This is a genomic window from Brevibacillus porteri (genome assembly GCF_003013475.1).
Classification (GTDB): domain Bacteria; phylum Bacillota; class Bacilli; order Brevibacillales; family Brevibacillaceae; genus Brevibacillus; species Brevibacillus porteri.
Genome location: NZ_PXZO01000001.1, coordinates 230,687 through 288,357, shown reverse-complemented (window position 1 = coordinate 288,357; position 57,671 = coordinate 230,687). Strand labels below are relative to the sequence as shown.

The 57,671-nt window shown below is 47.0% G+C and carries 58 protein-coding genes, 1 pseudogene and 1 other annotated feature (2 of these 60 running past the window's edge); of the genes and pseudogenes, 15 read left to right on the top strand and 44 right to left on the bottom strand.

Going from position 1 to position 57,671, the window contains the following annotated elements; all coding sequences use genetic code 11:
* The 7 genes from C7R92_RS01390 to C7R92_RS01360 all read left to right on the top strand — a co-directional run.
* Positions 1-46, top strand: partial view of an ABC transporter ATP-binding protein gene (locus C7R92_RS01390; protein WP_106832963.1) — the 3' portion only. Its footprint begins 950 nt before the window's first position; 46 of the gene's 996 nt are visible here — the last part of the coding sequence; its start codon lies beyond the left edge, outside the window; it ends in the stop codon at positions 44-46.
* A 95-nt stretch (positions 47-141) separates the two neighbouring features.
* Positions 142-930 (top strand): sensor histidine kinase, encoded by a 789-nt coding sequence (locus C7R92_RS01385; RefSeq protein ID WP_106832962.1) that lies wholly within the window; start codon positions 142-144, stop codon positions 928-930.
* Positions 931-934: 4 nt separating this feature from the next.
* Entirely contained in the window at positions 935-1,639 is a 705-nt protein-coding gene (locus C7R92_RS01380; protein ID WP_106832961.1) for a response regulator transcription factor, read from the top strand.
* Positions 1,636-2,964 carry a sodium:solute symporter family transporter gene (locus C7R92_RS01375; RefSeq protein ID WP_106832960.1) on the top strand — a complete coding sequence of 443 codons (1,329 nt, stop codon included), beginning with the start codon at positions 1,636-1,638 and terminating at the stop codon, positions 2,962-2,964. Before C7R92_RS01380 ends, C7R92_RS01375 begins: the two co-directional genes overlap by 4 nt.
* A gap of 22 nt (positions 2,965-2,986) precedes the next feature.
* Entirely contained in the window at positions 2,987-3,880 is an 894-nt protein-coding gene (locus tag C7R92_RS01370; protein WP_106832959.1) for a DMT family transporter, read from the top strand.
* A 134-nt stretch (positions 3,881-4,014) separates the two neighbouring features.
* Complete coding sequence (locus C7R92_RS01365; RefSeq protein WP_106832958.1) at positions 4,015-4,461, top strand: hypothetical protein; 447 nt, start codon at positions 4,015-4,017, stop codon at positions 4,459-4,461.
* Between the two features lie 72 nt (positions 4,462-4,533).
* A complete protein-coding gene (locus C7R92_RS01360; RefSeq protein WP_106832957.1) occupies positions 4,534-5,412 on the top strand; it encodes a phosphotransferase family protein in 879 nt (292 codons plus the stop codon).
* Here the strand turns inward: C7R92_RS01360 and C7R92_RS01355 are convergent.
* The 6 genes from C7R92_RS01355 to C7R92_RS01330 form a co-directional block, all read right to left on the bottom strand.
* Positions 5,409-5,816: a carbohydrate ABC transporter permease gene (locus C7R92_RS01355; RefSeq protein WP_244195618.1), complete on the bottom strand. Its 408-nt coding sequence runs from the start codon at positions 5,814-5,816 to the stop codon at positions 5,409-5,411. The two genes, C7R92_RS01360 and C7R92_RS01355, sit on opposite strands and share 4 nt — an antisense overlap.
* A 152-nt stretch (positions 5,817-5,968) precedes the next feature.
* The gene (locus tag C7R92_RS01350; RefSeq protein WP_106832956.1) at positions 5,969-6,430 is read right to left on the bottom strand and encodes a hypothetical protein; all 462 of its coding nucleotides are present in this window, start codon (positions 6,428-6,430) and stop codon (positions 5,969-5,971) included.
* Complete coding sequence (locus C7R92_RS01345; RefSeq protein WP_244195611.1) at positions 6,430-6,825, bottom strand: hypothetical protein; 396 nt, start codon at positions 6,823-6,825, stop codon at positions 6,430-6,432. The genes C7R92_RS01350 and C7R92_RS01345 overlap by 1 nt, the downstream gene beginning before the upstream one ends.
* Positions 6,826-7,012: 187 nt before the next feature.
* Positions 7,013-7,822, bottom strand: a complete 810-nt coding sequence (locus C7R92_RS01340) for an alpha/beta fold hydrolase (protein WP_106832954.1) — start codon at positions 7,820-7,822, stop codon at positions 7,013-7,015.
* A gap of 72 nt (positions 7,823-7,894) precedes the next feature.
* On the bottom strand, positions 7,895-8,953 hold the full coding sequence (locus C7R92_RS01335) for a DmpA family aminopeptidase (protein ID WP_106832953.1): 1,059 nt from the start codon (positions 8,951-8,953) through the stop codon (positions 7,895-7,897).
* 35 nt (positions 8,954-8,988) lie between these two features.
* Positions 8,989-9,924 (bottom strand): dipeptidase, encoded by a 936-nt coding sequence (locus C7R92_RS01330; RefSeq protein ID WP_106832952.1) that lies wholly within the window; start codon positions 9,922-9,924, stop codon positions 8,989-8,991.
* A 196-nt stretch (positions 9,925-10,120) separates the two neighbouring features.
* Between C7R92_RS01330 and C7R92_RS01325 the strand changes: the two genes are divergently transcribed.
* The gene (locus C7R92_RS01325; RefSeq protein ID WP_007716122.1) at positions 10,121-11,014 is read left to right on the top strand and encodes a LysR family transcriptional regulator; all 894 of its coding nucleotides are present in this window, start codon (positions 10,121-10,123) and stop codon (positions 11,012-11,014) included.
* A 93-nt stretch (positions 11,015-11,107) separates the two neighbouring features.
* Here C7R92_RS01325 and C7R92_RS01320 read toward each other — a convergent pair whose 3' ends face one another.
* Positions 11,108-11,746: a DUF2306 domain-containing protein gene (locus tag C7R92_RS01320; RefSeq protein ID WP_106832951.1), complete on the bottom strand. Its 639-nt coding sequence runs from the start codon at positions 11,744-11,746 to the stop codon at positions 11,108-11,110.
* A gap of 151 nt (positions 11,747-11,897) precedes the next feature.
* Here C7R92_RS01320 and C7R92_RS01315 point away from each other — a divergent pair, with 151 nt between their 5' ends.
* A complete protein-coding gene (locus C7R92_RS01315) occupies positions 11,898-12,488 on the top strand; it encodes a TetR/AcrR family transcriptional regulator (protein ID WP_069845715.1) in 591 nt (196 codons plus the stop codon).
* A gap of 81 nt (positions 12,489-12,569) precedes the next feature.
* Here C7R92_RS01315 and C7R92_RS01310 read toward each other — a convergent pair whose 3' ends face one another.
* From C7R92_RS01310 to C7R92_RS01295, 4 genes are all read right to left on the bottom strand, one after another.
* Positions 12,570-13,544 (bottom strand): Gfo/Idh/MocA family protein, encoded by a 975-nt coding sequence (locus C7R92_RS01310; RefSeq protein ID WP_106833076.1) that lies wholly within the window; start codon positions 13,542-13,544, stop codon positions 12,570-12,572.
* A gap of 84 nt (positions 13,545-13,628) precedes the next feature.
* Positions 13,629-16,727: an efflux RND transporter permease subunit gene (locus C7R92_RS01305; RefSeq protein ID WP_106832950.1), complete on the bottom strand. Its 3,099-nt coding sequence runs from the start codon at positions 16,725-16,727 to the stop codon at positions 13,629-13,631.
* Positions 16,724-17,980 carry an efflux RND transporter periplasmic adaptor subunit gene (locus C7R92_RS01300; protein WP_106832949.1) on the bottom strand — a complete coding sequence of 419 codons (1,257 nt, stop codon included), beginning with the start codon at positions 17,978-17,980 and terminating at the stop codon, positions 16,724-16,726. The genes C7R92_RS01305 and C7R92_RS01300 overlap by 4 nt, the downstream gene beginning before the upstream one ends.
* A 95-nt stretch (positions 17,981-18,075) precedes the next feature.
* Positions 18,076-18,645 carry a TetR/AcrR family transcriptional regulator gene (locus C7R92_RS01295; protein ID WP_106832948.1) on the bottom strand — a complete coding sequence of 190 codons (570 nt, stop codon included), beginning with the start codon at positions 18,643-18,645 and terminating at the stop codon, positions 18,076-18,078.
* Positions 18,646-18,720: 75 nt separating this feature from the next.
* Here C7R92_RS01295 and C7R92_RS01290 point away from each other — a divergent pair, with 75 nt between their 5' ends.
* From C7R92_RS01290 to C7R92_RS33350, 3 genes are all read left to right on the top strand, one after another.
* Positions 18,721-19,041, top strand: a complete 321-nt coding sequence (locus tag C7R92_RS01290; protein ID WP_106832947.1) for a VOC family protein — start codon at positions 18,721-18,723, stop codon at positions 19,039-19,041.
* A gap of 116 nt (positions 19,042-19,157) precedes the next feature.
* Entirely contained in the window at positions 19,158-20,438 is a 1,281-nt protein-coding gene (locus C7R92_RS01285; RefSeq protein WP_106832946.1) for an MFS transporter, read from the top strand.
* Positions 20,402-20,533 (top strand): immunity protein Imm33 domain-containing protein, encoded by a 132-nt coding sequence (locus C7R92_RS33350; protein WP_425266657.1) that lies wholly within the window; start codon positions 20,402-20,404, stop codon positions 20,531-20,533. The genes C7R92_RS01285 and C7R92_RS33350 overlap by 37 nt, the downstream gene beginning before the upstream one ends.
* 118 nt (positions 20,534-20,651) lie before the next feature.
* Here C7R92_RS33350 and ileS read toward each other — a convergent pair whose 3' ends face one another.
* The 16 genes and pseudogenes from ileS to C7R92_RS01195 all read right to left on the bottom strand — a co-directional run bounded on the left by ileS (position 20,652) and on the right by C7R92_RS01195 (position 37,108).
* Positions 20,652-23,732 (bottom strand): isoleucine--tRNA ligase, encoded by a 3,081-nt coding sequence (ileS, locus tag C7R92_RS01275; RefSeq protein WP_106832945.1) that lies wholly within the window; start codon positions 23,730-23,732, stop codon positions 20,652-20,654.
* A 69-nt stretch (positions 23,733-23,801) separates the two neighbouring features.
* Positions 23,802-24,060 (bottom strand) — a binding site (T-box leader).
* A 55-nt stretch (positions 24,061-24,115) separates the two neighbouring features.
* Complete coding sequence (locus tag C7R92_RS01270) at positions 24,116-25,321, bottom strand: MFS transporter (RefSeq protein WP_017250940.1); 1,206 nt, start codon at positions 25,319-25,321, stop codon at positions 24,116-24,118.
* A 31-nt stretch (positions 25,322-25,352) separates the two neighbouring features.
* On the bottom strand, positions 25,353-25,916 hold the full coding sequence (locus C7R92_RS01265; protein ID WP_106832944.1) for a thioredoxin family protein: 564 nt from the start codon (positions 25,914-25,916) through the stop codon (positions 25,353-25,355).
* 29 nt (positions 25,917-25,945) lie between these two features.
* Positions 25,946-26,335 carry an IDEAL domain-containing protein gene (locus C7R92_RS01260; RefSeq protein ID WP_069845729.1) on the bottom strand — a complete coding sequence of 130 codons (390 nt, stop codon included), beginning with the start codon at positions 26,333-26,335 and terminating at the stop codon, positions 25,946-25,948.
* Between the two features lie 62 nt (positions 26,336-26,397).
* A complete protein-coding gene (locus C7R92_RS01255; RefSeq protein ID WP_069845731.1) occupies positions 26,398-26,835 on the bottom strand; it encodes an RrF2 family transcriptional regulator in 438 nt (145 codons plus the stop codon).
* 234 nt (positions 26,836-27,069) lie between these two features.
* Entirely contained in the window at positions 27,070-27,549 is a 480-nt protein-coding gene (locus C7R92_RS01250; RefSeq protein WP_106832943.1) for a GNAT family N-acetyltransferase, read from the bottom strand.
* Positions 27,550-27,616: 67 nt separating this feature from the next.
* Positions 27,617-28,597, bottom strand: a complete 981-nt coding sequence (locus C7R92_RS01245) for a quinone oxidoreductase family protein (RefSeq protein ID WP_106832942.1) — start codon at positions 28,595-28,597, stop codon at positions 27,617-27,619.
* 32 nt (positions 28,598-28,629) lie between these two features.
* Positions 28,630-29,217 carry a DUF1802 family protein gene (locus C7R92_RS01240; RefSeq protein WP_106832941.1) on the bottom strand — a complete coding sequence of 196 codons (588 nt, stop codon included), beginning with the start codon at positions 29,215-29,217 and terminating at the stop codon, positions 28,630-28,632.
* Between the two features lie 41 nt (positions 29,218-29,258).
* Entirely contained in the window at positions 29,259-30,317 is a 1,059-nt protein-coding gene (gene nadR, locus C7R92_RS01235; protein WP_106832940.1) for a multifunctional transcriptional regulator/nicotinamide-nucleotide adenylyltransferase/ribosylnicotinamide kinase NadR, read from the bottom strand.
* Complete coding sequence (pnuC, locus tag C7R92_RS01230; RefSeq protein WP_069845741.1) at positions 30,305-31,018, bottom strand: nicotinamide riboside transporter PnuC; 714 nt, start codon at positions 31,016-31,018, stop codon at positions 30,305-30,307. Before pnuC ends, nadR begins: the two co-directional genes overlap by 13 nt.
* On the bottom strand, positions 31,015-31,875 hold the full coding sequence (locus tag C7R92_RS01225; protein ID WP_106832939.1) for a TIGR02452 family protein: 861 nt from the start codon (positions 31,873-31,875) through the stop codon (positions 31,015-31,017). Before C7R92_RS01225 ends, pnuC begins: the two co-directional genes overlap by 4 nt.
* A 24-nt stretch (positions 31,876-31,899) precedes the next feature.
* Positions 31,900-32,808 carry an NUDIX hydrolase gene (locus C7R92_RS01220; RefSeq protein WP_106832938.1) on the bottom strand — a complete coding sequence of 303 codons (909 nt, stop codon included), beginning with the start codon at positions 32,806-32,808 and terminating at the stop codon, positions 31,900-31,902.
* 269 nt (positions 32,809-33,077) lie between these two features.
* Positions 33,078-33,737 (bottom strand): annotated as a pseudogene (locus C7R92_RS01215) (uridine kinase family protein).
* 377 nt (positions 33,738-34,114) lie between these two features.
* The gene (locus tag C7R92_RS01210) at positions 34,115-34,651 is read right to left on the bottom strand and encodes a GNAT family N-acetyltransferase (RefSeq protein ID WP_106832937.1); all 537 of its coding nucleotides are present in this window, start codon (positions 34,649-34,651) and stop codon (positions 34,115-34,117) included.
* Between the two features lie 267 nt (positions 34,652-34,918).
* Entirely contained in the window at positions 34,919-35,398 is a 480-nt protein-coding gene (locus tag C7R92_RS01205; RefSeq protein WP_244195610.1) for a GNAT family N-acetyltransferase, read from the bottom strand.
* 435 nt (positions 35,399-35,833) lie between these two features.
* The gene (locus C7R92_RS01195) at positions 35,834-37,108 is read right to left on the bottom strand and encodes a cation:dicarboxylate symporter family transporter (protein ID WP_069845751.1); all 1,275 of its coding nucleotides are present in this window, start codon (positions 37,106-37,108) and stop codon (positions 35,834-35,836) included.
* A gap of 264 nt (positions 37,109-37,372) precedes the next feature.
* Here C7R92_RS01195 and ytvI point away from each other — a divergent pair, with 264 nt between their 5' ends.
* Together ytvI and C7R92_RS01185 are read left to right on the top strand one after the other, a co-directional pair.
* On the top strand, positions 37,373-38,404 hold the full coding sequence (ytvI, locus tag C7R92_RS01190) for a sporulation integral membrane protein YtvI (RefSeq protein ID WP_069845753.1): 1,032 nt from the start codon (positions 37,373-37,375) through the stop codon (positions 38,402-38,404).
* Positions 38,405-38,496: 92 nt separating this feature from the next.
* Positions 38,497-39,723, top strand: a complete 1,227-nt coding sequence (locus C7R92_RS01185) for a pyridoxal-phosphate-dependent aminotransferase family protein (protein WP_106832936.1) — start codon at positions 38,497-38,499, stop codon at positions 39,721-39,723.
* 100 nt (positions 39,724-39,823) lie between these two features.
* Here C7R92_RS01185 and C7R92_RS01180 read toward each other — a convergent pair whose 3' ends face one another.
* The 10 genes from C7R92_RS01180 to C7R92_RS01135 form a co-directional block, all read right to left on the bottom strand.
* The gene (locus tag C7R92_RS01180; RefSeq protein ID WP_106832935.1) at positions 39,824-40,843 is read right to left on the bottom strand and encodes an ATP-grasp domain-containing protein; all 1,020 of its coding nucleotides are present in this window, start codon (positions 40,841-40,843) and stop codon (positions 39,824-39,826) included.
* A gap of 115 nt (positions 40,844-40,958) precedes the next feature.
* Entirely contained in the window at positions 40,959-41,654 is a 696-nt protein-coding gene (locus C7R92_RS01175) for a TerC family protein (RefSeq protein WP_106832934.1), read from the bottom strand.
* Positions 41,655-41,709: 55 nt separating this feature from the next.
* Entirely contained in the window at positions 41,710-42,948 is a 1,239-nt protein-coding gene (locus C7R92_RS01170) for a TerD family protein (protein WP_106832933.1), read from the bottom strand.
* A 70-nt stretch (positions 42,949-43,018) separates the two neighbouring features.
* Complete coding sequence (locus tag C7R92_RS01165; RefSeq protein WP_106832932.1) at positions 43,019-43,603, bottom strand: TerD family protein; 585 nt, start codon at positions 43,601-43,603, stop codon at positions 43,019-43,021.
* A 36-nt stretch (positions 43,604-43,639) separates the two neighbouring features.
* Positions 43,640-44,221, bottom strand: coding sequence for a TerD family protein (locus tag C7R92_RS01160; protein ID WP_017250921.1), 582 nt, complete (start codon positions 44,219-44,221; stop codon positions 43,640-43,642).
* A 45-nt stretch (positions 44,222-44,266) separates the two neighbouring features.
* Positions 44,267-44,875, bottom strand: a complete 609-nt coding sequence (locus tag C7R92_RS01155) for a TerD family protein (RefSeq protein ID WP_017250920.1) — start codon at positions 44,873-44,875, stop codon at positions 44,267-44,269.
* Between the two features lie 160 nt (positions 44,876-45,035).
* Positions 45,036-45,842: an HAD family hydrolase gene (locus C7R92_RS01150; RefSeq protein WP_017250919.1), complete on the bottom strand. Its 807-nt coding sequence runs from the start codon at positions 45,840-45,842 to the stop codon at positions 45,036-45,038.
* On the bottom strand, positions 45,839-46,936 hold the full coding sequence (locus C7R92_RS01145; protein ID WP_106833074.1) for a cysteine protease StiP family protein: 1,098 nt from the start codon (positions 46,934-46,936) through the stop codon (positions 45,839-45,841). The genes C7R92_RS01150 and C7R92_RS01145 overlap by 4 nt, the downstream gene beginning before the upstream one ends.
* A gap of 60 nt (positions 46,937-46,996) precedes the next feature.
* Entirely contained in the window at positions 46,997-48,373 is a 1,377-nt protein-coding gene (locus C7R92_RS01140) for a phosphoribosyltransferase family protein (RefSeq protein ID WP_244195609.1), read from the bottom strand.
* Entirely contained in the window at positions 48,306-49,511 is a 1,206-nt protein-coding gene (locus C7R92_RS01135) for an HpcH/HpaI aldolase/citrate lyase family protein (RefSeq protein ID WP_106832930.1), read from the bottom strand. Before C7R92_RS01135 ends, C7R92_RS01140 begins: the two co-directional genes overlap by 68 nt.
* A 246-nt stretch (positions 49,512-49,757) precedes the next feature.
* On the opposite strand from C7R92_RS01135, the gene C7R92_RS01130 reads away from it, so the two are divergent.
* Positions 49,758-50,918, top strand: a complete 1,161-nt coding sequence (locus C7R92_RS01130) for a TerD family protein (RefSeq protein WP_106832929.1) — start codon at positions 49,758-49,760, stop codon at positions 50,916-50,918.
* Between the two features lie 35 nt (positions 50,919-50,953).
* Here C7R92_RS01130 and C7R92_RS01125 read toward each other — a convergent pair whose 3' ends face one another.
* The 7 genes from C7R92_RS01125 to C7R92_RS01095 all read right to left on the bottom strand — a co-directional run.
* Positions 50,954-51,409 carry a tellurite resistance TerB family protein gene (locus tag C7R92_RS01125; protein WP_069845765.1) on the bottom strand — a complete coding sequence of 152 codons (456 nt, stop codon included), beginning with the start codon at positions 51,407-51,409 and terminating at the stop codon, positions 50,954-50,956.
* A 420-nt stretch (positions 51,410-51,829) separates the two neighbouring features.
* Positions 51,830-53,125 carry a (Fe-S)-binding protein gene (locus tag C7R92_RS01120; protein ID WP_106832928.1) on the bottom strand — a complete coding sequence of 432 codons (1,296 nt, stop codon included), beginning with the start codon at positions 53,123-53,125 and terminating at the stop codon, positions 51,830-51,832.
* Complete coding sequence (locus tag C7R92_RS01115) at positions 53,118-54,533, bottom strand: FAD-binding oxidoreductase (RefSeq protein WP_069845768.1); 1,416 nt, start codon at positions 54,531-54,533, stop codon at positions 53,118-53,120. Before C7R92_RS01115 ends, C7R92_RS01120 begins: the two co-directional genes overlap by 8 nt.
* A gap of 27 nt (positions 54,534-54,560) precedes the next feature.
* The gene (gene murQ, locus C7R92_RS01110) at positions 54,561-55,469 is read right to left on the bottom strand and encodes an N-acetylmuramic acid 6-phosphate etherase (RefSeq protein ID WP_069845770.1); all 909 of its coding nucleotides are present in this window, start codon (positions 55,467-55,469) and stop codon (positions 54,561-54,563) included.
* 44 nt (positions 55,470-55,513) lie between these two features.
* On the bottom strand, positions 55,514-56,482 hold the full coding sequence (locus C7R92_RS01105) for an ABC transporter ATP-binding protein (RefSeq protein WP_106832927.1): 969 nt from the start codon (positions 56,480-56,482) through the stop codon (positions 55,514-55,516).
* Positions 56,479-57,453: an ABC transporter ATP-binding protein gene (locus C7R92_RS01100; protein WP_026043275.1), complete on the bottom strand. Its 975-nt coding sequence runs from the start codon at positions 57,451-57,453 to the stop codon at positions 56,479-56,481. Before C7R92_RS01100 ends, C7R92_RS01105 begins: the two co-directional genes overlap by 4 nt.
* Before the next feature lie 18 nt (positions 57,454-57,471).
* A protein-coding gene (locus C7R92_RS01095) for a serine hydrolase domain-containing protein (RefSeq protein WP_106832926.1) crosses the window boundary here: on the bottom strand, positions 57,472-57,671 show its final stretch. It continues 1,021 nt past the right edge of the window; only the last 200 of its 1,221 coding nucleotides appear in the window; its start codon lies off the right edge, out of view — the gene reads right to left on this strand; it ends in the stop codon at positions 57,472-57,474.

Sequence of the window (57,671 nt, the reverse complement as noted above, 5' to 3'; positions counted from 1 at the left end):
CCTGCACAACACACACCAAGTTGCGTGCCACATCGTCCAAGTCTAGTAATAGAGAGATTAAAATTTTCTAAAAACGCAAGAGATCACGAAGCAGCATGATATGATGGTAACTGCAAAATCTATCCATACAGAAGGGATCTCATGATAAGCTTCGAAGGTTTCACATTGCTCATTCTGCTGTTTATTTTGGCTCCTATCATAGGAGCTATTGCTTTATTGTTTCTGTTCATTTTCGAGAAGCGGATTGATCTGTTAGAAAACAAAAATCTGAAGATCGAGCTGGAAAAAGAGTTGCAGCAAGCGCTTTACAATCAGTTGAATCAACAAATCCAGCCTCACTTCTTGTTTAATACGCTAAATGTCATTCTGAGTCTGGCGCGATTGAACCGAACGAAGGAACTGGTGAGAGCGCTCGAAGTCCTCTCCCAGTTTCTCAAATTTAAATATAAATCCACAGAGCCATTGATTTCATTGGCGCGGGAGATTACGTACACGGAGCAATATTTGGAGATTCAAAAGCTGCGTTTCGGCGATCGGCTCCGGATTCAACTAGATTGTGCAGATGATATCTTGCAAGCATCCATTCCCCCTTTCGTCTTGCAGACGATTGTGGAAAACGCATTTAAGCATGGATTAGAAAGAAAAATGGGCGAAGCTATCTTAGACATCCGCATAAGCCGAAAAGATGACGATGTCCTGCTTACGGTCATCGACAACGGTTCTTCCAGACTCACAGCCTTCCAGAATGAAAGTGAGATCGAAACGGAACAGCCACATGAGAAGAGCGGTCACGGGTTGGACAACATCCGCAGGCGGCTCCACCTTTGTTTTGGTGATCATGCACATCTGGAGCTTGCTCCGATATCTGAGGGAGGAACTCTTGTGTCTGTCAGGTGGCCCTGTACTTATGAACAAATCGATCTGAGGTGAGAAGATGAACGTACTACTCGTGGATGACGAACCATTGGAGCTGGACCAGCTCGAGTATTTGATTCAGCCCATGTTCCCCTTGTGGAAATTCTACAAGGCCGCAGATGGCAGCAGGGCCATGGCGATCAGCCAGAAGGTTCCTCTTCATCTCGCCTTTCTGGACATTAATCTTCCGGGGAAATCCGGGCTGGTGCTTGGCGAAGAGCTGAGAGCCCAGCACAAAGACATCGAGCTCATCATTGTCACGGCTTATCAAGATTTTCATTATGCCAAGCAATCGATCCGCCTCGGTGTCGTGGATTACATCACGAAGCCCGTCATTGAGAGCGAGCTGGTCGACATTCTGCAAAAATATCAGAAGAGCCCTGCCCTCTCCGCTTACACCCGAATTATTTCCGATGCGATGAACATCATTCATCAAAAATTCGCGGAGAAGCTGAATCTGGCTGATCTTGCCGCAGAGGTCCATATCAATCCTACCTATTTGAGTCGCCGTTTTCATGAAGAAGTAGGTGTCTCATTTTCCGAGTATTTAATGCAGTACCGCATTCAAATGTCGAAGAAGTTCCTGATTGCTCATCCTGATTGGAGCATATCGACGGTTGCCGAGCGGACTGGCTTCAACAGCCAACACTATTTCAGCACCATTTTTCGCAAGGTAGTGGGGAAAACCCCGAAAGAATACCGGGACAAGGGGAATGCATCTTGACCTACTTATCGTTTCGCGAATACGTGGTAGGTGCAGCAAAGATCGGCATTGGGCTTGGGGTCGTCTCTATCCTCGCCCGCTGGGTGACTGGAAACACAATATTCGGTTCACCAGAAGCACTCGTCAAATACGGGATATTTGGCGGGATCGGCTTCGCTTTGATGGGAGCATTTGCCCTTAGTATGTTTGGACTGCTTGGGCGTAAGGTCCGCCGTGAGTTATCAGAAGGGATGACTATCGGGGATTACATGCGGGACAAGCTACATCCGTTTGGTTACTGGCTAATGATCATCATCCTTTTGATTACCACGATTGAAGCGATGTTCGTCCAGGGAATGGCTGGTGGCGTATTGCTGAACATCTTGTTTGGCTTACCGATCCCGCTCGGCTTGCTCTGCTTTTTTGGATTTTGTGTGCTGTTTGCAGGCATCGGAGGTATTCGCTCGATCCATCGTTTTGCCATCGTGCAAATTGTCATTACGTTTGCGGCCATCATCCTGATTCCCGTCTACTTTTTCGTCGGTAAAGGTGTCGAGCATGTCTATAACGGACTGCGTCTTTACCATCCTTACCTTCTGGTGCTCAACAACAACGAGGGTCTTTTTTTTATCATTACCGGGCTGTTGATTGGGTTTGGTCAAGTGTTTGTCGATCAGGCATCGTGGCAGCGGCTCTATATGATGGAAGAAAAAAAGATCGTCCCTACCTTTCTGGTGTCCGGACTCATTTTTGCCACCGTACCACTGGCGTTTTCCTCGCTGATCATCATCGTTCTTTTTACGGGCGGCTTTGATGATATTTACTCGCTGTTGTTTGATCTCGTACGCAAGATTGACACGATGATATTGCTTGTATTATTTGTCCTCTGTGCCTTCGGTGCGATCATGTCCGCTTTTGGTGCAGGTCTTCATTCCATGATCAGTCTGATGGTCAACAACGTCTATCAGCTGTTCCGCCCAGACGCTTCAGAACGGCAAAAAATCCGTTTGGGCTACATCCTTGCCATTGCTATCGGTGCGCTTTCGTATGGTTTGACGATCTACTTCCAGCCGACCTTGCTGGATTTGCTGTTCTTCTTTGGCATTATGTATGCCTCGCTGTTTTTGCCTGTCATCGTCATCGTGTTGACGAAGGGGAAGGCACCTACTTTCATTTTGATCAGCGCAGTAATGGGATTCGTCGCAGGCTATAGCAGCCGGATGTACGTCGATCCGATGATGGCAATCTGGATTGCCTCCTTATGTACAGCTCTGGTCTTAACGGCCTACTTGTGCATGACCTGGCTATGGAAACGGTACATCCGAAAGCCGGATCACACTCGCTGACCCACAGGAAGGAACGAATCCTATGCTACGCTCCTACTTGCTGCTCATTTTTTGCGTAACCGCTTGGGGCAGCAATTTCGTCTTCGGGAAAATGCTCGTTGCAGAGTTTTCTCCGCTCTTTTTGTCGGCTATGCGTCTCTTGTTTATCGTGCTGTTTCTGCTCATTTGGTCCAGAGGGCGTCTGAAAATGCCAAAGCTCACTCGTACGGACTGGTTCTTGCTCGCGGTACTGGGAGTTGTCGGCGTATTCATCAACCAGTGGTCCTTTTACAAAGGGCTCGTAACAGCTGATCCGACCACCTCTGCTCTGATCCTGGCGCTGACGCCGATTACAACCGCTCTCTTGGCTGCCTTGTTCTTGAAAGAATCACTGACTGGCCGCATGGCAATCGGTTCGGTAATCGGTACATCAGGCGTTTTATTCGTCATTTATACAGGGGCAGAGCTGCATTTTGATGTAGGTATCCTTTGGATTATATTGACGATGCTGACATTCGCGACCTCGATCATACTCGTCAGGTTGTTGGGACATCGACTCCCTCCACTCGTGACGACGCTCGTATCCAATTTGATCGGCTTCGGATCGATGCTGCCTTTTGTCCTGATCAGCATCCCTACGGCCACGGTAAGCACCAGCCTCTCATCCTGGATTCTCTTGTTTGTCACCGCTGTCATCATGCACGGCATTGTGACCTTAATCTGGAACAGTCAACTACAGAAGGTGGGCGCTGCCAAAGCCGCGATGTTTGCCAATCTGGAACCGTTTATTGCCATGCTGTTTGGCTTACTATTGCTGGCAAAGCCTGTAACGGCTGTACAGTTTTTCGGAGCGTTTCTCATCATTGCAGGCGTGACCTTGACCACAACCTCAAAGGAGCCGCGTGAAAAGAAGAAGCTCTCCTCGCTTTCATCCTAATCAAAGCAGTTCGCCGCACTTTTCATACTAAAACAGTCGGAATTGTAGTTGAGAAGTACAATTTCGTTGCTTTATACTAGAAGAAAGCGGGCGAGTCTGTACCGTTACATCGTGATAAGAGGAGGGGACAGTCCATGTCTACCGTAAAACTATCCCAGTGGGAAACGATGCTCTTAGAGGCAGCCCGTGCCCATGGATTCGTCGATGAGGAAATCATCCACAAGCTGAGAACAGGTGACCCTGCGCCTTTTTCGGACGTGGAGGGCGGCAAGTACGATTACACCCATCTCTTTGAACTGTCCAAAAATGATCCCTCTACGCTGGAAGCTGCGATTCGCGAAGGCTACCAAATCAAGTTCACCACTTTTAACGGGATCAAGTTTTTGCTGAACAAACGCTACAACATCCAAGCAGAGCACGATTATCACGTTGAGGACACAGCGCTGCACCACGTACGCTTACCAGACGATGCATTGACGTGGATGCGCAGGACAATCTCCCATAACTGGCGAATTGTTGAACTAGAAAAGCTCGCAGACACCAAAGAAACGCTCGTCAGATTTGAACTGGCAGCATCGTAAATACGAAAGAGCACTTTCCTTTGGGGAGAGTGCTCTTTTTTCGAAATGCGGAGTATTGGAAGGAGAATCATGATGACAACGCAAGCGTATATCCAACACATTCAAGCAACGTATCCGGAATTGGCCATCACTTCCGCCTACTTTAACGAGATGGGCCAAAACAATGATGTGCTCATCGTCAATGACGCGTACGTGTTTCGCTTCCCGAAATATACCCCCGGAATCGAGCAACTGAAGATCGAAACGCACATTTTATGCATGGTAAAACCATACCTCTCCCTGCCGATTCCGGCTCCGATCTATTTGTCCTTTGCCGAGGAAATACCTGGGCGGGTGTTTGCCGGATATCCGCTACTCGAAGGTGAGCCTTTTACCCGAGAAGCTTTTCAAGTAGCCTCTCGTCAAAATTCGGTACCGACTGTCGCTGCCCAACTGGCACAATTTCTTCATGAACTGCACCAGCTTCCCGTCTCCTCCTTGCTCCCGGAGCTCATCCCTGGCGATTTTGACATGGCCAAGCAGTTGACTGAGCTATATGAACAGATTGTTTCGCACTTGTTCCCAGCTATGCGTGAGCAAGCAAAAAAGGATGTAGCAAAGCGGTTCGAATCGTATCTGGCAAACCCTGCCCACTTTGATTTTCAGCCTTGCTTGACTCACGGAGATTTTGGCACAGGGAATATCTTGTACTCCCCGATAAAACAGCGCATCACAGTCATCATTGACTTTGGCGGCTCGGGTGTGGGCGATCCGGCATACGACCTCGCAGGACTCTGCGCGAGCTACGGGGAACCGTTTTTGCAGCACTTCACTCCGGTGTACCCCCAGCTTGAGCAGGTGATGACAAGGATGCGATTTTACCGTAGTACATTCGCCTTGGAGGAAGCGCTATTCGGTCTGGAAAACAACGATGAGACAGCGTATCAAGCCGGCATGCGGGACTACCTCTAGCCTTTTACAGCACCCTGTGTGAGCCCTTCCACCAAGTACTTTTGACAAAAGGCAAACAACAGCATCGTCGGGATGACTGACAGCACCGTAGCTGCCGACATCGCTCCCCATTCAATATCGTATTTTTTTATGAAGGCATTCATAGCGACGGGAATCGTTTTGACTGACTCTTCATCAATGAACAGAACTGCCATAATCAGCTCGTTCCAGCATTGGACGAACGCGAAAATAAACGTGGCTGCAATTCCGGGGAGCATGATCGGCACGATGACGCGAAACAGGGCGCTCAACCGGGAACAGCCGTCCATCATTGCTGCTTCCTCCAAAGCGTTGGGTATCCGTTGGAAAAAGCCAGACATGATGATCGTACAAAATGGAATCAGCATGACCGTGTAGATGAGCATCAACGAAAACAGGCTGTTTCAGATGTGCATCTTGGACATCATCGTATACAACGGCGCCATGCCAATGAACATCGGGATCATGTGGGAATTTTCATGTCAATTATATTTTTCAACTGAAAATAAACTAGATCCGCATTCTATCCGTACTTTTTCTACATGTACATTGTTCGATTGCCTTTGAACGATTTGCACAAATTGTTTAGCTTATGTTGAACAAATTGTTCAATTTCAGGACGAAAAACAAAGGCATCGCCCTCTTGTTTGCAAGAACGGGCTTCATCACTGATAGATAAGCTTCCGTCATAGTACGGATCAAGCATGCTGAAATCATATCGTTCGTAACCGTCCATTTTACCGTATTTCGTAAAAAGACCGATCGCCTTGAATGTAATTTTGATCATAGCATTACCTGCTTTATTGTATTCGTCGTCTGGAATGTCATCCCCGTATTGCTCGTGTAGCTTAGTCATAACCTCGTCGTAGCGCTTTTTATTATATCCACACATCACTTCCACGCTTACTTCCCGATCCTCATAACCAGTAAAACTCGCAAAATCATGTGAGGGACTGATCATCCAAGGAACTCCGACAGGTACAACTTTCATTTGGCTCATCAATTTACCTCCACTTTAAAGAACACCATTTCATCAAATGTAATCCCAAGATAGCTGTACTTTATGTTCACTCTGTTTATTGATTCATGATAAATAACACTCAGTCCATAAATTTCATCGTTTTTCGTAGATGTGCCAGCTTTCATCGCTATATCCTCTATATTCTGAAATCCATAGGGTATTGATTCCTTATTATCATAATCGTCAGTTACGATGAATCCTTGTAAAGCATTACTAACTTGTACTTTTGTTTTTGATGGTTTTTCATCGTTATTAACTGAAACACCCAATATTTTCACTTCACCAAAACCCTTATTACCAATTCCCACAACAACAGATTTATGATCATTGCTTGAAGCAAGGGTACCAATATCCAATGGCGGATTACCTTTCACAAGGAAATAAAAACCTCCTATAAATATTGGTATAAGTAGTACAAAGATCCACAGTTTCTTCTTCAATTTCCCCATCCTTAATCGTTATTTTTTCATGTATATTAAAAACCATATATTGTTAAATTCAATAAGAAATAGCCAATATCCTGCACCAAGGCAGAAATATTGGCCTTCTAACCCCACTCATTCAAGAGTTAATAAACTCCACCAGCCTCTTATTAAAATCATCCGCCTGACAAATCGGCATGCCGTGCCCACTGTTTTCAAACGGAAACAGCTTCGACCCTTTGATTTGCTGCTGAGTGAGCTCGGCGCTTTTGAATGGAATCAATTGATCGTGAATCCCATGAAAGATTCCGGTTGGCACACGGATTTGACCTAAGTCATTGATTACATTCTCTCTCGCTGCTGCTTGCATGATTTTGATGAGCGCATAGGAAGCGGAGTCCAGCCCCATTTTGACAAACCACTGGAGCGTAGCAGTCCCTAAATTTCGATTAAAAAACTGCAAAGAAACCGTGTTTAATAACTCAGGCAAATTGGCGTACATCTGACTGATCAGCCCATCTGCTTGCTCCTTCGGGACGCCGTATGGAGAACCCGGCATTTTCACAAAGGAAGGAGAAACCGCATCCACTAACGCTAATTTGGAAATATGACGCCCCTCATAACGAGACATATACCGAATCGAAAGGGCTCCACCCACCGAAAAACCAAGCAAGACAGCATCCCGTATCTTCAGTGCTTCCAAAACGACATAGATGTCATCTGCTAAGCGATCATACGTATAGCCGTTCCACGGTTTGTCCGATTGGCCGTTGCCGCGTATGTCCATGGCAACACAGCGGAACCCCTGCTGGGGAAGTACGTTGAATTGGTAGGAAAACATGTTATGGTTGAGCGGCCAGCCGTGAACGAAAAAAATCGTTTTGCTATTCGGGCCAGGATTGAGGTCTTCAACAAAAACCGTGACACCCTTTTCGACTTCAATGTACATAACCCTACCTCCTATTTCACACCGTGCACCTCTTTACACTCAAGGTATGTCAACAGTTGTAGGGTTATGTTACTACTCACCTATGTCCTGACTCGGATACGCATGAACGATGCGTCCTTTTCTTCCCATAGTCGTGACTGCTTGCGCAAGAGAATGGTAGATAGCTTCCTCAGTCGCTTCTGCCGCAGCAGCAAACAGTTCGTTCATGATCGGGTGATCCTCACGTAGTTGCACGCGTGTTTCTGTAACGGCTGTTGTCTGGTGTGGAATCGTTTGCGCGGTGGAAAAAGCGATGACGATGTCGCCGCTCCCATGCCCAAAATGGCTCCCCGTGCGTCCCAAGCCGATTCCTGCGCGCTTCGCTACCCGGAGCAGTTGGCGATCACTCAATGGAGCATCTGTCGCCAGTACGATGATGATGGAGCCATCCTCGGACTTCTCTACTGCGTTTTCATTGTTTTTGCAGCTTGTGAACAGATTCGCTCCCAAGAAATCATTCTTGTTGCCAAAGTTACTGAGTACCAAAGCCCCCAATGTATACGATTGCTCCTCAGCCACTACGATACGAGAAGACGAACCGATCCCACCTTTATAGCCAAACGCAATCATCCCCGTCCCTGCCCCGACAGCGCCTTCTTCTACGGCCTGGTCCGTTGCGTTCTGAATCGCTACTCTCGCATCCTCCGGGCGCACGACACAGCGGCGAATGGAATTGAGATGACCATCGTTGCATTCGCCCACAACAATATTGATCGTCCCGGTCGTGTCCCCGATCTCTTCGTTCGTATCCAGCATGTATTGCAGAGTCCCTTGTGTAACCGCTGGAACGGAAAACGTATTGGTGAGCATGATCGGCGATTCCAATACACCCAGCTCATTTACTTGCACGAGTCCCGTTGTTTTGCCGAAGCCATTGATCACATAGCTGGCTGCGGTTACCTTTTCACGAAACAAGCTACCGCCATGTGGCAAAATGGCTGTCACACCCGTGCATGCATAATCCTCGTTGTCCAGCTCATGCTGAATCGTTACATGTCCTACTCGGACTCCGGCTACATCCGTTATGTCATTTTTCTCACCGACCGGCAGTCTCCCGATTGTCGCACCGAGCTGCCGATTTTTTTTCGTCATGCATTCCATTCCTTTCGTAAGGCTATGCCGAACGCTTACACGGGACGATTGCGCAGAAAGTTCTCATAGGCAAACCCGCGCACTTCTTCTTCCTTATAATGCTTGAGCAGCTCGTTGATCAGGTTTTGGCTCTGCCCCGCATGCTCCAAGCCCACGACCTTCGCGGTAATGCCGTCGAAGTCAGAGCCGAGCCCAATATGTCGCACGCCACCGAGTGAACAAAAATGATCGATATGCTTGATCAGATCATCTATCGTAGTTGGTGTCGTTTCATTGATAAACTGGGTGCAGTAGACGACATGTACATTCGCGCCTTTGGCAAATAACGCTTTTGCCTGTTCATCCGTCAAATTGCGTGGATGGTCGCAAATCGCTCGTGCATTTGAATGACTCGCAATCGGGTATGTGGCGAGTTGAATCGTATCCCAGAAGCTGCCCTCCCCTAGATGCGAGACGTCCGTCAAGATTTTATGCTCATTGTGGAACTGAATGATTTCCTTGCCAAAGGTCGTCAATCCGGCATTCCTCGGTTCCAGCGCACCATCCGCAGCGAGATTCGCGAAGTTCCAGGTGAGGCCCACAGAGCGAACCCCTAGCTGATACAATATGTGCAGCTTCTTCAAATCGTTGCCGATTGGCTCAACACCCTCCAATGTCAGCAACGCCCCGATCTCTCCCTCTTGCAAATGGTCGAGATCGCTCCAATCACGGATTTGTTTCATTTCTGGATGTTTACCCAGAACTTCTGTATAAAAGTAATGAATTTGATCCAAAGCTTTTTGAAAACGTTGCTCCGTGGACAATTCAGGGGATGTCCAGATGGCATAGCATTGTAGCTTTACCCCGCCATCGTGTAGCCGTTTCCTGTTGACATCCAGCTCGTCCGCATCCGCAAAGGACAAAGCCCCATTTTTCTCCCAAATTTTCAGCAGTGCATCACAGTGCAAATCGATAATCGGCATTTTGGCCATTTGTATCCATCCCTTGTGCTAATTTCCTTTGAGAACACTACCTATTCTGTTAATGTTAAGGTAATGTATTTTGGAGAGCGAATCCAATAAATTATTGCTATAAGTCACTTAAGAAAACATTATCGAGGCTTATTCGAGGAGGAGCGACCTCCTTTTTACGTAAAGTTTAAAAATTCACACAATGGAGCCACTACTCATGAATATGGAGCAAATTGAAGCATTCATCTTTGTCGCCCTGACCGGGAGCTTCAGCAAAACAGCTGATTTGCTCTATTTGTCACAGCCCACGGTCAGCATGCGGATCAAAGCACTTGAGACGACTATGGGCTGCAAGCTGTTTCAGCGTACGGGTCATACGATTTCTCTTACAAAAGAAGGCGATCTGTTCCTTCCTTATGCGAAAAACATCATGCATATGCTGCAAGAGGGACAGCAAGCGATTCAGCGATCGCAAGGCGATGTAGAGGGAGAATTGACCATCTCCACCGTTTTTGTCTCCGCCTTTTACATTTTGCCTGACCTCGTCCAGCAATTCCAGCAGTTGTACCCCAAAATCAAACTGACGATCCTTACCGGGCATTCCCATCAGGTGCTCGATATGGTTCTGAACCACGAGGTGTCATTCGGAATTGCTCGTGCCGTTACCCATCCACAGATTAACCGGATTCAGCTGATGCCGGATGACATGGTCTTAGCCATTTATCCCGATCATCCGTTTGGATTCCGCCATCAGGTTTCCATTGAAGAAGTCGCACGTGAACGATTGATCTTGTTCAATCGGGGTTCGCTCGACTGGAAACTGATCAACAATGCGTTCAGCCATTTTCAGCTACAAAACAATGTCGTCATGGAGGCTGACAACATCGAGGTCGTGAAGCGGATGGTCAAACAACGGCTGGGCATCGCCTTTTTGCCTCGCTTTGCCATCTCCAAAGATTTAAGCGAAGGCGAGTTGCAGGAAGTAGACGTCCTGAATCTGCCGCAAATCAACCGGAACTTCGAGCTGATTTACCTCAAGGATACACCTGTTCACGGGATTATGCGTACGTTTATTGATTTTTTGATGCAGAGCAAGGCTTTGCAGCAGTAGGAAAGGACCATGGGCTTACCTCCTAAAAAAGCTTCACATCTGAACCAATGAAACTGGTTGATGCGAAGCTTTTTAGGAAACGCTGAGTCTCTCTCATGCTTTTTTCGGTGCACGCAGTTTCGTACGAATGATCATCTCTGCCGTCAAGACAAGCCCAATCATGGCGACATAGACGCCGATTGTGTAGCTGATCTCATACGGCAAACCTACCACCTTTTCAAAGATCAGCTTTAATAGATGAATCAGCATGTTGGTGAACAAGAAGACGAAGCTCCTGACCATCCATTCCTTATGCTTCATGACTTGACGCTTTTTAATTTTGACGAGCGCCGTAATGGTGATAGCCGGCCAGATAATGTTCAATAAATGGAAGGGCCAACTCGCCACTTTTCCGCCCGTTACATAAGGGGCCATATATCCGGATGTGACTACCACAACCAACACACTAAAAAGATAGACATAGCCTGTTACTTTATGTAGCTTGCGGTTCTCTGCGAGCAGCTTGTCCGAAAAGTTAGCCACTCCACAGACCAGAGCAATCAGGGCGAAAAACAAATGGACATACATGACCGTAAGCCAGATCGATGTGTTCATTCGCTCTTTGTTGTAATCAGATTTGTGACTGAGGAAGCCTTTCGCTTCTGGATCGATGATAAAGTTTTGCACGAGTGCATACGTGATCGCCATACAAGCGACGAAAATGACAATCGAATATGGTTTGATTCGGTTCATCCTGCCACACAACCCTTTGTTCGATTTTTGATACCGAACGGTTCGGTCTCTTTTTTGATTTTACATGATTGCCTTCTTTCGTACATGCGAGAAATGTTACAATAACTTGGACGAATATAGACCGTGTTGGCCGAATGAAAGGACTATCGCGATGCGCAAAGGCGAAAAAACAAAGCTGCATATTATCCAGAAGTCAGCAGAGCTGTTTAATCAAAACGGTTATACAGGAACCTCCATGCAAGACATCATGGATGCAACGGGACTTACCAAAGGCGCACTCTACCGGGGTTTTGCCAGTAAAGATGAAATCGCTATAGAGGCCTTCAAATATGCGGGTGAAGTGTTACATGCGCATTTTGCAGCTGCACTGGAAAAACAGGACACGGCCACTGCAAAACTCGTAGCCATGGCAAAGGTATATTCTGATGCGGTAAACAATCCCCCGCTCCAAGGTGGCTGCCCGCTTCTCAACACAGCCGTTGAAAGTGACCACTCGTTCCCTGTACTTCGCGAGTATGCCCTCGCCGCTTACCAAGAAACCATATCGTTCATGCAGGGCTTGCTGGAAGAAGGAATCGCCGAGGGAGAATTTCGTTCCGCAATGGACGCAGAAGCCGTCGCTTCGGTTATCTTCTCTTCGATTGAAGGGGCCATAATGGCAAGCAGACTCACACACGATAACAAGCATGTCCATTTTGCCATCAAGCATATTGAGCAGCTTTTACAGACATACAAGCCATAACAAACAAAAAAGAGCAGTCGCGCAGGATGTGATACCCCTGCCTACCTGCTCTTTTTTTTCGTGGACTTTTCCTGCTAATTTCTATTTGATGTAGTGTACTTTTTCATGTCCGAGCAATGCTTCCAGCACTTGCTGTACTTTCACGCCTGTCTCAAACGTAACCAATCGGGCATCTCCACCGTTAATCGCAATAGACAGCTCATCCAACAGCAGGGAGAGACGGTCTTGCTGTGGAACTTCAGCCGGAACGAGCGTTTCGCCGTGTCCACCCACAAACAGATTGCTCCAGTTCACGACACTCAATGTCCCATTTGACCCGTACACGCGATAATCCAAATGCTCCTCATGTGCGATACCGGCTAAGCCATTGATCGTAACCGGAGTACCATCTGTCAGACGCAGGAAGGCGGATACTCCTGTCTCGCATAGCGCCGGATCAGCTGGATAGTCTACCTCTGAGCGGACTACATGCAGGTCTCCAAAGAGCTCGTAAGTCAGGTGAGTGAAATGAGGTAGTACTTCACGGATGAAACCGCCTTGCTCACGACCAGCCAGCCAAGGAGTTTGCTGCCATGGACGCGGCCACTGGTGAAAATGCGTCAGGATATCGATGCGGCGGATATCTCCGATTTCTTCGAGTCTGCGGGAGAGCTCAGGAAAAACGCCTTGATAGTAGAGCGGAAAGTTCATCGCATGGACAACCCCTGCGTCATTTGCTGCTTCCAGCATTTCTTGCGCTTCTGTCAACGAATTGGCCAACGGCTTTTCGCAGAGCAAATGCTTTTTGTGCGCCAGTACATCAAGCGCAATGGCGTGATGGAATTTGGGAGGGACAGCCAAATAGATGACGTCCAGCTCTACTTTTTTCAATAATTCCTTATAATCTGTGTACCAAGGCACATCGCCGGACTTTTGCGCGGCTTCCTGTGCTCTTTCCGCAGATACATCACTCACTGCGGCTACTCGAAATTTTTCGTGGGTACGGATCGCGTTCATCATGCGCTCGCCCATGACGCCTGCGCCAATAACCCCAACGTTCCATTTCACTTGGTCCATCTGCATTTCCTCGCTTCCTGGTGAATGTTCGTCTTCGTGCCTCTACCCCTTTCTCCATTTGTCTGAACATTCCTCCTGAATAGCTCAGATTGACAGCTGATTCTGCGCTTCCTTTTTTACCCGCTTCTTCTCTTTTTGGATGGCTACAACTGTATAGAGAGAAGGAACGACGATCAGCGTGAGCAGCATCGAGAACAGCAAGCCAGAAATGATTGTAATGGCGAGCGGCTGAAACAACACACTCCCCTTCATCGCCATCGGTGATAAACCTGCTACTGCGGCGAAGGTCGTAAGTAAAATCGGCCGCAAACGGGCTTTCCCTGCTCCAATCACCGCATCGTGCAGAGCGACGCCTTCATGCCTCGCCTCCTCGATGAATTCGATTAAGACAATCCCGTTTCGGACGACGATGCCTGCCAATGCGATAAAGCCCGCCACCGTCATGAAACCAATCGGTGTCGACGTGATGAATAGTCCGATCAAGCTGCCCGCGATCGCGAGGTATACCGTACTCATCACCAAAACAGGAATAGACAAGGAATTAAACTGCACGACGATCAGCAAAAAGATAAGGAAGACCGCAATAACCGCAAGCACTCCTAAATCGAGCAATACTTCCGATTCCTCTTCTGTTTCACCTGTCACATTCCAAGCATACCCGTCCGGCAGTTCCAGCTGCTTCATTTTCGCGGTCACTTCGCTCATCACATCAGCGGCCGTCCGATCTCGGACATCACTCGTGATGGTGACACTGCGGGACATATTGTAACGAGGAATACTCTGAATCGATAAGTCTGGCTTCATTTCGGCTATTTGTGAAACCGGAATGAGCTGCCCACGCGCATTTGGAACCGTGAGTTGAGCGAAGACTTGCTCTGTCGTCATTCCCGACTGATCGGCTATCAGCGTAATATCGACCAAGTTTTTCCCATTGTCAAATTGCCCCATTGGAATGCCTTGGCTGATCAATCGCAATGTTCTGGTCAAATCCGCTTCATTGATTAGCTCCTTATCCATCTTTCCCTGATTCACTTGGAACTGGAGGGAATACTGTTCATTTCCCAGCGTGTCGTTGGTGTTGTAAGTTCCCTCGATCTCCATGATGAGCTTCTTGATTTGCTCAGAAATCGTGTATAGCTCCTGCAAATCATCCCCGTACACCCGAATTCCTACCGGACTTCCCGTATACATACCATCCTTCGCACTGTAAGGAATGATATTCGCTTCTGGATACATCATCTTAAACTGCTCGGACCACGGCGCAAGCACTTTTCGCGCATCCATTTTGTTATGGTCAAATGTGACGATCAATTGCGCGACATGTTCTCCGGTTCCAACTGGCGGCGCAGAGGGCAGCATCTGTGGTGCGTTGCCCCCTACAAAAGACGAGACTTTTTGAATATGCGCCTGCTGCGAAATCCATTCGGAAACACCAAGAACAATCCGATCCGTTTCCTGTAAATTACCGCCAACTGGCGTTGTTATATTCACAACCATCTGTGGCCTGTCAGCATCCGGGAAGAGCTGTACTGGGACGAACATAACGAGTCCATAGGCCGCAGTAGCAATCAGTACCCCGCTCAATCCTGTTTTCAGCGGCTTTTTTAACATCACTTTCAGAACACGATCGCCGTACCAATTCGTCAGTGTATCGATTTGTTTGCCCAGCAAGCCAGCAGGCTTCCGATAGTCTGTCTCTGTTTTGCTCCGCTTCTTGTTCCTTCGCTCGTTCCATTCCCGGTAAATCGGAATAATGGTGAGGGACATGAACATCGAGGCCCCCATCGTAAAGATGATAATGAGTGGTACCGGAAAAATAAACTGGCCTGCATCACCTGGGAGAAACATGATCGGTCCAAACGCTGAGATAGTAGCCAGGGTAGCCGTAATGATGGAGACCGCAACCTCCTTCGTCCCTGCTACAGCAGCCGTATACGGGTCCTCTCCCAACACAGATAGCCTTCGCTCAATGTTGTCATTCACTACGACTGCGTCGTCCACCAAAATACCAAGAACAATGATGAGCCCGAATACGGTCATCTGATTGAGCGTAATGCCAAAGAACGGCAGGATCACCATCCCTGCGGCCAGCGAGATTGGAATTGCCAATGCGACCATCAAGGATGTCGTCAAATTCAATCCAAGCATACAAATGAAAAGAACCGCTACGATGGCAATGATCATCTCCACGTACAATTCAGTAAAAACACTGTCAATTTGATCCACCTGCGCAAACACGGGTTCTCTGTTCGCCCATGACGGTAGACTCTTTTCCAACGCCGCGAGCTTCTCATTGACTGCTTTATGTACCTTTGGAACGTCGCTTCCCAGCTCGGCATTGATGCTAATCGTCGCAGCAGGCTTCCCGTTATAGTACGTCCGGTACTCCACCCGTTTGGTACTGTCGGAAATGGTGGCAATATCCTTCAAATAGACGGGCATGCCCTCCTGCGTACGTGTTACGACTACCTTTTCAAAGGTCCCCACATCGGTGCTGACAGGTAATGTGAGCTGGTATTTCCGCGTATCCATGTTGACATCACCGAGCGGCGTTGTTTCATTTTTTGTTTGCACAGCATTCATTACTTGCGCCCAGGAAATGCCGTATTGTTGCAGCTTTTTGGCATCGACAGCGATTTTCACCTCTTGCTCTGGCAATCCTTGAATCGTAACATCGGAAACGCCCGGAACGGTTCGTAGCTGATCCTTCCACAGATCCAGTGTATCGCGTAATTGGAGAACCTCTTCAAAAGAATCGGCTGTGACTTGAAATGTTTGGATGAACGTACGACTCAAGTCATCATTGATGATAGGCTGTTCTGCTTCATCCGGTAAGTCGGCTTCTGCATCTTTCACTTTTTTCCGTACATCCTCAAACACCTTTTTCGGTACAACGTCATTCTCGGTTTTCACATGGATAATCGAGACGCCGGAACGGGACTCGGAGCTAATCGATTTAATGCCATGTACTTCGTTGATTTTTTCTTCCAGCTTCTTCGTGACCGTCTGCTCCACCTTCTCCGGAGTCGCTCCCGGATACACAGTGGTGATGGTCGCCATGCTGACAATGATGTCTGGCTGCTCCTGTTGCGGCAGTGAAACCGTAATGGACAAACCGATCAGCACGAGCATTGTAAAGAAAACGAGGGTGATTTTGCGCTTCTGGATGAAAAACTCAATCATGGCTGATTGCCTCCTTTTACGGTAACAGAGTCCCCGTTAAGCAAGCGATCAGCACCTTTCGTAATCAACATACTTCCTGCCTGCAAGCCAGAAGTAACTTCAAAATGATTGTCCACATACTGACCAATCGTGACAGTCGTCTTGGTTGCTTTTCCATCTGTTAGCAAAAAGACATAGGGTTCCGAGCCTCGGCTAAAAACTGCCTCCGCAGGGACAAAAATCCCTTTCTTTTGCGACAGGGTTCGTTTTGCAGTGACAACTTGCCCCGCAAACCAGTCTTTCTTGGTGTTATCGATGACTACTTCTACGCTAATCGTGCCCGTCTGTTCGTTCGTGGCCGGATATATATTGGTTACCTTTCCTGTTCGTTTTTCCTCGTACAAGCGAATCTCGACTTCATCTCCCACCTTCCACGATGAGATGTCCTTGTCAGGTACAGGCAAGATTGTTTTCAGCTGATGGATGTTGCCGATTCGGTAGACAGGAGCACCTGGACTTGCCAACTGCCCTACATCAGCCAATTTTGCCAGCACAGTTCCCTGAATAGGTGCTTTCACCTCGGTTTTTGCCAAAGTAGCTGCTGCCTGATCTCGGGTCACCATGGCTCCCTGGTAGCTGGCGCTTGTGGCGCTGATATCCTCCGTACGAGCGCCTGCTTTCACCAATGAATAGGTCTCTTGCGCCTGGGCGTAATCTTTTTCAGCTAGTTCAAACGCATGCTTGGCACTTTCAAATTCGGTTTCGGAAATCGCCCCGCTTTTATAGAGCTGTTCCATGCGCTGATAGTCTTTCTGTGCTTGATCTCGTGAGATTTTCTTCGCTTCGACCGCTACTTTTGCTTGCTGGACCTCTTGTTCGCGCGCACCATTTTTCACCTTTGAAAGCTGTGCGTTTGCGCCATGCACATTGGCGTTTGCCAATGCGAGCTGGAGGGAGTAGTCAGTAGAATGGAGACGGGCCAGCACATCTCCTTTTTTGACTGTGTCTCCTTCCTTGTACGGCAACGACTTGATTTCACCGGCTACTTCAAACGAAACCGTCGTTTCTTCCATGGGCGCAAGTGTCCCCGACAGTTCACTAGTCGATTGAAAGCTTTTCAGCTGGATCGGATGCGCTTCTACGAATTTGGCCTCAGCTTGGGCTATACTCCCAGCAGACGAGGTCATATCGTGATTATTCGTGCAAGCCGTCGTCATTACTGCAAGGGAGACCAGCACCAGAAGCCCCATACTTTTTCTGATCGACTTATCCATAAGCGACTCACTCCTATACGTTTCTTCTCTTTTTCTGTGGAAAAGATGTTTCGGAATGAATGTTCATTCCGTTTTGTTCAAAAGAAGGATCAGAATTAATGAATTCTGATCGCATCCCAACAAGCTTCCTCTACGCCTGCAAGCAATTCGGGGGTTTCTTCGATTTCGCCAGCCATAATGCACTTGTTCAATGCGATGTATGCACCGTCGACAATTGCAATCAATGCATCCGCTGGTAACGGACGAATGACCTTCTTTTTTTGCCCCTGTTCAATGAACTCGAATAAAAATGTGCGCAGCTTCATGTATGCAGCTCGGCTGGCTTCGTCCAGGTAGTGACCATTTGTGTGGGAATCCAGAAACAACAAGGCGTTCAAATTCTTTTTGGAGTAACGAATCGTCTGCTTTGCAATATGCCGAAATTGCTCACGTAAGTCTTCACTTGTACGAGGATAGCCATCTTGGAGTGTCTCAAGAAACTCCCCTACACTTTCTTGGAACAACGTATTAACGAGCGCTTCTTTGTTTTCAAAATAACGATAGATGGTACCGGCACCGACTCCTGCTTTTTCGGAAATCATCGGAACGGTCGTTCCATCAAAACCGCGCTCTACAAACAGAACGAGCGCTGCTTCCAAGATTATTTCGCGCTTGGTTTCAGACAAGGTCTTGACTCCTTTCGTTCGGAATGAATTTTCATTCTGTACGAAATTATAGTATATGGTTTACTGGAGTGTCAAATGGCCCGTGTGCAGATTGAAGTCATAAAAAAATGGTACAGTGAAGTGTTGAAGATGGAAATAGAAAATTGGAATGGGACTGTGATAAAACCCGAATTAGGAAATGAGACTATCTTTTCTTTCTTTACCGAGAATGACAGTTATTTTCCAACAGAACAACAAGTGATGTTAAATTTCCAAGTACATAATCTAGACGAGACTATTAAGCATCTTGAGCAAATTGGTGTACCTCTTGCAAAGAAAAAAGAGAGTAGTGAATTTGGAAAGTTTATTTGGATTGAAGATCCTGAAGGCCGACTGGTCGAGCTTTGGGAGAAATAACGAAATGAATCATCAATCATTCAACATTTGCGATAATGAAAACGCAAGATCTTGAAACGTAAGTTCCCCTATACTAAAAATGGTAATTAGTTGTGACGAAAAATGGGGGAACGAACATGAGTAACAAGGTGGAAGGATTGTTAACTAACACAGATTTTCGCAGGCTCTGGATTGGGCAAACTGCATCACAGTTTGGGACTCAGGTTGCCTTATTAGGAATGCCATTAGTGGCAGCTCTCTATTTAGGGGCCAGTCCCATGCAAATGGGGTTGCTTGGTTTTGCCGAGTATGCGCCATTTATCATTTTCGGTTTGCTCGCTGGTGTATGGATAGACAGATTTCCCCGGCGACCAATTCTTGTCGCCGCTAACTTTTTCAGGGGTGTATTACTGCTCATTGTGCCGCTGACAGCCTTAACTGGATTCCTGAATATGACAGTTCTATATTTGGTAGCCTTCATAGTGGGTATCTGTACTGTCTTTTTTGATGTTGCCTATACATCCTTTTTGCCTTCCATTGTGAACAAGGAGCAGCTTGTTGATGGGAATAGCAAACTAGAGACAAGTAAATCTACTGCACAAATTGCTGGGCCGGGTTTATCAGGTGGATTGGAACAGTTAATCACTGCTCCTTTTGCAATATTGTTCACGTCGGTATCCTTTTTTATATCCGCTGTGTACATAGCCCGGATTCGCAAGTTGGAGACAGTCGTGACAGATGCGAAAAAACAAAAAAACATGTGGCTGGAAATTAAAGAAGGGCTGCATACGGTTTACACAAAACCGTTGCTGTGGGGAGTGGTGCGCTGCTCAACAGTCTTTAACCTTTCCTGGAATGTTATTTTTAGTATTTATGTTCTATATGCATCGCAAGAACTCAAAATCAGTGCGATCATTCTTGGCATCATTTATGGAACGCTAGGAGTAGGGTACCTATTTGGCTCTCTGCTTGCCCAAAGGGCTGTACGTCGTTTTGGAGTAGGTCCAACAATTGTGGGTTCCGCTACGATCGCAGCAAGTGGCGGTTTGCTTGCTCCATTAGCAGTAGGATCAGAATTAAGTATTGCGTTGATTATGATGCTCGGACAGCTTCTTTTCGGAATGGGTGTCTCAATGTTTAGCATTAGTACCATCAGTTTACGTCAAGTAATTGTACCCGATGCCCTGCAAGGTCGCGTGAATGCTACATTTCGATTTATCTCGTGGGGTTCTTTACCGCTTGGTTCGTTAATTGGAGGGATGCTAGCGGGGGCAATGGGGTTACGGTTCGCTTTATTTGCGGGTGGCATTGGATTGTTAGCTTCGGCTTGTACATTATTGTTCACCCCATTTTTACAACTACGTGTGAAATCATTTCATGAATTAACATTGGAAAAAGATGTGTCTATAGAAAGCTAAGGAATGTAAGAGAGGGTGTTTTACCTCTTAATGGTCTTCGCATCCATCCGGAGCATGACACTACTGGTTGGTATATTTGGGCTGGAGAATTTTAGTTGCGGACGATTATGAAGACGTTTGGTTTGACCCAGAGATCTTACATGACTGAAGAAAACAGCTAGGGAACCGGTGTACCAACCATGCTCCCTAGCTGTTGTTTATCTAACCGCTTTGTTACCCGATGTGCAAACCAAATGTTTTGTCTCCGAACGAAACGATCTCCCTATCTGCTATTTTCGCAAAAGACACGCCCGAAACGAGTACACTCTCACGCAAAACATGATCAAAACGCTCCAATGCGGCTCGTAGCTCATCGTCCACTTCCAGTGTGAGCTGGACTCGTTTATCGATAGGCAAATCCAGCTTTTTGCGTGCATCCTGAATGACACGGATGACTTCACGAACCAAGCCTTCCTGCTCAAGCTCTTCTGTGAGTGTCGTATTCAAGGCCACGTGGAGCTGATAGCCGGATGCAGAAGTAAAGCCTTGCTTCCCTTGCTTTTCCACGAGCAGCTCATCTAGCGTAAGCCGCACGCTCTCCCCTGCGACCTCCACATCCAAGTAGCCATTGTCCACTGCTTTCTCTGCATCGGCATCGTTCAATTCCTTTAAATACCCTTGGATTGGCCCAACGAGCTTGCCGTATTTTTTCCCAGCTACCTTCAGGTTGAGCTTGAAATGATACATCACGAAGCTGCTGTCGCTTTGCTCCACTCGAATGTTTTTGACATTGATTTCGTCTTGGATAATACCAGCAAAACGCTCGAGATTAAATGGCTGCTCCATCGATACAATCAGCTCGGACAGAGGCTGTCTGGTCTTGAGTCCAGTTTCGTTGCGGACATTCCGCGCCAGCTCCACGATGTGTCGAGCCGTTTCCATGTCCCGCTCAAGGGTTTCGTCGATTGCTTCTGTGTTCACCACCGGATAGTCAGTCAAATGAACACTGCCTTCTCCCCCCAGATTGCCATACATATCTTCAGCGATCAGCGGCGCGTATGGTGCGATCATCTTCGCCAGCGTCAGCAACACTTCCCGCAGCGTCTGGTAAGCAGACACTTTGTCAGGCGTCACCCCGCTACTCCAGAAACGATCCCGCGAACGACGGATGTACCAGTTGCTCAGCTCGTCGACGAATGCTTCGATATGCCCCGCCGGATTCATGAAATCGTAGGTTTCCAGACCTTTGACTACGTGCTGCACGGTGGTATTCAAGCGGGAAAGTATCCAACGATCCAATTCGTTTACAGGCGCTTGCGGCAGATGCTCTTCTGGTTTGAACGAATCGATCAAGGCGTATAACGAATAAAAAGCATGCGTGTTATGGATCGTATCGATCACTTTGTACTTCGCCTCGGCGACAATCCGCTTAGAGAACCGCTTGCTGCTCCACGGCGCACTGTCAGACAAAAGCGCCCAGCGGAACGCATCCGCTCCGAATTCTTCGATAACCTCCCACGGATCGATCCCGTTCCCTTTGCTTTTGGACATCTTCTGGCCGTGTTCATCCAAAACGTGGCCGGTAGAGATGACCGCCTTGTAAGGCGCTTTTCCGTTATAGAGTGTGGAGACCGCCAGCAAGCTGAAGAACCAGCCCCGCGTCTGATCGATTCCTTCCGAAATGATGTCGGCAGGGTATTGCTCCTGAAATACCTTTTCGTCGCCGAATGGATGATGGTACTGAGCAAACGGCATCGAACCACTGTCAAACCACACATCAATGACCTCAGGAGTTCGCTCCATCGTACCGCCGCAGGAGCAGCGCAGCTTCACCTCATCCACAAACGGCTTGTGCAGCTCCAGATTCTCTTCGAGTGGTGCCACAGATTTCTCACGCAACTCTTTTACACTGCCTGGTGCATATTCGCAGCCACAATCCTGACAAAGCCATAGATTGAGCGGCGTCCCCCAATACCGATTGCGGCTGATATTCCAGTCTACAAGCTCTTCGAGGAATTTCCCAAAGCGCCCTTCGCGCAAGTGGCCCGGATACCACTCGATCTTGCTATTGTTTTCGATCAGCTGATCCTTAATCGCTGTCGTTTTGATGAACCAGCTCTCCATCGCGTAGTAGAGCAGCGGTGATTTGCAGCGCCAGCAAAACGGATAGCTATGCTCATAGCGCTCCTTGGAAAACAGTAGACCACGATGCGACAAGTCTTTTACGATATCGACGTCGCAGTCCTTAACGAAGCGACCCGCGAAATCCGAGATTTGATCGGTATAGCGGCCAGCCAAATTCACGACGTTCACGAAATCAAGTCCATGCTGACGGGTCGTGCGATAATCATCCTCCCCGTGCGCTGGTGCAGTATGCACGATCCCAGTTCCGCTCGTATCACTGACATAGTCCGCATCGACGACAATATGCCCATGGTTTACCTTTAGATAGCCAAAAGGCGGCTCATACTGGGTCCCTACGAATTCTGCACCTTTGTGCGTGGACAAAACCTCGTAGCCTTCCTTGAACACTTTCTCCGCAAGATTTTTTGCTACGACGTACACTTCATCCTTGTACTTGACCCGCACGTAATCGAGCTCTTTGTTAACAGCCAAAGCCACGTTTGCTGGAAGTGTCCATGGTGTCGTCGTCCACGCGAGAAAGATGTCATCGCTTGTCTTGCTTTTGAATTTGACCGTCGCACTCAAGTCCTTCACGTCTTCATAGCCTTGCGCCACTTCATGGGAGCTGAGCGTCGTCTGGCAATCCGGGCAATACGGACTGACACGATGTCCTTTGTACAGCAGTTCTTTTTTATGAATTTCTGAAAGGATGTGCCAGACGCTTTCGATGTAGTCGTTGGTCAACGTCACATATGGATGCTCCATATCTGTCCAATAAGCGATCCCTTCCGTCAACTCGCGCCATTGTTTTTCGTACTCGAATACGCTATTTTTGCACTCCTCGATGAACTTGGCCACTCCGTAGTTTTCGATCTCCTGCTTGCCGGAAATGCCGAGTCGCTTCTCCACCCCGAGCTCTACCGGAAGACCGTGTGTATCCCAGCCTGCTTTGCGGACGACGCGGTAGCCAGACATCGTTTTGTAGCGTCCGATAAAATCCTTGATGACCCGTCCGAGCACATGACCGATATGCGGCTGTCCATTAGCGGTTGGAGGCCCTTCATAAAAAACGAAATTAGGCTTACCTAGCCGATTGTCCATCGACTTGCGGAATGTATCGTCTTTCCTCCACTGATCCAGAACACGTAACTCTCGTGTCCTTGCTTTTTCTTTTACGTCTACTTTCCTCATCATGTACACTCCTTCTTCTGTAGTTTGCGTAGAAGTGTAGGTTCATAGAACGCAAAAAAATCCCGCCCCCTAAGGGACGAGATTCGATCTCGCGATACCACCCTTGTTCCGAAAAGCTCATGTAATCATGATTTTCCGGCACCTCTACTACGTACCATCATACGCGTCCCTTGTAACGGTGGGATTCCGGGTCAGCTTACTCCAAATGCTTCAGCTTTCCTTCTCGGAGAGGATTTTCGGCTAAGTCTTGAACGTTGGCTTTCAGCGCTAGGGCCAACTCTCTGGGGAACAAGGGGATTAGCTTACTCTTTCTCGTCAATGAATTTGTTGGTGTTTTGTTTATTACCTTACTTTTTACACTGGTTTCAAAAAAATGTCAAGGGTTAGGCCACGACGCGCTTCACGCTGCGACGGCTTTCCACCTGCGACAAGAACAAGCTGAGAATCAGGATAATCGCGCCGAACAAATACGGTGCGTTCAAATGAACCCCGTACAGCGTACCTGCCACTGCTGGGCCGAAAATATTCCCCAGACTCATATAAGCATTGTTCATCCCTGCTACGAAGCCCTGTTCATCCCCTGCTCGCTTGGAAATCAGCGTGTTGATTGCCGGACGCATAATCGACGTCAGGGTAAAGAAGATAACTGTCATAATCAGCATATACCAGAAGTTACCGGACAACAGCATCAGCACCATCGATACAGCAGACAAGAAGAACGTCACGTTAATGAGCTTCTTCTCGCCAAAACGAGTAATGAGCTTGCCGATTAGCGCTCCCTGCACAATCGTACCAGCAAGTGCTCCCACTGTGATAATGATGGAAATATCACGCGGAGTATAAGCGAACTTCGCATCGACGAACAGCGGGAAGATAACTTCGAAGTTCGCCAAGCCAAATGTCATCGTAAAGATCAGCACCAGCATGATGAAGTACGACGATTGAAACGATTTGCCGAGTTGTACGAAGATGTTTTCCTGCTTCTCTTTGCCTTTTCGTGCCGCGAGCTGCTTTTCCTTCGGAAGTGATTCTGACAAGAAAAAGATGGAACCAAGTGTGGCTACCGCACCAACTGCCGCAGAAATGTAGAACGGCATACGCAAGCCAAGCTCCGCCAAAAACCCGCCAATACCAGGTCCGATAACAAATCCGAGCGACATGGCAGCTCCGAGCATCCCCAGTCCTTTTCCACGTTTATCCTCTGTCGTGATGTCTGCTACATACGCCAGCATGGACGGAATCATCGCTGCTGCCCCGATTCCGCCGATCAGACGAGAAAGGTAGAGCACCCAAGTCTGTTCAGCTAAGGCAAAGACCAGATTGGAGATCGTAAACAGGACGAGTCCCGAGACAATCATGATTTTTCGACCGTACTTATCTGACCATTCCCCCGCAATCGGAGAAAACAGAAATTGGGTCACACCAAAGGCCGCCACCAAGTATCCGGCTGTCTCCCCACCCGCGCCGAACTCTTTAAGAAATTCGGGCAAAATTGGAATAATCAAGCCAATTCCCAACATGGCGATAAACATGTTGATCATTAGGAAGAGAATCGGTCGCTGACTATTCTCTTGTTTACTCATATTCATTTATCCATTCCTATCCTATAGATTTTTCTCTTTAGCCTTGCAGTTTCGCTTTCACACTCTCAATCACCGTGCGCCAAATGGCAGGGTCTGTAGATATCTTTTGCTTGAAGTTGCGGTACAACTCCTTTTGCTTTTCCTCAAAATCTGGAGCGTCTGCAGCCGGCAATCCTGCACGGGCAGTCGTAATCATTTCCTGCACTTCTGGAGAGCGTGGGCCCCAAACTCTTGCCTCGTAGCCATCCTGGTCGAGGAAGATAAAGATCGGGATCGCACGTGCTGTGCCATTGGTCAGGTATTGATCCATCAACTCCAGATTTTCGTCGCGGATGAGAAAGCGCAATTCGATGTTGCTTTCCTCGGCAATTCGCTGAATGACAGGAACGCACAAGGAAGCATCCCCACACCAGTCTGCGGTCAGCACGATCCCTTTCCAATTGCGTTGGGAGAGATCACCAAAGAACGCCAGATCCTCGTCTGTAAATGTGAGCTGATCGTATACGCGGGACAGCTCTTCTTTGTTGACGTTCATGCTTTCTTTGTACGCAGCAAAGCTCATTCCTTTTTCAAACCAATTGTTCTGATTCACGTTAGACATACTCCGTACTCCTCCTGTATAGTGAAAAATTATTGCTCCCAAATAGCAGAAGTTCCCAAGCGATTGCGAATGGAAGAGCTTCTTGTTTGGCGGGCTTCTTTCCCTGACGTCTGTTTCATGTTGCTTGCCTTGGCAGTCAGGTCTATAAACCACTCTCTATCTTTGGTTGCGAGGGCGAGGTCGATCAAATCATGCATGTGCTCTTCATCATCAAAAGAACCTACCGGAATGCGTTCCATCCACTGTCTTGGAATCACCACCTGCTTGCCGATCGTCTCTTCGTTGTCGCATTGAACCACATAAACTTTCGCGGTACCTCGCAATGAATCATCTGTTTCGACGAAGCCTTGAACTAACTCGCCGAATTTGGTTTTGCCCAACACCCATTCTCCGACTTCCAATAACTCATCTCGATTCATTCTCGTGCACCTCCTAATTGTAACGGAAATTATTACAGTTTCCATGTTAAAAATTTGTATGGTTACTGTTGCGAGTTCTCCTGACATCCTTGACGGACTTTATCTAATACGGTCTGGATCGTGATTTGTTCCAAATACTTCGTAAAGTACATCTCTGCTTCTGTAAAAATCTGATCCATGACTCCGTGCATATTCGCAGAAACCTGACACGCTTCTTGCGGATCTCCCGAACACCAGTGCGGCTTAAGCGTACCGTTCGAGATCGAGCAATAAATCTCGGCCAAGGTGACCTCATTCGGGTCGCACGCGAGTATATAACCTCCGCCAATTCCCTCTTTGGTCTTCACAAACCCGTTCTTACGCAGAATGCTCATGATTTTGCGAATTCTGGCAGGATTCGTACATACATTTTTTGCGATGAGCTCACTGCTTGCCATATGCTCTGGGATATGAGCCAACAAAGCCAAGCTGTGAACAGCTATGGTAAATTCACTATTCACGTCACAGACGGCCTCCTTGCAAAGAGTACTGTAATAATAATTCGTACAGTTACGAATGTCAACAATTGTGTGGGGGCAAACTTTTTAAAAAGCCGGAGGCTTTCATTCTTCGGTGGTCGGGGGGAAGCGCAGGCACATGTTTTCCAGTCGCCTTTTTCCTCACTTCGTTCGGGCGGTCTCCTTCCAAACATGTACCTACGCTTTTCGGACAGCTATTACTTCTTCGTTGCTTTTTTAAATAAGTTTTTTTATAAAAAGGATTTCATCGCGGATGGGGATGCCGTTGTCTGCGATAAGGGGGATTTCTGGTTTGATTTGGCGGGCCTTGTCCACTGCATTGATGTACAGCTCGTGAAGCTGATAGCCTCTTTTTTGGTAAAAGCCCATGGCGTGCAGGTTATCGTTGGTGGTGACGAGCTTTATGAGGTGGCAGCCTTTTTCTTTGGCGGTCTGTTCTACTTGATTGAGAAGGGCGGTCCCGATTCCTATGTTTTCGATCACGCTGTCCAAGGAAATGATTTCACATTCCTGATCTTCGAGTACATAGGAAATAAATCCGTTGATTGCACCATCTTCACCCTTCACTGCATAGCCGTCCAGCGCATCGCATTGGAAGACGCCACTGGAGATGACCATTTGCGGACTTCCCCAGTGGTGGATGAAAAATTCAGTGATGACGTTTTTGTCCAGTTCGCTTGTTGAAATCATCTGCATAGCATTCACCTCTCAAAAATGATAAAAAGAAAGCCCCTGCTTGTGAGTCAGCAAGGGCTCCACATCATTACGAACGCACATCCAGCAGTACTTTTCCCGTGCTCGCCCTGCTCTCGACCCACGCATGGGCGCTCGCTGCGTCTTCCAATGCAAAATGCTTACCGATCTTGATGTCGAGCTGGCCATTCGCCAAATACTCCAAGACTTGCTTCGCTGTATCCTGCAACAAGTTTGGACGCAGCTTACGTGTCGTACCAAAGCTGAAGCCTAATACAGAGCGGCAGCTGGCATGCAGGTCGATGGTCTTGATCTGACCGATTTCGCCGCTGGCATTGCCGAAATGGACGAGTCGACCGTACCATGCGAGACACTCGAGACTACGCTCGCTCACCGTTCCGGAAATTGAGTCCAAAATGACATCGGCTCCCGCACCATCTGTCAGCTCACGTACCTTTTCCACAAAATCTTCACGATCATTGCAAATCACATGGTCGGCACCGGCTGACAAGGCAAGTTCCGCCTTTGCTTCATTACCAACTGTGCCGATGACACGTCCTGCTCCAAGCAGCTTCGCTAATTGAATCGCCGTCGTCCCGATTCCGCCTGCCGCAGCGTGAATCAGTACGGTTTCCCCTTTGGCAATGCGTGCAACCTTCGCCAGTAGCTGATACGAAGTAAATGACACGACTGGGCAAGCGGCTGCTGTTTCCGTTCTGATGTGATCTGGCAGGGCAAAGGTCAAGCTCTCATCCGCCACGATATACTCAGCGTAAGATCCGTTGGCCGGAAATGCGATGACTCGTTGTCCCACCTTTAGACTTTGCACCTCTGCCCCTACCTGTTCGATCACGCCAGTCGCATCGAGTCCGGGAATAAACGGCAGCTTGGCTGCGCCCTTTTTTCCATATCTGGATTTGATATCGGCAAAATTGACACTGGTCATCTCGACGCGGATCAGGACCTGTGTAGGTGACATGGTCGGCATCTCGACTTCCGTATACTTCATCGTTTCCGGCCCGCCTAATTCCGTTACCAAGATCGCTTTCATAAGAACCCTCCAGGCAAGATAATAATGGAATGTTAGTTTTGCAGAATGGTCATGATCGCAGCTTTTTTCGCTGCGAACTCCTCGTCGGAAAGCACAGGGGTAAACGCAGCTCGCGGAATGTCCACCAATAGATCATGCCAAGATTTGCAGCCTTGATAAGCAGCGTCAATCGGGATTTCTACCGGCTGCTCTAATCGATACATCCGCACGAACAAAATGTGCAGCGGCTGTTTTTTCTTCCAATACAAACGCACATCTGCAAAATTATCCGTCCAGATGTGGAAGGACGAAAGCGCACGCAGCTTGGCTTCGTCCATCAGCTCTACATCGTCGGTTACTTCGGCAAAATATTCGATAGTCACCGTCTTCTTATCCATTGTCCAGCCTTCAAGGGTCGCGTCCAAAAGGTGTTGGTAGTCTGCCTTTACCATGTCGCGCTTCTGGTGCTCATAGGTCGGATACAAATAAAATTGATTGTTTTCCAAGCGGAATTCTCGTGTTTCTTCGTATAATCCACCCTTGCGGATCGTGATGATCTGCTCACCTTCTCCAAGTGCTTTGACGGCGACTGCCCATTCCTTCAAGCTAAGGGGGGATAGCGGCTGTACGAACGACTGCATGCAGCACGGCTCCCTTCTACTGTCAGAATCGTTTGATGACTTTAGTCTAGCCCAATTCCAGCTCGTTGAGAAGTCGTCTTCAACAGTTGATCGACATGCTGCATAGCTCCTTGCAGTCTCTCGGCATAATTTCCTCGCAGTGTCACGTACGTAATTCCCCGCTCATCCAGCATCTGGCGCAGCTTTTCATGATTGTGCAGGCGCACTTGCTCCTCTCCGTGTACACGCAGTCCATCATCCACCCACGCGACATCTGGCTCCATGAACAGCCACAAATCGTACGCTTGCTCTTTGGCAATCTGGTCGAGAACAGGGAAGGTTTGCCCGGTGTACAGTTCGGAGTAAAACTGGGTGACAATCGCTTCGGTATCGATGAACAAGAGCTTGTTGGCTTTCTGGAGCGCTTCGTACTCTTTCATTTTGTGACCGTACGCGATATGCGGAAAATACTCCGGTGTCAAAATCGTATCGCAGCCCCCGACCTCTTCGCAGATTGTGCGTCCATACTCCTCGACAAACACGGTGTTGTAGATTTTCGCTAGATAACGGGTCAAGGTCGATTTCCCGCAGCTCTCTGTTCCTACTACCACTACCTTTTTGACGAAATAGGGCTGAACAACAGCAGGAATGTGCTGCCAATGAGTGTAGACCCCTTCATTGCGAATTTGGGTAGCGGAGATCGGCACTTGGCTGCGTGATTCATCGAGAATGATGTGCGCTGCCTCCGGGTATAAACGGCAAAATATCGGATCGTAGGCGGACTCGGAGCTGAAGACCAGATCGATTTTTTTCCCGATCTTGCGCTTGATGTCCGCTGCTCCTGCCTCCCAATCGTAGTTCTCATCGCTATCTGCACAATCCTCGACTGCAAGCACACGGACATTTTCCATGTCCTTGACCAGCGTGGACAGCCATCTCAACCGTACTTCAAAGGGAATTGGCTTGATTCCTGCCTCCTCACACAGCTTTCGGTCGCGAATCGAGCTATGCGAAAGAACGACGTACAGTTCGTCGCAGCGGCAGGCCGCCTGTGTAATCGCGTATACATGTCCCTGATGCAGTGGCAAAAATTTGCCGCCAATGAAGCCTATGCCCCCCATGTCTGCTCCTCCCTTTGCTTGCGGTACTGTCTCACCCAGTTCATTAAGCCGTAGATGGCATTTACCAAATAAGCGGACCACATAACCAGCATCGAGATATCGCTTCCGTCCTTCAAAAACGCTACCAGCCACATGTAGATCGTGAACAAATCAATGATGATCCAGACCACCCACTGCTCGACCAAACGCTTCACCATAAAGAGCATCGCGATGACGGAGAGAACAGCCGTCAAGGAATCGACAAAAGGCAAGGCCCCGCCCATTTGCTTCAATACAAACCCGTAGACAATCGTTGCGATGATGCTCAAGATCGTCCACCAGATGCGTGCTCGGTTGGACAGAATCGTAATCTTGACGTCATTTTGTTTGACTTCGGACACGCGGTTTTTGCGCCACAGATAGAGACCTATGAATTGCATCGGCAAAAAATAGAGAAGATTCAGCATTACTTCACCATAGTACTTTTGCCCATACGCCACGAATGCGTACAAAACCACATTGATGATACCCGGGTAGTAACTCCACGTCTTTCCTTTGGCGACGAGCACGACACTCAGCATCCCTGTCAAAGACGCGATCAAGCCGATTAATGTATCATCCAGCGCGAAATACAAGTAGAGGGTAACGAGTGTAAACGAGATGAGCCATATTTTTTCAAACCAATTCCAGTCTGCTAAAAAGCCGGTGCTTTTCGCATTCATGCGAATCTCTCCTTGAACGCTCGCAGGTTTTCCTGGCGCGCAGAATTGTCATAGACGGCAAAAACGATGTGGTCAAAAAGCTGTGCATACTGCTCCTCGATCAAAACAGTCGCAAAGTAATCTGCTACGTCCTCCGCTTTGTTGCGGAATACTCCGCAGCCATACGCTCCCAAAATGATCGTCCGGTGGTTGTGAATGGCTGCTGCCCGCAAAATTTTCCGGATGCGCTCCTTCATGACAGGGCCAATCTTCGCGATATTTTCAGGCTCTCGCTCACGAACAACCCCCGCATTCACAGCAGGCGCCGTAACAAAAGACAAGAGGTATGGATCATGCAAAAGCTGGTCGCTTTGGTCGCGGAGCACAGGGACCCGTGGTGAATAAATCATGTAGTTGGAATAAAAGCAGGTTTTCAATTGGCGATGATAGGTGTACATTTCCTGCATTTGCACGATGCAAGGATACAGCCCGGAGGAACGCGCCAAGCTCTCTTCCTGCGCTTGGCTTCCCCCGAGGAATCCTCCGCCCGGATTTTTGGCGGAAGCAAAATTCAAGCATACGGCATCTGCTCGTTTCTCGTGAACGACGAGGCGCTTGGCTGCATCCAGGCTGGATTCCGAGGTAACCTCGACTTTGGCGCGCAGCTGTGCAGCCGTTGTTTGATGCGATGGCAGTTGCACTGTGTCTGCTTCCAAATCATTTGGACGATACAGCACCGACTTGCTGATTGCAGCTGCTAGATCCTCCGTAATGCTCTTCTTTTCTCCCGCTTCGTTCAGGTAATAGCCCTGCTCTATGATTTGCAGCGTCTCTTGCGCGATTCGCACACGCACGCTTCGATTGTGTCCCTGATTCATTGTGATTTCCTCCCTAGTACGGGGCTACGTCTGATCCATCCATTCCGGATTAAAGCTGAAATACTTGGATGGTCGGTGCCCGGCGTGTTTTCGATATTGATTCGTTTCCAGCACTTTGTCGGCTACCTTCCTCCGAAACGCCGCAGCCAACAGTTCACGTCCCAAAACCACCTCGTACACCTGTTGCAGATCGCTTAGCGTGAACAGCTCCGGCATTAAGGCAAAGGCGATGTCCGTGTATTCAATCTTGTTACGCAATCGCTCCAGTGCGTATTGAATGATTTTGGCGTGATCAAATGCAATGTTGTTCGTCTCTACAATTTCGCGGGTCTCACGTACAGTACGGCCCGTTACTGTTTTGGTGATCTTAATGGTGGCAGACAGCTCTTCACTCTCGTGCACAAGGCGCAGCTCCAGCCATTTTTCAGTAATGGAGCCGTCCGGTGTCGCCGTCTTCGATTCTTTCAGCCACCTGTCCTCGATGCGGTACCACTCCGCTTCATCTGCATCATCCCCTGCTTGCAGCTGTAAAGACGAGCTATCTACCAAGGCCATGTACGACGTGCTGATGACCCATGTCCGCGGATCTCTGCCCGTATCTCCCCAGGTGTAGAGCTGCTCCAAGTAAATGTCGTCTACGTTTGTTTCCGTACGCAACTCGCGTCTGGCTGCCTCCTCCAGACTCTCCCCAGGTGTAACAAATCCGCCTGGCAACGCCCATTGGCCGATATACGGATGCTCCCCACGCTTCACAAGCAATATTTTCAACGACTTGGGTGAGAGCTTGCGGTAATTCTCCTCCTGCTCATCCATCACGGTGAATACCAGCATATCGACTGTCACAGACGGCCGCTCGAATTGGCTGACATCATAAGCCTCCAAGTACTCCCGTTCGGTTTGACCTCGTTTATTGACATTTGGTTTATCGTTCATGCAATCGCCTCTTTTAGTTGCTGAATTGTTGTTGTCTTTTTGTTATTAACATATTGTTATTATCAAGTTGTTGGTATCATATTACTCTTTCCTGTTTTTGGTGTCAACTAATAAAATCAGAGTAGGTTGTTATCCAAAAAGCTACGTTGTGTTCAGTGAAAATAAAGTATTAGACCGGAACCCCTTATGGTACAAGGAGTTCCGGTCTTCTATATCACTAGATATTTGAAAATTAGTTTTAGACTGACTCATTTTAACTATCGATCCCGTTAGCTGAATAATTTAAAATCAAATGTATTTTTTTCTAGACATAATCCTTCATCAGAAGCTTTGATAATAATATCAAACCGCTGACTGTACGGATGCATAAACACTTCGTACTGAATCCGACGTTCTTCATGTGACTGCTTTAAATAGTTGATATCGGTTCCTCTTTCAACAATATCACGGCTCAATCTTCTCTTTAATTCCGTTTAACCATCTGTATAAAAGTAAATTTTTAAATCAAATAAATCGGGATTAATAAATGCAACACTCATTCCTTCAAAAATCGTTACTTTGTTTTTTGAAGAGATTAACTCGCTCTTCACATAATGAGCATCTATCGTATATAAATCTAAACCGTCTCTAACCATCTGAACATCTCTTTCTAAAGAAGGCAAATGATGTGCTGATGGATGACAAGCAGTCATTTTATAATGGTGATTTTCGTTTTGATATGTATAGTCGATAATTGTATGCTTTCGTATGTTCGAACTAACAATATACGAATCTGTATTAATGTAATTCACTTCATTTTGATTTAGTAGGTTTACGAGCCTCTTGGTAAACGTTGTTTTTCCAGCAGCTCCATGTCCTGAAACACCAACAATAATCTGATCATCCGCCATTTTGATCCAATTTATGATATCTTGTAATAACTTATCCATCTTTTCCCCCTTAAATATTGTTTAACGAAATAAAAGCGCAATATTCTTCCTATTTATCATACATGAAATTAAAAAGGAAAGTATAAAATCCCACTATACCCATTTTTAAACAAAATTTTCATTCGTTAGCAGAAAATCAATCCCTTCTACCTATTTACGTAAGTTTCCCCCTGCGTGCTTAGCAATACCTGTCGCTTTTGTAGGTATCCTGATCCTTTACAAGCCGTACACTCGAGGAGCGTTGCTCAACTATCCTGCCCATTACTTCAATACATCAAATAGGATCTGTCCTTGCGACAGCTCCACGCTAGCCATTCGATCAGGGCAAGACGGCCGATCGGTGGCCTCGGCGAGCCGTCGCGCTGTCGGGCATGAGCTCAATCGGACGGCGTGCCCGGGTACCATACGCCGAGCCACTGTTCGGTGCCGTAGTCCTCGAACCGCTTCACCGCGACGCGCATCGAGGCCTCGTTGGCGGTCTGGGTGGAGAGCACCACCGGCTCGCCGGGATGCGCGTCGGCGAACCAGTCGAGCGCCGCTGCGCACGCCTCGGTGGCGTACCCGTGTCCCCACGCCTGCGGTAGGAACATGTAACCGAGCTCGGGCTCCCCGCCCTCTGGACGGATGTGACCCTTACGCTCCGGGTCGCGCCGATCGAGCGTGATCATGCCGATCGTTGTTCCGTTGAGCTCTACCACGAAGAAGCCGAGGCGCTGCCCGGGCACTTCGGGCAGCGCGCGCTCGAGCTCGTCACGCGGTCGGGAGCCGCCGACGTAGTTGCCCACCTCTGGTGAGGCGAAGAGGTCGATCAGCGCCGCACGGTCCCGGGCCTTGGACTGGCGGAGCACGAGCCGCTCGGTCTTGATCGGGGCAGGTGGCCAGGTGAAGGGGTGCACTGTGATCTCATCCGACATGGTGTAATCTCCCTTCTCTATTTAATTCTGTTTGTCCATGTCTAACAGCATATATCATTCATGTATTCCTCCTTGAGACCACCTAAGATAATTTCTTTAATATTGGGGTACCGCCGACAAAACGCGGAAAACGTACGCTAAGCAATTCGTTGCATAAAAAGCGAGCTCTCCCTTTCTCTACAAGGGGATCGCTTTTCGTAAATCACAGCAAAGCTGAAATAACGAACCCGTTAGCGTAATCCTACCTCACTGCTTTAACCCGAGTAATTAACTAACAAACACTTGTGTCTTTCTTCCAATTTCTATTCGCTCAGTAAATTTGCCTCCAGTGTATTCCTCAATTGTTTTTTTCCAAAAATGTTGTGCCGGCTCGTTACTATCTATTTGGTATACTTCCCATGGTCCCTTATGCATATTAAATATATCTTTAGCAACTTGTTTACCTAACCCTGACCTCCGAAATCTTTTCATAATAAAAAACTCAGCAATCGAGTAGTATGAGTCATCTTCATCTCTATTTATCAATTTGACCAAGACGAAACCAGCAATTTTCTCATTTAGCGATATTAAATATGGAAACCTAGAACAATCTGTCCAGTATTCGTTTAACGGATATTCACCAAATTTCCCGTTATCTTCAATCTGCAGATCCATAAACTCAGAGAAATCGTAAATATAGAATTGCAAAAGGTTGCTGAGTGTTTCCTTTTCATCCAAGGTCGCTCTCTTAATTTCATAGTTCTTCAATAAAATACCCCTTTTAAGTAGTTTCCCCCAAATGTTCGATATTCGGTAAAATATTCAATTCCCCTTTTTTGGTTCATTGTTCTAAACTGCTAGTCTAATACTCTATTAATCAGTCTAAAAATTTGTTATCTCTGTACACGTAGAAGAAGCGCATTTCCAGTCCAAGCGCCTCTGGAGCCCGCCCCAGCGTAGGAATAAATGGCGGGGGTTTTCAGCTTTTATCACATACAAAAACGCTTTAGCATTTTCAGGTTTGAAGCGCTCCCGCCATTTATTACGAAGCGGACAGTTATACCCCTTGAGGGGCGGAGGCCGAAGCGTAGACTGGAAATGCGCTTCTTCCACCACCAAAGCCACTTTTTTAACCAAATGCAAAAAAGCCCCCTGCCAGCTCATTCTGACAGGAGGCTTCTTAAAGACTTTTTGTTGCTTCTATTAAGCAGCAGTCGGATCGGCTTTTACTGCCTGAACATAATCGTCTGCTTTCTTTTTGTCGAACTGACCTTCCCAACGAGAGATCACGATTGCTGCCAACGCATTACCTACTACGTTAACAACTGTACGAGCCATATCCATCAAACGGTCTACACCGGCGATGAAAGCAAGACCTTCTACTGGGAGACCTACAGAGCCGAGCGTAGCCAACAGTACTACGAACGATACTCCTGGTACACCAGCGATCCCTTTGGACGTAACCATCAGTACGAGCATCAGCGTGATCTGTGTGCTAATTGGCATGTGAATACCATACATTTGCGCAATGAACAGAGCAGCCAGTGCTTGGTACAGTGTGGAACCATCCAGGTTGAAGGAGTAGCCTGTCGGAATAACAAAAGACGTGATCGCCTTCGGACAGCCCATTTTCTCCATTTTTTCCATAATTTTAGGCAGTACAGTCTCGGAGCTGGAAGTGGAGTAAGCCAACAACAGCTCGTCCTTCAGTACACGCAGAATGGAAGTGATTTTGACTCCGCTGATACGTGCGATGATGCCCAATACCACCAAAATGAAGAACAACATGGCAAAGTGAACCAAAATAACCAGTTTGCCCAATGGAATGAGCGATGACAAACCAAACTTGGAAACGGTAACACCAATCAGTGCAAAAACACCAAACGGAGCAAAACGCATGATTGTGTTTACAACCCAGAACATCGCGTCTGCAACCCCATTGAAGAAGTTGAGAACGGGCCTTCCTTTTTCTCCTGCTGCTGCTACACCAAGTCCAAACAGAACGGAGAAGAAAATAATGGCTAACATGTCGCCACGAGCCAACGAATCAAACACATTGGTTGGCACAATATTGACGAATGTTTCCACCATACCGTGGCTTTGTGTCGTTTCTGCCGTGTCTACATACTTGTGGATATCGGTCTTGGTAAGAAGGGTTCGATCCACACCGACACCTGGTTGAAAGATGTTCGCCGCCAAAAGACCGACGATAATGGCAATCGTGGTAACGATTTCAAAATACAGAATTGTCTTACCACCGATTTTGCCCAGCTTCTTCATGTCACCTACGCCTGCTACGCCCACAATAAGTGTGGCAACAACGATCGGAACGACAATCATTTTAATCAATCGGAGAAAAATATCACCGATAGGCTGTAAATAGGTCGCCACTGCCGGGTTGCCATAAAAAATAGCACCCACCAGGATACCCAGAATGAGACCGACGACAATCTGCATCGCTAATCCAAACCGCTTCATTCTGACACCTCGCTATGAAAGATTAAGATGTGACTCTCAAGTCGATATGCTTACACGCATCAAACTTGTGTGGTATATAGATGAGAATCATATCATGACTTTTTGTGTTTTCCCCTTTTTTATATTCTTTTCATTTCTTTATTTTTTCTGATAATATGCTATCGAATCGCGATATTACTGGGCTCATTGTGTTCGCTTCTGGAAAAATGATAAAATAAGGGAATCAATTTTCAGCGATTCTTCATTAAAGAATGGAGCGCAGTCATGACGATTCGGAAAATGATCATCCTGCTACTGGTTCTGGCGGTCGGGTTGTTTCTTTTACCTTACTCCGTTCCCTTTTTGTTAGCACTGTTAACAGCAATTCTGGTTGAGCCGCTCGTCTTGTTTCTTATCAAAAGACTACGAATGAATCGGATGAGTGCGGTAATCGCATCCTTTTTCCTGTTCCTCATTTCTTTTGGAATCGTGCTGTACTGGATCGGTACGCAGATCGTGATTCAGGGAATTGATTTGGCTCAGCGATTACCAGCTTTTTCGCAGCATATTTTCGAGTTGGTCGAATCCTATTTGATGAGCTGGGAAACTTACTATGAGTCGCTACCTGCCGAAACCGTCTCGGAAATCCAGAGTGTCTTCGCTGGTCTCAAAAGCTGGGCACTTACTTCAGCCTCCACGGTTGCCAAAGGTATTCTCGGTGTGGCAGCCATCGTTCCGGGCTTTTTGATCTCCACGATTATTTACTTGGTTGCCTTGTTTTTGATCAGTCTCGATTTACCGAAATTGCGTGCGGGCTTCATGAGAATGTTCACGGTATCTGCTCGTGAAAAGGTTGAGGTGGTTATCTCTCAATTAAACCGTGCCACCGTTGGATTTCTACGTGCCCAAATCATCTTGAGCCTGATGACGTTCACGCTGTCCTTTTTGGGATTGCTCATTTTGCAGGTCAAGTATGCAGCCGTCATTTCGCTCATGATTGTTTTCGTCGATATTCTCCCCATATTGGGCGCAGGCTCGTTCCTCGTTCCATGGGCCATATACAACTTCTTGATGGGCAACTCTTCTTTGGCAATCGGCCTGATCGTCATCTTCCTCGTGATTACGGTCGTCCGCCGCATTATTGAGCCAAAGGTACTCGCATCTAATCTGGGAATTAGTGCTCTTGCCGCTCTTGTCAGCTTGTTCCTCGGATTTCAGGTGATGGGATTTTTCGGGCTGATACTCGGTCCAGCGCTCGTCATCATCTATGAGGCGCTGCGGAAAGCTGGATTCTTGAATTTCAAAATAGATTTTTGAAGGGCACAAAAGATAGGTAGTGCTACGGCCGTTTTTTCCGGTGATGAATCGGAAAAGCGGCCGTTAATATAGAAAGAGCTGGGGGAGCGCTTATGTGTGCATACAAAGAACTGACCACCTCACAACGGACGATCATGACGCCAGGGCCCGTCGAGGCCGAGCCTAGTGTTCTTCGCATGATGGGTTCACCCATTTTGGGACAATTCGATCCAGAATTCACGAACATTATGAACGAAACAATGGAAATGCTTCGGAAATTGTTTCAGACATCCAATCATTGGGCATTCCCTATTGACGGAACTTCCCGGGCGGGCATTGAGGCCGTTTTGTGTAGCATAATCGAACCAGGCGATCGGGTGCTTGTGCCCATTTATGGACGCTTCGGGCACTTGCTCACGGAGATTGCGGAAAGGTACGGAGCAGATGTAATTACGATGGAAACGCGCTGGGGAAGTGTCTTTGAACCGCAGGACGTCATTGCCGAAATCGAGCGAGTTCAGCCGAAAATCGTAGCAATGGTTCACGGCGAAACATCCACCGGATGCGTTCAGCCTTTGAAGGAAATCGGAGAAGCTTGCCGCCGGATGGATGTCCTATTTGTCGTCGATGCTGTCGCTTCGATCGGCGGGACAGAAGTGAAGGTAGACGATTGGTATATCGACGCATGCATTGGCGGCACGCAAAAATGCTTGTCTGTCCCCTCTGGGATGGCTCCTATCACGTTTAATTCTCGTGTCGAAGCGCTCTTGCTCCAGCGGAAAAAGATCGAGCGTGGACTCGCTGATCCCTCTACTCCAAAATCTGCTCAAACCCGAACAATCCGCAGCAACTATTTTGACTTGAGCCAGCTCATGGATTACTGGGGACCTGCACGGCTGAACCACCATACGGAGGCGACAACGATGCTATACGCCTTGCGCGAGGGAGTGCGCATTGCCCTCACGGAAGGTCTGGCAGCAAGATTCGCCAGACATCGCTTGCATGAACAAGCCTTGGTCGCTGGTGTATTGGCGATGGGATTGCAGCTCTACGGCGATCCGGCTTGCAAGCTTCCCGTCGTAACCTGCATCAAAATTCCTGAGGGACTGGACGGAGAGTCAGTCCGCGCTATGCTGCTCGAGGATTTTCATATTGAAATTGCCAGTTCCTTTGGGCCGCTAAAAGGGACAATCTGGCGGATTGGCACAATGGGCTACAGCTGCCGGAAGAAAAATATTTTGCATGTGCTAGGGGCGTTGGAAGCGGTTCTCATCCGACATGGAGCGCGTGTGCATGCAGGACGGGCTGTACAAGCTGCTTTAGATATTTATCATAGCTAAAAACAAAGGCCGCCGGGTCAATATCATACCCGAGCGGCTTTTATTATGTTCACAACTGAGGGATGGGACGGATGTAGACTCTCCACTTTGTTAGTTTTCTCTATAACAATTGTCGTAATACAATCTCTTTTTCAATATGAGTCGCATACACCCCGAATTTTGGTGCAGCTACCTCAACCTTCCCCGACAGTAGAAGTTTCACAGCAAGATAAGGGAAGTTCACACCTGATAAGCATGAAGAATGCAAACCGCCTGACGCTCGCGGATTAATCTCTAATAATTTGGGCACACCATTTTTGTACTTTACTTGAACGTTGAAAAGGTAAGGAAGTCGCAGCTGTTCATGGACTGCTTTTGCCAGATCTATAAGTGCTTGATTATCCTCTAGCAGACGAATACGTCCTTCTACTTTTTTCCGTGGTACGATCGCAATTAACTCCTCTTCTGTTGCCAGGCAATCAATACTGTATTCCCAATCATCCAAATACTCCATGACCATGATGTCATCTACGGTTTGATCCCCTATGATGCTCAGAACTTCATCGATGGCGATCGTTTGGTTGCTTGATCCGAGCAGCTTGTCTAGGGGATTCATGTGTTCTTCGATGATATGAAAACCCGCTCCGCCTTCGCCACTAGCAGGTTTAAAGCAGACCTTATGACCTTTTTCTCTTAGCTTCTCATAGGCAATCTTAAATTGCTCGCTTGTGTTGACAATGAAATAATCAGGTATGTGTAATCCCGGGGTATCCCTCAAGGCTTGAAAGAGCTTTCCTTTGTCTGATACGGTTTCTAATAAGTCGGCATCTTTGCATACTAGAACAGATGTGCCTACTTGTTCAAACCGACCTATATGCTTTGCAATTTCCACCAGTCTATAATTCGGGAAAAAGATATCGATCTGATGCTTCTGACAAAACTGCACGCAGTATTCAATATACTCTGGAATTGGCAAGCTTGGTTCAATCTCTGCAACATCAGCATTTTGCAGCATCACGCTATACCGTTTTGGGTGAGTGACATAAAACTCAAAGTCCAAACCGTCCGGATTTGTACGAATCATATCAATAAAATGATACGCTGTAGAGAAAGTACGATTAAACCAGATGCGTTTCTTCATGAGAAGTTCTTCCCTTCAACTCTTCATTATTTATAAAGAAAAGCGAAAGTCGCAATGACCTCGCTCTTATCATGTATCTTCTTTATGGACTTACCACTTTTCACACAATCAAAAACTAGGCAACAGCTTTTTCTGATTTTTCCTCTTTGCTTTTTCTACTTTTCAACCACCCAGCCAGAATGACAGCGACCGTTAAAACGATGGTAATAATCAGACCAACTGTGCTAGAAATATAATTTTGAATGATTTTGTCTTTCACAATCATATCGCCAGCAGTCCAAGCCAGAATTCCCGATCCAATGTAAGCAATGATTGGGAATCTTTCCAAAGCCTTCAAAATAAATGCCGATCCGATCAGGATAATCGGAATCGAGACAAGTACACCAATTGCGATTAACGTAATACTTCCGTGACTCACACCTGCAACCGCGATTACATTGTCCAAACTCATCAACGCATCTGCGTATATGATCGTCCCTACTGCACCCATTAAGGTCGTTCCACTCTTGATATTGTCCTCGCCTTCATCAGCAGCTAACAGCTTGTAGGCTACCTGAAGAAGCAGTAAACCACCGATTGCTTTTAAAAGCGGAATTTGAATCAGCCAGACCACCATCGCAGCAAAAACAATACGTAGCGTAATCGCACCAAAAGTACCGATAAAAATGGCCTTCTTCTGTTGTTGTTTCGGGAGATTTCTCGCTGCCATTGCAATTACAACAGCATTGTCTCCGCTCAACACGATGTCAATCAGGATGATCGCTAGTAGCGCGCTCCATGATTGAACTAAAAAATCAACTATCATTTCCATAAATACAGTTCACTCCATTTCTAATGATGTCCGCAAATAGTAACTGTATCTTTTACTATTTCGAACCGACTGTCCAGCGCATATTCCACCCGTAGTAACGATCCATCTCCTGATGACCGGAGAAGTATTCAACCAATCTCCTGATATTGAACGTATCACCTTGTCTCTCAATCATCGCTACGGCACACACCCCTTTACGCGGGTCATGCACATCCATTTTCACTTCAATGGCTGGATTGTCAGCTTGCGTAATCGTTACCACACCATCGGTTTCTGCCCATTTGGCAACACCTTCGTAAATAAAAGCGTAGATTAGGATTCGTTCGAATTCCTTGACATTATTTCCGTTGATACGTAGATTCTCTCCTTCTGATCGGGTGCCTGTGCGGTCATCCCCATCTAATGCAATATAAGGAAAGTCGCGGTAATCGCCAAGATTTCCACCTAATGCTTGTATACACCCTTTATATCCATCTGATAATTCAAAAAGGCAGCCAAGGTCTAAGTCAATTCCTTTGCTTCTACCAAAAAAGCCCGTGTTCTGCTTTGTGCCTTTATTCCAGTTGAGGTTAACTAAGAGCTGCCCCAGGTTTGCTGAGGTTTTCTTTAAACTAATTGCCTCTCCCTTTTTCTTCAACTCAATTTTTGTGATCGAAATAGGGGGAGAAGTAGACACGACGGGTTCGGGTTTCGGTTCGGGTTTCGGTGCAGGTTTTGGTTCTGGCGCTTTCGACTCCGGCGTTTTTTCTTGGGATACCTCGATCCCAAAGTTTCCGCACAAAGCTGCCAGACCGCCATGAAAGCCACTGCCAATCGCGTTAAATTTCCATTGTCCTTGATGTCTGTATAGCTCTCCTGCCACAATTGCATTTTCAATCGTAAAACTATCGAACGGAAATTGAATAATTTCAGAGTTAGTAGAAGGATGTAGAATACGAAGACAAAGACTCGAAACACGATTAAATGAATGATTACGTGCAACCGCATCATAAATGGTAAGAGTAAAAGCGATCTTTTCTACATCAAGTGGTACATTCATTAAATCAATGTCAAAACGCTGTCTTTCGCTCGATCCTGTTAGAAGAGATACAGAGCCATTCGTTGATCTGGGGTTGCTGTAGAAAATAAAATCTTCTTCTTTGTTAACTTTACCACTTTTCCCGATTAAGAAAGCCGAAGCATCCAGGTCAAGCCCATCGTTAGCAGTCCAGCTCAGTTCCACTGTAATTTTGGAAAGTCCAGGATTTGACTTCGTTACATCGATTTTTTGTCCCTTAATCGTCGTCATTCCCATTTCGATCACCCTTTATTTCAAAGGTCAGAAAACAGGTGCTAGCGCAATTACTAGCACCCATTTCTGGAAATTATGAAACTTGCAAACCAAAGTTATTGGCTAACGCTCGTAGACCACCGGAAAAACCGCTACCCACTGCTGCAAACTTCCACTCGCCTTGATGGCGATACAATTCACAAACAACAATTGCCGTTTCTACAGAGAAATCTTCTCCAAGATCGTAGCGCAGAACTTCTCTGCCTGTTGTTTCATCTACAATTCGAACAAACGCATTTGATACTTGTCCAAAGTTTTGGTTTCTGATATCAGCCTCATGAATCGTAATCGTGATCGCTACTTTTTCAATGTCAGCTGGAACAGCCTTCAAATCCACTTTGATTTGCTCATCGTCGCCGTCACCCTCACCAGTCAGGTTGTCACCAGTGTGAACCACCGATCCATTCCCGCCTTGAAGGTTGTTGTAAAAGACAAAATCTTGAATCCCGGACGCTCTTCCACCTGTACGCAAAAGGAAAGCAGCTGCGTCGAGGTCAAAAGCTTGTCCGCCACTGTATTTATTTGTGTCCCAACCAAGACCAACAACGATTTTTGTTAAATTCGGATTGCCTTTTGTAAGATCAATTTTCTGACCTTTAGTTAAACTAATAACTAACATAAAAATTCAATCCTTCATCTGTGGTTTGTATGCTTCTTATCCGATGTTTACTCCGAAATCGCGAGCGAGTCCTGCCAATCCATCTTTGTAACCAGAACCGATTGCACTGAACTTCCATTCGCTACCGTTACGATACAGCTCTCCAACTACAATCGCAGTTTCGATAGAGAAGTCTTCGCCCAAATCATAGCGGAGTAATTCTTCGTTGTTTGCAGGATTTACCACGCGTGCATAAGCGTTGGAAACCTGTCCAAAGTTTTGGTTACGAGTTTGCGCATCATAAATCGTGATAGCAAAAGAGATTTTTTGAATACTAGCCGATACTTTGGACAAATCAATATTGATTACTTCATCGTCGCCTTCCCCTTCGCCAGTGCGGTTATCACCAGAGTGCACAACGGAACCGTCAGGGCTAGTTGCATTATTGAAGAAAATAAAGTGCTGGTCATCCAGTACTTTTCCTGCATCATTCAAGAGAAATACGGAAGCGTCGAGGTCGAAGCTTTGTCCACCGTCATACTTATTTGTATCCCAACCAAGACCTACCTGAATTTGAACCAGACCAGGATTCGTTTTCGTGAGATCTACCTTTTGACCTTTTTGCAAAGATACTGCCATGTTAAAAAACCTCCTTATATTTCATTCATTTTAAAAACTTTCAAATTAGCTATATCTTCTTACAAGTTGGGAGATAGCTGTGTCTGTCGTCCCTTCGCCAATCGCAGAAAACTTCCACTCACCATCGTAACGGTATAGTTCTCCTATAATTAACGAAGTTTTTCCCGAATAATTATCGGTTAGATTAAACTTGCACAAATTCTGATTGTTCGAAGCATTGACTACGCGAATATACGCATTGCCGATCATCCCGAAATCTTGGCGACGACTCACACAATCGTAAATATTCACAACGAACACCAATTTATGTACATCATTGGGTACTCGGCTCAAGTCTACGTTCACTTGCTCATCATCACCTTCACCATCTCCGGTGAGATTATCTCCTGAGTGTGATACGCTGCCGCATTGACTTTTTTTGTTGCCGAAGTAAACAAGGTTCTTCTCTTTAGTTATTTTCCCGTTCTGGTCGAGCATAATTACGGAAGCGTCACAATCGATGTTTGCGTTACTCCCGCCACCAAAAATGCCTCCAAGCAACCCGCCACTTTTCTTGACCGGGTCCCAGCCTAGACCTACTAACAATTTCGTTAATCCTGCATTCCCTTTTGTCAGGTCGATCTTCTGACCTTTTTGCAAACTGACTACTGACATGTTCTACCTCCCAACCTCATTAAAATTTTACAGATTCATGTAATGAAGTAAAATTTTTTAGACATCATTATTATTTCATAAATCTACCAAAATATCTACATGAATCCCGTAAAATCGACGATATGTGCAATATTTTGACAAGTAATAACGTTTTACAGATTTAACGCGTTATCTTTATCTGCTCAATTACCCAGTCAAGAATTTCCTCTGACGCTCGTATTCCATTCTTAGCTGTAAACTGAAACGGTGTGTCTTGTGCTGATATTTGAGCAAGATGATAGATTTCCCCATGAGAAGGAATCAGAGAGTTTTTCGTGCAGGACACCAAAGGCAAATCGAGCAAAGAGTCTCCCGATGCGAAAATCTCTGTCCTCTTTTCGATGTCTTTTACATAGAGGACTGCATCGCGTTTATTCACGGCTCTTGGCACAAAATAAAGCTTTCTCCCCTGGATGGATACTGTCCAATTGCCTTGCTCCATCCATTGCACAAAACCGTCCCATTCGCTTGTTGGCATATTTTGGCGATCGATGATGAAATAATGAAACAGATCTTCTGCCGATTTTCCATTGAGAATCCAGCTTGAGTCTTTTATGTCTTCAAAACGCGCCAAAATATCCGTGATGGATATGCACTCATCCTCTATACGCTCACGAATTTTTTTGTTCCACGACTCATCGACAGCCCCATTACGGATGATATTCCCACCATTGCTCGTGACCGCATACGCAGGCCGCAGCTCGTTCTGAAATACCGTAATTCTCCTATATTGCTCGATCGTTCTCGTAGTCACTGGAATAAACAGCATGTGCTTATGGATCTCTTGCAGTAGCAATAGTGCCCGCTCTGTCATATACGAAATTGGCTTTCCATCCAGTTGCTCGATTAAGCGTACCTGTAGCGTCGGGTCCGTTAAGAACCGCTCCGAATATATCAACGTCTGGTCAAGATCACTGGCAAAGATCATCGGTTATCCTCCCCCTGTGGACGAATGATCCCACAACAAGAGTAGGAAAGGTCTGAACGTTCTTCAACCGGTACACCGCGATCATGGGCCAGCAAAAGAATGTGGGCTAAATAAGGATTATCCATTCGATTCACAAGGATTTTCCACGGAACTCTTCGCAAAAGGACACGAGTGGTCTCTCCCACTCCAGGCTTGATTAGATTGATATCATTTATCTTGTAATCCTGTTGTATTCGCTGGATATCACGTTCGCCACTCCATGTGATCCATTGCTCCTCATCTTGAATCAAGTGCATGCTGCACTGTTGCTTCGCTGTGTCTGCCAGCTCGTGGAAATGTTTAGCGATGGTATCAACAAAAAGATTGGATACATCCTCAGACAACCATTCACGATAGTATTTCGCCCCGTGAAAGTCTGTAGGTCCGATTAAATCCTGGCGATGAACAGTCCGACTGACCAAGCCTGATACCGTAGAATTGAGACATGCACTCGGGATAAGAAAATCTTCCCGTGTTCCAAACTTGCTCACACAATGACCAGGATCAGCCAATACTGCCAGATCGTCATCAAGATGAGTTCCCAGCTTTTCATTAAAGGATTTGATCGCTTTTTGCAGCACCCGCGTAATCGCACCTTTTCCCGTCCATCCATCCACAAACTGAATTTTGGCTCCTGGATGCTTGTCTAGCATATACAAAAGAGCATTCTCATCGATGCCCTTTCCACGGATAATAGAGATGCTATAGTGTGGAATATGTAACCGATGAATGGATTCCAGATACCTTTTTATTAAAATGCCAATTGGCGTTCCTGCCCTGGCAAGTGAGGCAATCACTACATTATTTCCCTTCGTAGCCTGAATCAGCTCTGCTACGATGGCAACTGCCAATGCAACCTTTTTGGCTGATGTTTGTAAGGTTTGATGGAACAATTCAATATATTCTTTTGTTGGACGGTATTCGATCGGTAGCATCTCTGAGTAATGGTGTCCCGTCTGAATTAATTCCTCACGATCCTCTGTCTCTGTCTCCCTTATTAATCCGTTTATCTCTTTAAGCAGAAATATCACATCACCTGGAGGGTAGCTGCCCATTGGTGAAGGTTCTTGGATTACGCGTTGTAAAGACTGTAAATTCAAGAGTCTACGCCACCTTTATCCGAAAAATACGATATATTTATTGGGGATGGAAAGATTATTCACCACGTCATAAAAGGAGCGCAATCGCTCTCCCGTCGTCCCTCGCTCAAAAAATACGAATACATCTGAATAGTAGTTATCAGGGATGTTGTAACAAAAATTCGGTACAAGCGGGTCATCAGGAGAAGAGAAGGAGAATGCATTTTTCACTGCGTACTTCTCCATCTCAGAAGGATGGATCGGGCTTCTTGTGGTCGACTGGTACCAAACGTCATCACCCATATGCGCCGCAATCATCATTGGGATGTACATAAATTCGCCTGTCCCCATGCATAAAGTTTTTCCGCTCCTATACGCGCCTAATTCGATTCCCGTTTTTTCGCAGTACGTATTCAGCAAGTTTTGATCCGAGCTTATCATCCCAAAACGTCCCGTTTGCAACAAATACGGCCGTTGATTAGGAAAGTCGCTTGAATCCATAGAGGTATAGCTCAAACGGGGCCATTCTGCCCCATCCATTTGTATAATTTTAGGGAAGCTGCTGGTTCGCTCAACAATACTCTTTTCTTCATTATCATTCTTTTCAACCGGTGCTCCCTCCACTTTGATTTGTCCTTTCACGAGGGATACGTTAGTAATTGTGATGTTTAATTCCTCTTGTAACTCCCTGAATCGCTGACAATCCTCATCAGATCGCCAGTCGAGCAAGGAAGCCACAATGTAATGACTACGAGGATACTTCTTTTGTATTTCTCGAATGATATTGAGCGCAGTTTTGCCTGTAGTGATCTCATCATCTACCAAAACAATCGGCGCATCTGTGGATAACAAGTGGTCCTCACGAGGGTACATAAGATGAGCCACTGCGTGAGAATGCTCCTCTTCAAACGTAATGGATGGCTGTATATCCTGAATCATTTCTCTTGTCGTATGGATATAGTACGCGTTGTTCTGAAAGCAGCTAAACATGGAATGACCGAGGCCCGTTGCAGTTTCGGCAAAGCCGATAAAAAGCACCTGCTCAGGCAGTTCAAATCGCTTTTGCATCAGTTGCTGGAAGACCTCTTGACTTCTCTCTTGATTCATCAAGCCTTGAACGAGTGGAGCAGTATCCACCTGCTGACCGTAGTAGGCTTCTAAAAAACGCGTACCTAGTAAAGCACCACTCACCAACGATACAGCCGGAATGACTGGAATATGCTTTCCTAGTACCTTACTTACGAACAAAAAGCCTCTCTTCTTATTAATCCGACCTGCCATTCCGAAAAGAAGCTCTAGTGGAAGATCAAATGGATTCTTCTCCACAATCACTTCCACTTCCAAACTATCGAGAATATTGAAGCTGTATCTTGGAGGATTTTGCCAAGAGGTTGATAAAGTTGTTGTGTCCATGATACACCCCATAAATTTTTGATTTCACCAAAACTCTTTTTGCCCAATTAGTATGCGGCTTTACTTCATTCATTTTGTTGGAAAAGTTACTTTTCAGTACTCCGTTGGAATTGCTTTGCAGGATGCTCATGGCATCCTCGTATTCTTCATGGCTAACAACAGAGAGAGAATGAATGATTTTGATATGACTTGGATGAATGATGGTCTTGCCCGTCAATCCATTCTCTTTATCTAGGAGCACTTCTTTTATCAGTCCGTCTTCGAATTTATTTAAAAGCTTTAATCTCAGTTTTCTTCCTTGTACGCCACCAAGCTGTTTTTCAAAAGGCGACTCTCTTAGCTGCGGCTTGAGCAGTCGATCCCCATTAGTGAAGTACTCCCAAACCGGTCCAGAGAGAACATACCCCTTTTCGGTTCTGGTAAAAATATTGACCATGTCACTAATACAATCCCGAATCGTAGAAATGTCGTAGATAGTCACATCGGGTCCCCTTCTCAACCCAAACAGGCTGGAAAAATCAGTAGCACCCATCCGGACGTTCAAAACGAGATCTTCATATTTATCTAAAATTTGCCGAATCGAAACAAGCTCGCCCACTCGCGTTTCTTTATAAATAACCTCAGCAGATTCCAGAATAGGCATACCGTAAACCGTAAAAGAAAGAGGGGCGTTAATCGAATGGAGAATGGAAAAATATTCTTCGCCATTTCTGCTCGTGAATTTTGGGAAAACAAAACCAGCGAGCACATATAGATCTTCACCCAGCGTATCTGCTATACGTTTCATTTGGGCTGCGTCCCGAACCCGAATAAAAATAAGAGGAACATCATTGATATCCAGTTCACCGAGTCGCAGCTGGTGTGCCAGGGTAGCAAATTGTTTAAGCAAGCTTTGCTCCGCTTCCACAACTTCGTGATCACCGATTGCATCTTCCAGACAAGCCACCATCGAAACAAGACCTTCATGCTTCTTTCGAACGATATCTTGAGAAATCGTTGCCTTCGTTGCAGGCATGTATAATGTGGCTCCCAGACTACAGGAAAGGATTTCCTTCTCCGTGTTTCTATTAAACGAAACCGGTTTTCCATAAAATAATTCATCGCGTTCTTCTGCACTCAAATAATCGAAATGTCTCATGAATAAACGTTTTTACTACAATAGTAAAAACCCCGCCCCTTTCCTAATCTATCCATACCATTATCATTTGGAAGCTATACACATTTAAATAACATTACATCCAATAGAGAAAACAACTGTAAATATAACTTACTCTTTCCAGTATAATAAAAATGTCGATATGAAACGAATTAAATTTCGACAAAAATTACGAAAACAATGTCATTTTTTCTTGTTTTTTGATGACGCTGGAATAGGAGACATTCTATGCTACTAAAAAAAGGGCAGAAAACGGATATTACCAAAAATATCAATGCAGAAAAGTGGATCGTATGTTTAGGATGGGAATCAAAAGAGGAGATTGAGATTGACTCTGCGGCATTCTTGTTAGATATTTCCGGGAATTGCCAACAGGATGAAGATTTCATTTTTTACGGAAATACCATGAGCATCACCCAAGCAGTAAAGCACTCAACAGCGCCTGGTAAAGATAAAGAGCAAATAGAAATCATAGAGAAGAAAATTCCTCCTAACATTCATCGAATCGCATTAACTCTAACCATTCATGAAGCTGAAAAAAGAGACCACCGTTTCGGACAAATTCATGACGCATACGTTCGAATAGTGAACTCGTCTGATGGAACCGAATTATTGCGCTTTGAATTTGGATCAGATTTAGAGAACGAGACCGCAATTGTTACTGCTGAACTATATCGTTATAACGGAGAGTGGAAGTTCAATGCAATTGGAAGTGGATTTAACGGAGGATTAGCTGCGTTATGCCGCAATTTTGGACTTGATGTCAGCGATGAGGAAGAGACATTACCGCCTCCTCTCCCCGTTACATTAACCAAAATTGAACTGACAAAGAAAGAGTCTGTACAAATAAGGAAATCTGAAAAGATCACCACTCATCTGGAATGGACCAGCAAGAAAGACCTGGATTTGTATTGTTTCTTTGTTACTCGGGATGGCGTAGAAGGAAAAGTCTATTACAAAAATAAAGGCACCTCAACAAAGTCACCGTTTATTACATTAGATGGAGATTCCAAAAATGCCGGTAGAGAAACCATTCACATTCATCGCCCAGATCAATTGCGCTATGTTTTATTCGCCGCCTATAGTGCATTAAGTAATGGAATAGGAAGTTTTAAATCTATGCATGCAAGGGCTGTTGTGGAGAATCACGTAGGACAAACTGTGATCGCTCCCTTATTAGAAGAAAATAAATATGCCTATTGGGTTGCCATTGCCCACATTGACTTTACAGATCAAAGCGAAATGAAAATCAGCCACGTAGAAAAATACTCGAAGAATAACTCAGAAAAGTCTCCGCTCCTTTATAAGGATGGAAGTTTTAAAATGGATGTTGGACCTGAAGAATTTAAGTCTCCCTCTATCTTTAATCTATTTGGAGCGAAAAAGTAAAAAAAGAAGGGCTACCGATCAGGCGCCCTTCTTTTTTATAGCTGAAACTCTGCTGGATTGAGATTAACAACCCCACAAATCTCTCGAACAACGGATTTTTCCTGTTCATCAAAATGACCATCCGCGGAACCAATTGCGCAGCAAACACTGACAACAATACGCGCAGCCTCAGCATTATTTTTATATTTTCCTATCACTTTCAATGCCTCCATCTTGCCGACACCGTGATCGAATTCAAAGCCAGATACAAAGTGATTAAATCTCGCAATGACATCATTCATGTTAAATACCTTTAACTCTTCACTTCTTCCAATATAAGCAGCCATCTTTTGTTTTTCTGCGGAATCAATACTGCCATCGGCAGCCGCTACCAATGCGCAGCCTGCTACCACTGCATCTAGAAAATCTCGGTTTTGAAACTTTTTCACTTGCTCTTGCAAACCAACTTTTGTCGATTTCAACCAGTTTGTGAACGTACTCGTCATTGACATCCTATTACCTCCATTAAAAATTTTACATTATTTCCTTCTATTATAATACATTATTCGACAGCGATTAACAAAATCTGTTATCCCGCTCTCTCTTTTCGAGGAATTGGAATTAGATATATGCGGGTCCAATAAATCGCGGAGACCATCTCCGAGTAAGTTGATTCAATGCTGGAAATGTTGCTGCCATACGCAAAACCTCATCAAGCAAATCGTAAGGACCTATAACTGCGACTTTGATTTCCATCGCTCCCTACCACTTCCTCTCCGAATTTTTACTGCCATGCATTTGGCCATTCTTACATGCAATTTCCGTTAATTGTCCTTTTATTTTTATCCCCTTTTTCTATGAAAAAAACGTGCAAGGAACCACTCCGTCTTGCAGAATGATTCCCTACACGTTTTCTCGACTATACGATTCTATTATTTCTGACTGACACGCGCCAGCAAATCGACGATATGCACGGCCTCCATCTTTCCTTCCAGCCCAGCTCGATGAATGCCTGCTTTCATTTGCAACAGACAGCCCGGATTCGAGGTCACGAGAATGTCTGCTTGGGTAGCCGCTACATGACCCATTTTTTCATCTAAAAGGCTTCCGGCCATCTCAGGCTGCACCAGATTGTAAATGCCCGCTGAGCCGCAGCAGCGATCTCCCTCGCGGAGCTGTACGTATGTGGCTCCCGGAATGGCTTGCAGCAGGTTCACTGGCTCTTTGGTCACCTTCATCCCGTTGCGCAGGTGACAGGAGGATTGATAAGTAATCCGTTGGGGCAATGACTGCCATTCTGTTGGTTCCACGAGGAGTGCAAGCACCTCGCTAATATCCTTCACGCGTGAAGCGAACCATTGTGCCTTCTCCTGCCATTCTGCATCTTCCGCCAGCAAATGGTCGTATTCCTGTAGCATCGCCCCGCAACCGCCTGCATTGGATACAATGATATCCACATCAGCCTTGTGAAAAGCAGCCACATTTTTTCGCGCCAGATGGCGAGCCTGTTCACGCTCACCGCTATGTGCATGGAGAGCACCGCAGCACACCTGGTCTGGAGCGATGATTACCTCGCAGCCTGCCTCACTCAGAAGCCGCACGGTGTTGCGATTCGTCTCATTGAATAAGACATCCATGATACAGCCGTGAAACATTCCTACGCGATACTTGCGCTCGCCTACGGCTGGAATAACCGTGCCACCGAAAAAGTCCACGATCCCTTTTCCAGATGCTTCAGGCATGATTGCTTCCATTTCCCGCATTTGCTTAGGCAGGATGGATAACACTCTTAGCTTGCGAACGGCTTTTTGCACTCCTGAGCGCTGATAGAAGTGCAAGAGTCCACCGAGCTGGTACATGCGTTTCTGATGAGGGAACAGGTGGAAAAACGCGAGCTTGCGGACGGCTTTGACCCACCATGGATGCTCCTGCACTTCTTCGATCGCTTCTCTCGTCTGCTCGATCAGTTGACCGTACGGAACACCTGCTGGGCATACCGGCTCACATGCCCGGCAGCCTAGACACAGATTCATTTGATCGACGAAATCTTTGTCCGGCTCCATGACACCGTCTGCTACGGCTTTCATCAAGGCGATGCGACCTCGTGGAGAAGCTGCCTCATAGCCTGTTTCCCGAAAGGTCGGACAGGCTGGCTGACAGAAGCCGCAGCGCATACAGTTGGACAGCTCGTCGTAATCGAGTTTATTCACCAAGGCTTCTTTAAGCACGCTGGACCACCACTCTGTTCCGGGACTGTTTGGCAAACATTTTGTCAGGGTTCAGGAGATTGTGAGGATCGAAAGCGTACTTGATGCCTTTCATGATCTCCATACCTGCGGCCCCTACTTTCCACTCCAAATACGGTGCCTTGACGATTCCTACGCCATGCTCTCCCGTAATCGTTCCCCCCAAATCGATTGCCGCTGCGAAAATTTCCTCGAAGGCATGCTCCACACGCTCGATCTCTTCCGTGTTGCGAGCGTCTGTCATGCAGGTCGGATGCAAATTGCCGTCTCCTGCATGACCAAAGGTACAAATTTGCAGTCCGTAACGCTCCGTAATCTCTTGAATCGCGGCGACCATCGGCGCAATCGCGGCGCGGGGAACTGTTGCGTCCTCCAAAATGGTCGTCGGACGCATCCGTGACAATGCGGCGAGCGCACTGCGTCGGGCGGTCATTACCTCATCAGCTTCCTCGGCTGTCTTCGCTACCTTAATTTGGACGGCATCATTCTCCTCACAAATAACAGCGATCTGCTCCATGTCCCGATCAACCGTCTGTGGCTCTCCGTCCTGACCGATCAGGAGGATCGCCGCCACATCTGTCGGAAGCCCGATCTTTTTGAAATCCTCGACAACACGGATCGTGCCCTGATCAAGAAATTCAAGCGTGCCAGGAATGATACGATTGGCAATGATAGCAGAAACAGACCTCGCCGCCTGTGCCATATCTGCGAACATCGCCAGCATAACCCGCTGTGTCTGCGGCTTCGGAATCAGCTTGAGAATAGCCTCGGTAATGATCGCCAATGTGCCCTCGCTACCGACCAAGAGCTTGGTCAGATCATAGCCCGCCACATCCTTCATCAGCTTGCCCCCGGTACGGATGACCTCTCCGTTCGGCAACACAGCTTCGAGACCCAGCACGTAATCCTTGGTTGTTCCGTACTTCAACCCTCTCAGTCCACCTGAATTAAGCGCAATATTCCCGCCAATCGTGGAGATGACCATGCTGCCTGGATCTGGTGGATAAAACAAACCAAGCGCCTCTACCGCCTGATGGATATCGACCGTTCGAACCCCCGGCTGTACCGTTATCGTCAAATTTTGTTCGTCAATCTCTACGATCTGATTCATCCGGCTCAATACCAAAACAATTCCGCCACCGACTGGTATCGTTCCGCCGCATAGATTAGAGCCTGCTCCACGCGTCACAATCGGGATGTGATGTCGTGCTGCAACTCGCATGACCTGCTGGACTTCGGCTGTGCTCTTCGGCATGACGACCACATCCGGCAATGCTTGCTGCATCGGCGTCGCGTCATACGAATAGGCGACTAATGCTTCCTGTTTGTCGAGACAGTTTTTCTCTCCGACGATGGCACGCAGCTCTTCGCGAATGGATTCTGGCAACATGGAATCTCTCCATCCTTTCCCAAAAACTTAGTCCAACTGCTGAATGGCTTCCCTGATTCTTCCATTGGTAACATTTAACAAACGAGTGGCCTCTTCCCTGCTCGATCCCGTCAGCTTCATGATAATAGCTGTCTTCGCATCACCATCTGCCTGATCAGCCAGTTGCTCTGCTTCCTCGTAACTCGCTCCGGTCACTTCCATGATGATCCGCTTTACTCGTTCCTTCAGCTTGAGGTTGGTTGCTTGCACGCTGACCATCAGATTTCCGTACACTTTGCCCAAACGAATCATCGTCGCTGTCGTCAGCATGTTTAGCACCAGCTTTTGGGCTGTTCCTGCCTTGAGTCTCGTCGATCCGGTCAATACTTCCGGTCCTACGACCACATTAATCGCGACATCTACGCCTTCATTGATGTACGAAGGCTTGTTGCAAGAGACAGCAACCGTCTTGGCTTCGATCTTCTGTGCCTCTGCCAAAACACCGAGAACATACGGAGTCCGTCCACTGGCTGCGATTCCTACGACCACATCATTTTTGGTCACGCCGTATTTATGCACATCTTCTTGACCTAATTCAAAAGAATCCTCTGCGCCTTCTACCGCGCGTACCATTGCAGATGGTCCGCCTGCAATCACACCCTGAACGAGCTCAGGCTGTGTACCAAAGGTCGGCGGGCACTCGGACGCATCCAAGATCCCTAAACGTCCACTCGTTCCAGCACCAAAGTAAAACAGTCTCCCGCCCTTTTCCAATGCGTGTGAGATGACCTCTACCGCATCGGATACTTGATCGAGGACGCGCTCTATCGCATAAGGAACCTTCTTGTCCTCATCGTTCATCATTTGCACGATGCCTCGGGCACTCAATTGATCCAAATCACTGCTGCTCTCGTTTTTTCCTTCAGTCGTCAATGCTTGCAAGTTCTCCAGATTCATGCTCTATCGAACCTCCTTTTCAATCTTACTGCCCCATGCTCACTTCATGACTGCTCCAGATGGCAAGTGACAAAATGCCCTCTCGATACCTCGCTAGCCACAGGAGCAACCGTTTTGCAAATGTCCATACAGTGGCGGCAACGCGGATGGAATGTGCAGCCAGACGGCGGATTTGCTGGACTAGGCAGGTCTCCCTCCAAAATGATCCGCTGGGTCGTCAAATGGGGATTCGGTACAGGCACCGCTGATAACAGTGCTTGTGTATATGGATGTGTTGGTTTCTCATACAACGATTGTTTATCCGCTACCTCCACCACTTTTCCGAGATACATCACCGCTACCCGGTCCGAAATATGGCGGACGACACTCAAATCATGCGAGATGAACAAATACGTCAGATTGAACTCCTTTTGCAAATCTTGCATCAGATTCAAAATTTGCGCCTGAATCGACACGTCCAGAGCAGACACAGGCTCATCAGCCACAATCAGCTTGGGGCGCAATATCAGTGCCCTTGCTATGCCGATCCGCTGGCGCTGACCACCGGAAAACTCATGCGGAAAACGATCCAGCTGCTGCTTGGAGAGACCGACGATCTGGATCATCTCCTCTACATGCTTGCGGCGTTCTACTGAATTGCCGATGCCGTGGATGATGAGTGGGTCCTCCAAAAGCTGTCCGATTGTTTTTCGCGGGTTCAGCGAGGCAAACGGATCCTGAAACACGAGCTGCATGTTGCGTCTTGCCCGGCGCAGCTCTGTTTCATTGAGCTTGCGGATATCCTGTCCTTCAAAAAACACTTCTCCGTCAGTTGGCTCAATCAGGCGTAGGATGCAGCGTCCTGTTGTGGATTTCCCACAGCCTGATTCGCCAACGATGCTGACGGTTTCGCCCGGGTAAACCGTCAAGTTGACCCCATCGACGGCACGGACGACTTTTTCCTTGCTGAAGAATCCTTGCTTGCTCGTGAAATGTTTGGTCAATGATTTGACTTCCAACAGTGGTTGCCTCATTGCACGTCCTCCTCGCGATACAGCCAGCAGCGGCACTTTTGGTTGTCTGCGACAGGCGTCAGTTCTGGATTTTTCTCGCGGCAAATATCCATGACCTGTGAGCAGCGCGGTGCAAAACGACATCCCGCAGGCATTTCGCTCAAAAGGGGCACCGAGCCCGGAATCGCATCCAAACGCTCTTGGTTAACACTGACAGAAGGCATCGATTTCAAAAGTCCTCTCGTATACGGATGCTTCGGCTCGTCAAACAGCTGCTTGACGTCGGCTTCCTCTACGATTTGACCTGCATACATGACGATGACACGATGACACATCTCCGCCACGACTCCCAGGTCATGTGTGATAAGCAGGATGGAAGTGCCTTGCTCTTGACGGACTTTTTTCATGAGTTCCAATATTTGCGCCTGAATCGTCACGTCCAAAGCCGTCGTCGGTTCGTCGGCAATCAAGAGCTTGGGCGCACAAGACATCGCCATCGCAATCATCACACGCTGACGCATCCCGCCTGACAATTGGTGCGGATAGTCGGAAATGATTTCATCGGCACGCGGAATCCCGACTTCTTTCAAAAGCTCGATCGTTCGTCGCTTGGCTTCCTGTTTGGACAGTCCGAGATGCCGACGCAAGGGCTCGCTAATCTGTTTGCCGATCGAATGCAATGGGTTGAGCGAAGTCATCGGCTCCTGAAAAATCATCGCGATCTGATTGCCGCGAATCGTCTGCATTTGTTTATCCGTAAGTGAGAGCAGCTCCTTGTCTTGAAAACGGATGCTCCCGGTCATCTCTACATTCCGTCCCAAGAGCTGCATGATGGACATGCTGGTCACGCTTTTTCCACATCCGGATTCACCGACCACACCGACAGTTTCACCAGGCTCTACAGAGAGACTGACACCCTCGATCACGGTCAGCTTTTTGCCTGCTTGGATAAAAGAAGTTCGCAAATCATCAATCGTAAGCATTGCTGCCATGAGTACTCCCCCTTTTCATCAGGATGTGTGGTCAGGTTTGATTACAGAAAATAATCGGTTATGGTGAGCGGTCCGCCACGCCCCGATCAACGGGTTCGCGACAGGATGCACGCGGTTTGTCAATGTAATCAGCGTCACGTCTCTCTCCGGGTCCGACCAGATAGACGTTCCTGTAAAGCCGGTATGCCCAAAGGCGCATTCCGAGACAAGGTCTCCCC

Bases quoted from the DNA above. Each gene is read 5' to 3' on its own strand.
- C7R92_RS01155 (WP_017250920.1), bottom strand. From the start codon at position 44,875: ATGTCAGTAGTCAGTTTGCAAAAAGGTCAGAAGATCGACCTGACAAAA.
- C7R92_RS01115 (WP_069845768.1), bottom strand. From the start codon at position 54,533: ATGTTGCCAGAATCCATTCGCGAAGAGCTGCGTGCCATCGTCGGAGAG.
- C7R92_RS01385 (WP_106832962.1), top strand. From the start codon at position 142: ATGATAAGCTTCGAAGGTTTCACATTGCTCATTCTGCTGTTTATTTTG.
- C7R92_RS01125 (WP_069845765.1), bottom strand. From the start codon at position 51,409: ATGTCAATGACGAGTACGTTCACAAACTGGTTGAAATCGACAAAAGTT.
- C7R92_RS01240 (WP_106832941.1), bottom strand. From the start codon at position 29,217: ATGCAGTCGTTCGTACAGCCGCTATCCCCCCTTAGCTTGAAGGAATGG.
- C7R92_RS01265 (WP_106832944.1), bottom strand. From the start codon at position 25,916: ATGTCTAACGTGAATCAGAACAATTGGTTTGAAAAAGGAATGAGCTTT.
- C7R92_RS01340 (WP_106832954.1), bottom strand. From the start codon at position 7,822: ATGTACATTGAAGTCGAAAAGGGTGTCACGGTTTTTGTTGAAGACCTC.
- C7R92_RS01245 (WP_106832942.1), bottom strand. From the start codon at position 28,597: ATGAAAGCGATCTTGGTAACGGAATTAGGCGGGCCGGAAACGATGAAG.
- C7R92_RS01170 (WP_106832933.1), bottom strand. From the start codon at position 42,948: ATGGGAATGACGACGATTAAGGGACAAAAAATCGATGTAACGAAGTCA.
- nadR (WP_106832940.1), bottom strand. From the start codon at position 30,317: ATGGGGGGCATAGGCTTCATTGGCGGCAAATTTTTGCCACTGCATCAG.
- C7R92_RS01195 (WP_069845751.1), bottom strand. From the start codon at position 37,108: ATGAAGCGGTTTGGATTAGCGATGCAGATTGTCGTCGGTCTCATTCTG.
- C7R92_RS01160 (WP_017250921.1), bottom strand. From the start codon at position 44,221: ATGGCAGTATCTTTGCAAAAAGGTCAAAAGGTAGATCTCACGAAAACG.
- C7R92_RS01325 (WP_007716122.1), top strand. From the start codon at position 10,121: ATGAATATGGAGCAAATTGAAGCATTCATCTTTGTCGCCCTGACCGGG.
- C7R92_RS01365 (WP_106832958.1), top strand. From the start codon at position 4,015: ATGTCTACCGTAAAACTATCCCAGTGGGAAACGATGCTCTTAGAGGCA.
- C7R92_RS01270 (WP_017250940.1), bottom strand. From the start codon at position 25,321: ATGAATATGAGTAAACAAGAGAATAGTCAGCGACCGATTCTCTTCCTA.
- murQ (WP_069845770.1), bottom strand. From the start codon at position 55,469: ATGAATCTGGAGAACTTGCAAGCATTGACGACTGAAGGAAAAAACGAG.
- C7R92_RS01145 (WP_106833074.1), bottom strand. From the start codon at position 46,936: ATGGGCAGCTACCCTCCAGGTGATGTGATATTTCTGCTTAAAGAGATA.
- C7R92_RS01165 (WP_106832932.1), bottom strand. From the start codon at position 43,603: ATGTTAGTTATTAGTTTAACTAAAGGTCAGAAAATTGATCTTACAAAA.
- C7R92_RS01360 (WP_106832957.1), top strand. From the start codon at position 4,534: ATGACAACGCAAGCGTATATCCAACACATTCAAGCAACGTATCCGGAA.
- pnuC (WP_069845741.1), bottom strand. From the start codon at position 31,018: ATGAATGCGAAAAGCACCGGCTTTTTAGCAGACTGGAATTGGTTTGAA.
- C7R92_RS01320 (WP_106832951.1), bottom strand. From the start codon at position 11,746: ATGAACCGAATCAAACCATATTCGATTGTCATTTTCGTCGCTTGTATG.
- C7R92_RS01140 (WP_244195609.1), bottom strand. From the start codon at position 48,373: ATGGACACAACAACTTTATCAACCTCTTGGCAAAATCCTCCAAGATAC.
- C7R92_RS01310 (WP_106833076.1), bottom strand. From the start codon at position 13,544: ATGGACCAAGTGAAATGGAACGTTGGGGTTATTGGCGCAGGCGTCATG.
- C7R92_RS01370 (WP_106832959.1), top strand. From the start codon at position 2,987: ATGCTACGCTCCTACTTGCTGCTCATTTTTTGCGTAACCGCTTGGGGC.
- C7R92_RS01335 (WP_106832953.1), bottom strand. From the start codon at position 8,953: ATGACGAAAAAAAATCGGCAGCTCGGTGCGACAATCGGGAGACTGCCG.
- C7R92_RS01290 (WP_106832947.1), top strand. From the start codon at position 18,721: ATGGCCCGTGTGCAGATTGAAGTCATAAAAAAATGGTACAGTGAAGTG.
- C7R92_RS01100 (WP_026043275.1), bottom strand. From the start codon at position 57,453: ATGGCAGCAATGCTTACGATTGATGATTTGCGAACTTCTTTTATCCAA.
- C7R92_RS01260 (WP_069845729.1), bottom strand. From the start codon at position 26,335: ATGAATCGAGATGAGTTATTGGAAGTCGGAGAATGGGTGTTGGGCAAA.
- C7R92_RS01330 (WP_106832952.1), bottom strand. From the start codon at position 9,924: ATGGCCAAAATGCCGATTATCGATTTGCACTGTGATGCACTGCTGAAA.
- C7R92_RS01180 (WP_106832935.1), bottom strand. From the start codon at position 40,843: ATGAAGAAACGCATCTGGTTTAATCGTACTTTCTCTACAGCGTATCAT.
- C7R92_RS01305 (WP_106832950.1), bottom strand. From the start codon at position 16,727: ATGATTGAGTTTTTCATCCAGAAGCGCAAAATCACCCTCGTTTTCTTT.
- C7R92_RS01210 (WP_106832937.1), bottom strand. From the start codon at position 34,651: ATGTCGGATGAGATCACAGTGCACCCCTTCACCTGGCCACCTGCCCCG.
- C7R92_RS01135 (WP_106832930.1), bottom strand. From the start codon at position 49,511: ATGAGACATTTCGATTATTTGAGTGCAGAAGAACGCGATGAATTATTT.
- C7R92_RS01350 (WP_106832956.1), bottom strand. From the start codon at position 6,430: ATGAGCCAAATGAAAGTTGTACCTGTCGGAGTTCCTTGGATGATCAGT.
- C7R92_RS01250 (WP_106832943.1), bottom strand. From the start codon at position 27,549: ATGCAGATGATTTCAACAAGCGAACTGGACAAAAACGTCATCACTGAA.
- C7R92_RS01220 (WP_106832938.1), bottom strand. From the start codon at position 32,808: ATGAACGATAAACCAAATGTCAATAAACGAGGTCAAACCGAACGGGAG.
- C7R92_RS01300 (WP_106832949.1), bottom strand. From the start codon at position 17,980: ATGGATAAGTCGATCAGAAAAAGTATGGGGCTTCTGGTGCTGGTCTCC.
- C7R92_RS01185 (WP_106832936.1), top strand. From the start codon at position 38,497: ATGTGTGCATACAAAGAACTGACCACCTCACAACGGACGATCATGACG.
- C7R92_RS01285 (WP_106832946.1), top strand. From the start codon at position 19,158: ATGAGTAACAAGGTGGAAGGATTGTTAACTAACACAGATTTTCGCAGG.
- C7R92_RS01380 (WP_106832961.1), top strand. From the start codon at position 935: ATGAACGTACTACTCGTGGATGACGAACCATTGGAGCTGGACCAGCTC.
- C7R92_RS01355 (WP_244195618.1), bottom strand. From the start codon at position 5,816: ATGCTCATCTACACGGTCATGCTGATTCCATTTTGTACGATCATCATG.
- C7R92_RS01315 (WP_069845715.1), top strand. From the start codon at position 11,898: ATGCGCAAAGGCGAAAAAACAAAGCTGCATATTATCCAGAAGTCAGCA.
- ileS (WP_106832945.1), bottom strand. From the start codon at position 23,732: ATGAGGAAAGTAGACGTAAAAGAAAAAGCAAGGACACGAGAGTTACGT.
- C7R92_RS01175 (WP_106832934.1), bottom strand. From the start codon at position 41,654: ATGGAAATGATAGTTGATTTTTTAGTTCAATCATGGAGCGCGCTACTA.
- C7R92_RS01225 (WP_106832939.1), bottom strand. From the start codon at position 31,875: ATGAATCAGGGACACAATCGAAGCGTGCGTGTGCGAATCGCGCAAGAG.
- C7R92_RS01150 (WP_017250919.1), bottom strand. From the start codon at position 45,842: ATGATCTTTGCCAGTGATCTTGACCAGACGTTGATATATTCGGAGCGG.
- C7R92_RS01105 (WP_106832927.1), bottom strand. From the start codon at position 56,482: ATGAGGCAACCACTGTTGGAAGTCAAATCATTGACCAAACATTTCACG.
- ytvI (WP_069845753.1), top strand. From the start codon at position 37,373: ATGACGATTCGGAAAATGATCATCCTGCTACTGGTTCTGGCGGTCGGG.
- C7R92_RS01130 (WP_106832929.1), top strand. From the start codon at position 49,758: ATGCTACTAAAAAAAGGGCAGAAAACGGATATTACCAAAAATATCAAT.